General features: G+C 39.0%; 61 protein-coding genes and 2 pseudogenes (1 of these 63 only partly in view). 48 read left to right on the top strand and 15 right to left on the bottom strand.

Annotation, left to right across the window (positions count from 1 at the left end):
• The 25 genes from rpsS to rplQ all read left to right on the top strand — a co-directional run.
• Window positions 1-263, top strand: partial view of a 30S ribosomal protein S19 gene (gene rpsS / locus C4S38_RS11680; protein ID WP_005634738.1) — the 3' portion only. 7 nt of this gene lie to the left of the window's left edge; the window shows 263 of its 270 coding nt (coding positions 8-270); its start codon lies off the left edge, out of view; it ends in the stop codon at window positions 261-263.
• Between the two features lie 52 nt (window positions 264-315).
• Entirely contained in the window at window positions 316-726 is a 411-nt protein-coding gene (rplV, locus tag C4S38_RS11675; RefSeq protein ID WP_099463567.1) for a 50S ribosomal protein L22, read from the top strand.
• A gap of 6 nt (window positions 727-732) precedes the next feature.
• A complete protein-coding gene (rpsC, locus tag C4S38_RS11670) occupies window positions 733-1,467 on the top strand; it encodes a 30S ribosomal protein S3 (protein ID WP_099463566.1) in 735 nt (244 codons plus the stop codon).
• Window positions 1,468-1,486: 19 nt separating this feature from the next.
• The gene (gene rplP / locus C4S38_RS11665) at window positions 1,487-1,921 is read left to right on the top strand and encodes a 50S ribosomal protein L16 (protein ID WP_005853976.1); all 435 of its coding nucleotides are present in this window, start codon (window positions 1,487-1,489) and stop codon (window positions 1,919-1,921) included.
• A gap of 5 nt (window positions 1,922-1,926) precedes the next feature.
• On the top strand, window positions 1,927-2,124 hold the full coding sequence (gene rpmC / locus C4S38_RS11660) for a 50S ribosomal protein L29 (RefSeq protein WP_099463565.1): 198 nt from the start codon (window positions 1,927-1,929) through the stop codon (window positions 2,122-2,124).
• A 9-nt stretch (window positions 2,125-2,133) separates the two neighbouring features.
• Entirely contained in the window at window positions 2,134-2,391 is a 258-nt protein-coding gene (rpsQ, locus tag C4S38_RS11655) for a 30S ribosomal protein S17 (protein ID WP_009859539.1), read from the top strand.
• Window position 2,392: 1 nt separating this feature from the next.
• Entirely contained in the window at window positions 2,393-2,758 is a 366-nt protein-coding gene (gene rplN / locus C4S38_RS11650; protein WP_005853982.1) for a 50S ribosomal protein L14, read from the top strand.
• Window positions 2,759-2,777: 19 nt separating this feature from the next.
• Window positions 2,778-3,098, top strand: coding sequence for a 50S ribosomal protein L24 (rplX, locus tag C4S38_RS11645; RefSeq protein WP_099463564.1), 321 nt, complete (start codon window positions 2,778-2,780; stop codon window positions 3,096-3,098).
• A complete protein-coding gene (gene rplE, locus C4S38_RS11640) occupies window positions 3,098-3,655 on the top strand; it encodes a 50S ribosomal protein L5 (protein ID WP_099463563.1) in 558 nt (185 codons plus the stop codon). The genes rplX and rplE overlap by 1 nt, the downstream gene beginning before the upstream one ends.
• Window positions 3,656-3,661: 6 nt before the next feature.
• Window positions 3,662-3,931, top strand: a complete 270-nt coding sequence (gene rpsN / locus C4S38_RS11635) for a 30S ribosomal protein S14 (RefSeq protein WP_005634756.1) — start codon at window positions 3,662-3,664, stop codon at window positions 3,929-3,931.
• 56 nt (window positions 3,932-3,987) lie between these two features.
• Window positions 3,988-4,383, top strand: coding sequence for a 30S ribosomal protein S8 (gene rpsH / locus C4S38_RS11630; RefSeq protein ID WP_005634758.1), 396 nt, complete (start codon window positions 3,988-3,990; stop codon window positions 4,381-4,383).
• A 16-nt stretch (window positions 4,384-4,399) separates the two neighbouring features.
• Window positions 4,400-4,951, top strand: a complete 552-nt coding sequence (gene rplF / locus C4S38_RS11625) for a 50S ribosomal protein L6 (RefSeq protein ID WP_103983865.1) — start codon at window positions 4,400-4,402, stop codon at window positions 4,949-4,951.
• 21 nt (window positions 4,952-4,972) lie between these two features.
• The gene (gene rplR / locus C4S38_RS11620; protein ID WP_099463561.1) at window positions 4,973-5,317 is read left to right on the top strand and encodes a 50S ribosomal protein L18; all 345 of its coding nucleotides are present in this window, start codon (window positions 4,973-4,975) and stop codon (window positions 5,315-5,317) included.
• A gap of 5 nt (window positions 5,318-5,322) precedes the next feature.
• Window positions 5,323-5,841: a 30S ribosomal protein S5 gene (gene rpsE / locus C4S38_RS11615; protein ID WP_099464072.1), complete on the top strand. Its 519-nt coding sequence runs from the start codon at window positions 5,323-5,325 to the stop codon at window positions 5,839-5,841.
• A gap of 18 nt (window positions 5,842-5,859) precedes the next feature.
• Window positions 5,860-6,036 carry a 50S ribosomal protein L30 gene (gene rpmD / locus C4S38_RS11610; RefSeq protein WP_099463560.1) on the top strand — a complete coding sequence of 59 codons (177 nt, stop codon included), beginning with the start codon at window positions 5,860-5,862 and terminating at the stop codon, window positions 6,034-6,036.
• Between the two features lie 29 nt (window positions 6,037-6,065).
• Window positions 6,066-6,512, top strand: a complete 447-nt coding sequence (rplO, locus tag C4S38_RS11605; RefSeq protein ID WP_099463559.1) for a 50S ribosomal protein L15 — start codon at window positions 6,066-6,068, stop codon at window positions 6,510-6,512.
• A gap of 3 nt (window positions 6,513-6,515) precedes the next feature.
• Window positions 6,516-7,856, top strand: a complete 1,341-nt coding sequence (gene secY, locus C4S38_RS11600; RefSeq protein WP_099463558.1) for a preprotein translocase subunit SecY — start codon at window positions 6,516-6,518, stop codon at window positions 7,854-7,856.
• Window positions 7,857-7,860: 4 nt separating this feature from the next.
• Entirely contained in the window at window positions 7,861-8,646 is a 786-nt protein-coding gene (map, locus tag C4S38_RS11595; RefSeq protein WP_099463557.1) for a type I methionyl aminopeptidase, read from the top strand.
• Between the two features lie 17 nt (window positions 8,647-8,663).
• Window positions 8,664-8,882: a translation initiation factor IF-1 gene (gene infA, locus C4S38_RS11590; protein WP_005634776.1), complete on the top strand. Its 219-nt coding sequence runs from the start codon at window positions 8,664-8,666 to the stop codon at window positions 8,880-8,882.
• 13 nt (window positions 8,883-8,895) lie between these two features.
• Window positions 8,896-9,012 carry a type B 50S ribosomal protein L36 gene (ykgO, locus tag C4S38_RS11585; RefSeq protein ID WP_005645768.1) on the top strand — a complete coding sequence of 39 codons (117 nt, stop codon included), beginning with the start codon at window positions 8,896-8,898 and terminating at the stop codon, window positions 9,010-9,012.
• Window positions 9,013-9,048: 36 nt separating this feature from the next.
• Window positions 9,049-9,429 carry a 30S ribosomal protein S13 gene (rpsM, locus tag C4S38_RS11580; RefSeq protein ID WP_099463556.1) on the top strand — a complete coding sequence of 127 codons (381 nt, stop codon included), beginning with the start codon at window positions 9,049-9,051 and terminating at the stop codon, window positions 9,427-9,429.
• A gap of 11 nt (window positions 9,430-9,440) precedes the next feature.
• Entirely contained in the window at window positions 9,441-9,830 is a 390-nt protein-coding gene (gene rpsK / locus C4S38_RS11575) for a 30S ribosomal protein S11 (protein WP_005634781.1), read from the top strand.
• A 121-nt stretch (window positions 9,831-9,951) separates the two neighbouring features.
• A complete protein-coding gene (rpsD, locus tag C4S38_RS11570; RefSeq protein ID WP_099463555.1) occupies window positions 9,952-10,557 on the top strand; it encodes a 30S ribosomal protein S4 in 606 nt (201 codons plus the stop codon).
• Between the two features lie 11 nt (window positions 10,558-10,568).
• Window positions 10,569-11,561, top strand: coding sequence for a DNA-directed RNA polymerase subunit alpha (locus C4S38_RS11565; RefSeq protein ID WP_099463554.1), 993 nt, complete (start codon window positions 10,569-10,571; stop codon window positions 11,559-11,561).
• Window positions 11,562-11,569: 8 nt separating this feature from the next.
• A complete protein-coding gene (gene rplQ / locus C4S38_RS11560; RefSeq protein WP_099463553.1) occupies window positions 11,570-12,058 on the top strand; it encodes a 50S ribosomal protein L17 in 489 nt (162 codons plus the stop codon).
• Window positions 12,059-13,110: 1,052 nt separating this feature from the next.
• On the opposite strand, the gene C4S38_RS16090 is transcribed toward rplQ, so the two are convergent.
• Window positions 13,111-13,464 (bottom strand): hypothetical protein, encoded by a 354-nt coding sequence (locus C4S38_RS16090; RefSeq protein WP_234999364.1) that lies wholly within the window; start codon window positions 13,462-13,464, stop codon window positions 13,111-13,113.
• Window positions 13,465-14,280: 816 nt separating this feature from the next.
• Between C4S38_RS16090 and eno the strand changes: the two genes are divergently transcribed.
• On the top strand, window positions 14,281-15,576 hold the full coding sequence (gene eno / locus C4S38_RS11550) for a phosphopyruvate hydratase (protein WP_103983864.1): 1,296 nt from the start codon (window positions 14,281-14,283) through the stop codon (window positions 15,574-15,576).
• Between the two features lie 82 nt (window positions 15,577-15,658).
• Here eno and C4S38_RS11545 read toward each other — a convergent pair whose 3' ends face one another.
• The gene (locus C4S38_RS11545; protein WP_234999363.1) at window positions 15,659-16,006 is read right to left on the bottom strand and encodes a DUF4907 domain-containing protein; all 348 of its coding nucleotides are present in this window, start codon (window positions 16,004-16,006) and stop codon (window positions 15,659-15,661) included.
• The gene (locus C4S38_RS11540) at window positions 15,993-16,994 is read right to left on the bottom strand and encodes a Kelch repeat-containing protein (protein ID WP_099463545.1); all 1,002 of its coding nucleotides are present in this window, start codon (window positions 16,992-16,994) and stop codon (window positions 15,993-15,995) included. Before C4S38_RS11540 ends, C4S38_RS11545 begins: the two co-directional genes overlap by 14 nt.
• 240 nt (window positions 16,995-17,234) lie before the next feature.
• Between C4S38_RS11540 and C4S38_RS11535 the strand changes: the two genes are divergently transcribed.
• The gene (locus tag C4S38_RS11535; protein WP_103983862.1) at window positions 17,235-18,551 is read left to right on the top strand and encodes a DUF4270 family protein; all 1,317 of its coding nucleotides are present in this window, start codon (window positions 17,235-17,237) and stop codon (window positions 18,549-18,551) included.
• Window positions 18,538-19,746 (top strand): PorV/PorQ family protein, encoded by a 1,209-nt coding sequence (locus C4S38_RS11530; RefSeq protein WP_103983861.1) that lies wholly within the window; start codon window positions 18,538-18,540, stop codon window positions 19,744-19,746. Before C4S38_RS11535 ends, C4S38_RS11530 begins: the two co-directional genes overlap by 14 nt.
• A gap of 126 nt (window positions 19,747-19,872) precedes the next feature.
• Here C4S38_RS11530 and C4S38_RS11525 read toward each other — a convergent pair whose 3' ends face one another.
• The 4 genes from C4S38_RS11525 to rplS all read right to left on the bottom strand — a co-directional run bounded on the left by C4S38_RS11525 (window position 19,873) and on the right by rplS (window position 22,924).
• Window positions 19,873-20,313 (bottom strand): LytR/AlgR family response regulator transcription factor, encoded by a 441-nt coding sequence (locus tag C4S38_RS11525; RefSeq protein ID WP_099463543.1) that lies wholly within the window; start codon window positions 20,311-20,313, stop codon window positions 19,873-19,875.
• A gap of 133 nt (window positions 20,314-20,446) precedes the next feature.
• Entirely contained in the window at window positions 20,447-21,208 is a 762-nt protein-coding gene (locus C4S38_RS11520) for a LytR/AlgR family response regulator transcription factor (protein ID WP_099463542.1), read from the bottom strand.
• Window positions 21,205-22,413, bottom strand: a complete 1,209-nt coding sequence (locus C4S38_RS11515) for a sensor histidine kinase (protein ID WP_103983860.1) — start codon at window positions 22,411-22,413, stop codon at window positions 21,205-21,207. The genes C4S38_RS11520 and C4S38_RS11515 overlap by 4 nt, the downstream gene beginning before the upstream one ends.
• Window positions 22,414-22,576: 163 nt before the next feature.
• The gene (gene rplS, locus C4S38_RS11510; protein WP_005854040.1) at window positions 22,577-22,924 is read right to left on the bottom strand and encodes a 50S ribosomal protein L19; all 348 of its coding nucleotides are present in this window, start codon (window positions 22,922-22,924) and stop codon (window positions 22,577-22,579) included.
• Window positions 22,925-23,322: 398 nt separating this feature from the next.
• On the opposite strand from rplS, the gene C4S38_RS11505 reads away from it, so the two are divergent.
• Window positions 23,323-26,304 (top strand): glycoside hydrolase family 3 N-terminal domain-containing protein, encoded by a 2,982-nt coding sequence (locus tag C4S38_RS11505; protein ID WP_103983859.1) that lies wholly within the window; start codon window positions 23,323-23,325, stop codon window positions 26,302-26,304.
• Between the two features lie 95 nt (window positions 26,305-26,399).
• Window positions 26,400-27,428, top strand: coding sequence for a threonine-phosphate decarboxylase (locus tag C4S38_RS11500; protein ID WP_103983902.1), 1,029 nt, complete (start codon window positions 26,400-26,402; stop codon window positions 27,426-27,428).
• A 64-nt stretch (window positions 27,429-27,492) separates the two neighbouring features.
• Here the strand turns inward: C4S38_RS11500 and C4S38_RS15950 are convergent, their stop codons facing one another.
• Window positions 27,493-27,663, bottom strand: coding sequence for a hypothetical protein (locus tag C4S38_RS15950; protein WP_200817969.1), 171 nt, complete (start codon window positions 27,661-27,663; stop codon window positions 27,493-27,495).
• 137 nt (window positions 27,664-27,800) lie between these two features.
• Here C4S38_RS15950 and C4S38_RS11495 point away from each other — a divergent pair, with 137 nt between their 5' ends.
• Window positions 27,801-28,538: a lysophospholipid acyltransferase family protein gene (locus tag C4S38_RS11495; protein WP_103983858.1), complete on the top strand. Its 738-nt coding sequence runs from the start codon at window positions 27,801-27,803 to the stop codon at window positions 28,536-28,538.
• 10 nt (window positions 28,539-28,548) lie between these two features.
• Here the strand turns inward: C4S38_RS11495 and C4S38_RS11490 are convergent, their stop codons facing one another.
• A complete protein-coding gene (locus C4S38_RS11490) occupies window positions 28,549-30,060 on the bottom strand; it encodes a capsule assembly Wzi family protein (RefSeq protein ID WP_103983901.1) in 1,512 nt (503 codons plus the stop codon).
• A gap of 144 nt (window positions 30,061-30,204) precedes the next feature.
• Between C4S38_RS11490 and C4S38_RS11485 the strand changes: the two genes are divergently transcribed.
• On the top strand, window positions 30,205-31,584 hold the full coding sequence (locus C4S38_RS11485) for a protein kinase domain-containing protein (RefSeq protein ID WP_103983857.1): 1,380 nt from the start codon (window positions 30,205-30,207) through the stop codon (window positions 31,582-31,584).
• Between the two features lie 15 nt (window positions 31,585-31,599).
• On the opposite strand, the gene C4S38_RS11480 is transcribed toward C4S38_RS11485, so the two are convergent.
• On the bottom strand, window positions 31,600-32,601 hold the full coding sequence (locus C4S38_RS11480) for an alpha/beta hydrolase (RefSeq protein WP_103983856.1): 1,002 nt from the start codon (window positions 32,599-32,601) through the stop codon (window positions 31,600-31,602).
• Window positions 32,602-32,831: 230 nt separating this feature from the next.
• Between C4S38_RS11480 and rpsF the strand changes: the two genes are divergently transcribed.
• From rpsF to C4S38_RS11440, 8 genes are all read left to right on the top strand, one after another.
• Complete coding sequence (gene rpsF, locus C4S38_RS11475; RefSeq protein WP_099463538.1) at window positions 32,832-33,185, top strand: 30S ribosomal protein S6; 354 nt, start codon at window positions 32,832-32,834, stop codon at window positions 33,183-33,185.
• Window positions 33,186-33,187: 2 nt separating this feature from the next.
• The gene (gene rpsR, locus C4S38_RS11470) at window positions 33,188-33,457 is read left to right on the top strand and encodes a 30S ribosomal protein S18 (RefSeq protein WP_005637107.1); all 270 of its coding nucleotides are present in this window, start codon (window positions 33,188-33,190) and stop codon (window positions 33,455-33,457) included.
• A gap of 21 nt (window positions 33,458-33,478) precedes the next feature.
• Window positions 33,479-33,922 carry a 50S ribosomal protein L9 gene (gene rplI / locus C4S38_RS11465; RefSeq protein ID WP_099463537.1) on the top strand — a complete coding sequence of 148 codons (444 nt, stop codon included), beginning with the start codon at window positions 33,479-33,481 and terminating at the stop codon, window positions 33,920-33,922.
• 179 nt (window positions 33,923-34,101) lie between these two features.
• On the top strand, window positions 34,102-35,349 hold the full coding sequence (locus C4S38_RS11460; protein ID WP_103983855.1) for an N-acetylmuramoyl-L-alanine amidase family protein: 1,248 nt from the start codon (window positions 34,102-34,104) through the stop codon (window positions 35,347-35,349).
• Between the two features lie 45 nt (window positions 35,350-35,394).
• Window positions 35,395-36,279, top strand: a complete 885-nt coding sequence (locus C4S38_RS11455; protein WP_103983854.1) for an MlaD family protein — start codon at window positions 35,395-35,397, stop codon at window positions 36,277-36,279.
• Between the two features lie 370 nt (window positions 36,280-36,649).
• Window positions 36,650-38,047 (top strand): chromosomal replication initiator protein DnaA, encoded by a 1,398-nt coding sequence (dnaA, locus tag C4S38_RS11450; RefSeq protein WP_099464063.1) that lies wholly within the window; start codon window positions 36,650-36,652, stop codon window positions 38,045-38,047.
• A 255-nt stretch (window positions 38,048-38,302) separates the two neighbouring features.
• Window positions 38,303-40,843, top strand: coding sequence for an adenosylcobalamin-dependent ribonucleoside-diphosphate reductase (locus C4S38_RS11445; RefSeq protein WP_099463534.1), 2,541 nt, complete (start codon window positions 38,303-38,305; stop codon window positions 40,841-40,843).
• Window positions 40,844-40,929: 86 nt separating this feature from the next.
• Window positions 40,930-43,617 (top strand): 4-alpha-glucanotransferase, encoded by a 2,688-nt coding sequence (locus C4S38_RS11440; protein WP_103983853.1) that lies wholly within the window; start codon window positions 40,930-40,932, stop codon window positions 43,615-43,617.
• Window positions 43,618-43,700: 83 nt separating this feature from the next.
• On the opposite strand, the gene C4S38_RS11435 is transcribed toward C4S38_RS11440, so the two are convergent.
• Complete coding sequence (locus tag C4S38_RS11435; RefSeq protein WP_099464062.1) at window positions 43,701-44,078, bottom strand: bactofilin family protein; 378 nt, start codon at window positions 44,076-44,078, stop codon at window positions 43,701-43,703.
• Window positions 44,079-44,169: 91 nt separating this feature from the next.
• Between C4S38_RS11435 and folB the strand changes: the two genes are divergently transcribed.
• From folB to C4S38_RS11415, 4 genes and pseudogenes are all read left to right on the top strand, one after another.
• Window positions 44,170-44,529, top strand: a complete 360-nt coding sequence (folB, locus tag C4S38_RS11430; protein ID WP_103983852.1) for a dihydroneopterin aldolase — start codon at window positions 44,170-44,172, stop codon at window positions 44,527-44,529.
• Window positions 44,530-44,726: 197 nt separating this feature from the next.
• Window positions 44,727-46,163 (top strand): monomeric [FeFe] hydrogenase, encoded by a 1,437-nt coding sequence (locus tag C4S38_RS11425; protein ID WP_103983851.1) that lies wholly within the window; start codon window positions 44,727-44,729, stop codon window positions 46,161-46,163.
• A gap of 55 nt (window positions 46,164-46,218) precedes the next feature.
• Window positions 46,219-46,418, top strand: a pseudogene (locus tag C4S38_RS11420) (PNGase F N-terminal domain-containing protein); the annotation flags it as partial.
• 232 nt (window positions 46,419-46,650) lie between these two features.
• The gene (locus C4S38_RS11415; RefSeq protein WP_099463530.1) at window positions 46,651-47,295 is read left to right on the top strand and encodes a MarC family protein; all 645 of its coding nucleotides are present in this window, start codon (window positions 46,651-46,653) and stop codon (window positions 47,293-47,295) included.
• A gap of 10 nt (window positions 47,296-47,305) precedes the next feature.
• Here C4S38_RS11415 and C4S38_RS11410 read toward each other — a convergent pair whose 3' ends face one another.
• The 3 genes from C4S38_RS11410 to mtaB are packed head-to-tail and all read right to left on the bottom strand — an operon-like array spanning window position 47,306 to window position 50,615.
• A complete protein-coding gene (locus C4S38_RS11410) occupies window positions 47,306-48,355 on the bottom strand; it encodes a glycosyltransferase family 2 protein (protein ID WP_103983850.1) in 1,050 nt (349 codons plus the stop codon).
• The gene (locus C4S38_RS11405) at window positions 48,352-49,278 is read right to left on the bottom strand and encodes a lysophospholipid acyltransferase family protein (protein ID WP_103983849.1); all 927 of its coding nucleotides are present in this window, start codon (window positions 49,276-49,278) and stop codon (window positions 48,352-48,354) included. The genes C4S38_RS11410 and C4S38_RS11405 overlap by 4 nt, the downstream gene beginning before the upstream one ends.
• A 20-nt stretch (window positions 49,279-49,298) precedes the next feature.
• Window positions 49,299-50,615, bottom strand: a complete 1,317-nt coding sequence (mtaB, locus tag C4S38_RS11400) for a tRNA (N(6)-L-threonylcarbamoyladenosine(37)-C(2))-methylthiotransferase MtaB (RefSeq protein ID WP_103983900.1) — start codon at window positions 50,613-50,615, stop codon at window positions 49,299-49,301.
• A gap of 191 nt (window positions 50,616-50,806) precedes the next feature.
• Between mtaB and C4S38_RS11395 the strand changes: the two genes are divergently transcribed.
• From C4S38_RS11395 to C4S38_RS11385, 3 genes are all read left to right on the top strand, one after another.
• Entirely contained in the window at window positions 50,807-52,471 is a 1,665-nt protein-coding gene (locus C4S38_RS11395) for an AMP-binding protein (RefSeq protein WP_103983848.1), read from the top strand.
• A 155-nt stretch (window positions 52,472-52,626) separates the two neighbouring features.
• A complete protein-coding gene (locus C4S38_RS11390; protein ID WP_103983847.1) occupies window positions 52,627-52,830 on the top strand; it encodes a hypothetical protein in 204 nt (67 codons plus the stop codon).
• Between the two features lie 83 nt (window positions 52,831-52,913).
• Window positions 52,914-55,019 carry an outer membrane beta-barrel family protein gene (locus C4S38_RS11385; RefSeq protein WP_103983899.1) on the top strand — a complete coding sequence of 702 codons (2,106 nt, stop codon included), beginning with the start codon at window positions 52,914-52,916 and terminating at the stop codon, window positions 55,017-55,019.
• A gap of 69 nt (window positions 55,020-55,088) precedes the next feature.
• On the opposite strand, the pseudogene C4S38_RS11380 reads toward C4S38_RS11385, so the two are convergent.
• Window positions 55,089-55,402, bottom strand: a pseudogene (locus tag C4S38_RS11380) (FAD-dependent oxidoreductase); the annotation flags it as partial.
• Window positions 55,403-55,531: 129 nt separating this feature from the next.
• Between C4S38_RS11380 and C4S38_RS11375 the strand changes: the two are divergent.
• Window positions 55,532-56,440, top strand: a complete 909-nt coding sequence (locus C4S38_RS11375; protein ID WP_103983846.1) for a DMT family transporter — start codon at window positions 55,532-55,534, stop codon at window positions 56,438-56,440.
• The last annotated feature ends 599 nt before the right edge of the window (window positions 56,441-57,039 follow it).

The following is a 57,039-nucleotide window of genomic DNA, read 5'->3' as shown; positions in this document are numbered from 1 at the left end:
GTTCGCTAAAAAAAGGCCCGTATATTAATGTAAAGCTTGAAAAGAAAGTGCTGGCTATGAATGAGTCCGGTAAGAAAGCTGTCGTTAAGACGTGGGCAAGAGCTTCAATGATTTCGCCTGATTTTGTAGGCCATACTATTGCAGTTCACAATGGAAATAAATTTATTCCTGTTTTTGTAACCGAAAATATGGTAGGTCATAAGTTGGGAGAATTTTCTCCTACGCGTACTTTCCGTGGTCACGCCGGTAACAAGAAGAAATAATATCGGTAGTAACAGGAATTCAGGAATCTGAAAATAAAAAGAATCGAATAAAATGGGTGCTAGAAAAAGAATATCAGCTGAAGCAAGAAAAGAAGCCCAGAAGACCATGTACTTCGCAAAATTGCGTAATGTGCCGACTTCTCCCCGCAAGATGCGTCTCGTTGTAGACATGATCCGCGGTATGGAAGTATTCCGTGCACTTGGTGTTTTGAAGTTTTCTAATAAGGAAGCTGCAGCAAGAGTAGAAAAATTGCTTCGTTCAGCTATTGCCAATTGGGAACAGAAGAATGAACGTAAAGCAGAAACTGGAGAGTTGTGTGTTTCTTCTATTAGCGTAGATTGCGCTACTACATTGAAGAGAATGCGTCCTGCTCCTCAGGGAAGAGGTTATAGAATTCGTAAACGTTCGAATCATGTAACTCTGTTTGTTGATACACTTAGTAAAAACGATAGTCAAAATTAATTGTAGATGGGACAAAAAGTTAATCCGGTTAGTAATCGTTTAGGAATCATCCGTGGTTGGGATTCCAATTGGTATGGCGGCAAAAATTACGGAGATACTTTGTTAGAAGATAGCAAGATCCGTAAGTATTTGAATGCCCGTCTTGCAAAAGCTAGTGTATCTCGTATCGTTATTGAACGTACGCTTAAGTTGATTACAATTACAGTTTGCACATCACGTCCTGGTATTATCATCGGTAAAGGTGGTCAGGAAGTTGATAAGTTGAAAGAAGAGTTGAAGAAGATCACAGACAAAGAGGTTCAAATAAACATCTTTGAGGTGAAAAGACCTGAATTGGACGCTGTTATTGTTGCAAACAATATTGCTCGTCAGCTTGAAGGAAAAATTGCTTACCGTCGTGCTATTAAGATGGCAATAGCCTCTACCATGAGAATGGGTGCCGAAGGTATTAAAGTGCAAGTCTCTGGTCGTTTGAACGGTGCTGAAATGGCACGTTCTGAAATGTATAAAGAAGGAAGAACTCCGTTGCACACATTCAGAGCTGATATTGATTATGCTTTGGCTGAAGCGTTGACAAAAGTAGGGTTGATCGGTGTTAAGGTTTGGATCTGTCGTGGTGAAGTTTATGGAAAGAGAGATTTGGCTCCTTCATTCACTGCATCAAAAGACTCAGGTCGCAGAAACGAAAATGCCGGAGGCAGCAGAGAGAAAAACTTCAAGAGAAAGAAAGCTAATCGTTAAACGTTAGAATTTAATAGAGATGTTACAACCGAAAAAGACAAAGTTCAGAAGACAGCAGAAAGGCCGCATGAAGGGCGAAGCTCAGCGCGGTAATCAGTTGGCTTTTGGTTCTTTTGGTATAAAGTCATTAGAAAATAAATGGATTACCGGTCGTCAGATCGAAGCTGCCCGTATTGCTGTAACTCGTTATATGCAACGTCAGGGTCAGGTTTGGGTTCGTATCTTCCCGGATAAACCGATCACTAAGAAGCCTGCCGAAGTACGTATGGGTAAAGGTAAAGGTAATCCTGAAGGGTTCGTTGCGCCTGTTACTCCAGGTCGTTTGATTTTCGAGATCGAAGGTGTTCCTTTTGATATCGCTAAAGAAGCTTTGCGCTTAGCTGCACAAAAGCTTCCGGTGACAACGAAGTTTGTTGTGAGACGTGATTATGACATGCAAAATCAAAATGCGTAATTGTTATGAAGATTGCAGAAATTAGAGAATTAAGCACAAAAGAATTGCTTGAAAGAGTAGATGCCGAGGTTGCAGCCTATGATCAAAAGGTAATTAACCATAGCATTTCTCCTATGGATAACCCTGCTCAGATTAAACAGCAACGCAGGATGATTGCGCGCATGAAAACAGAATTGCGCCAGAGAGAACTTAACAACAAATAATTGAGCCTGATGGAAACTAGAAATTTAAGAAAAGAAAGAACGGGCGTGGTTACTAGCAACAAAATGGATAAGAGTATCACTGTTGCTATTAAATGGAAGGAAAAACACCCCATTTATGGTAAGTTCGTTAACAAAACGAAGAAATATCATGCTCACGACGAAAAGAATGAATGCAACATTGGCGATACTGTAAAAATTATGGAAACTCGTCCTTTGAGCAAAACAAAAAGATGGAGATTAGTTCAAATAATCGAAAGGGCTAAGTAACATGATACAACAAGAATCTAGATTAGTAGTAGCTGACAATAGTGGTGCAAAAGAAGCTTTATGTATCCGCGTTTTAGGTGGAACAAGAAAGCGTTATGCCACTGTAGGTGATGTGATTGTAGTAGCAATTAAGAGTGTAATACCTGCTTCTGATGTTAAGAAGGGTGCTGTTTCTAAAGCTATTATTGTTCGCACTAAAAAAGAAATCCGCCGTCCAGATGGATCTTACATCCGTTTTGATGATAATGCATGTGTATTGCTGAATGCCGGTGGGGATATCCGTGGAAGCCGTATTTTTGGTCCGGTTGCCAGAGAACTTCGTGCAACTAACATGAAAATTGTATCACTTGCACCTGAAGTGCTTTAATATTGTAAAGTTTAAAGTAATGAGTAAATTACATATCAAAAAAGGCGATATAGTATTTGTTAATACCGGCGAGGACAAAGGTAAAACTGGACGTGTTTTACAAGTGCTTGTAAAGGACAATCGTGCAATTGTTGAAGGTATTAATATGGTATCAAAGCATACCAAGCCTAATGCAAAGAATCCTCAGGGAGGAATCGAAAAGAAAGAAGCTCCTGTTCATATTTCTAACCTTAATGTAGTTGACCCTAAATCAGGTAAGCCAACTCGTATTGGTCGTAAGTTGAATGCTGAAGGTGCTTTAGTGCGTTATTCAAAAAAATCAGGGGAGGAAATTAAGTAATGAGCAATACTGCCAGTCTTAAGAAAGAATATCAGGACAGAATTGTTCCTGCTTTGACAAAAGAGTTTGGATACAAAACAGTGATGCAGGTTCCTGTATTAAAGAAAATAGTTATTAATCAGGGCTTAGGTCTCGCTGCTGCTGATAAAAAAATCATTGACATCGCAATTAGCGAATTGAGTGCTATTACTGGTCAGAAAGCCGTAGCAACGGTTTCTAAGAAGGATATCTCAAACTTTAAGTTGCGTAAGAAAATGCCGATTGGTGTAATGGTGACATTACGTCGTGAGCAGATGTATGAATTCTTGGAAAGACTCGTTCGCGTGGCTCTTCCACGTATTCGAGACTTTAAGGGGATTGAAAGTAAATTGGACGGAAGAGGCAATTATACTCTCGGAATTGAAGAACAAATCATTTTCCCTGAAATAAATATTGACAATATTACTAAAATATTGGGAATGAATATTACCTTTGTGACCTCTGCGAAAACAGATGAAGAAGGTTATGCTCTCTTGAGAGAATTTGGATTGCCTTTTAAAAATGCAAAAAAAGACTAAGTAGTTATGGCAAAGGAATCAATGAAAGCCCGCGAGGTGAAAAGAGCAAAGCTTGTAGCTAAATATGCTGCTAAAAGAGCAGAATTGAAAGCAGCTGGAGACTATGAAGCTTTACAGGCTTTACCAAAGAATGCTTCTCCTGTACGTTTGCACAATCGTTGCAAAATTACAGGTCGTCCGAAAGGTTATGTACGCCAGTTCGGAATTTCTCGTATTCAACTGCGTGAAATGGCATCTCATGGTTTAATCCCGGGGGTAAAGAAAGCAAGTTGGTAAGAGTTTTTTAGTTTAAATATTGTCCGGGTGGCCGGATCAATTTAATTATTTTATATATGACAGATCCTATAGCAGATTATTTGACAAGATTGCGTAATGCAATTAAAGCGAAGCACAGAGTTGTTGAAGTGCCGGCGTCAAATTTAAAGAAAGAGATCACTAAGATCCTTTTCGACAAGGGTTACATTCTTAATTTTAAGTTTGTAGAAGATGGTCCTCAAGGAACAATTAAAATTGCCTTGAAGTATGACCTCGTAAACAAAGTAAATGCAATCAAGAAACTTGAGAGAGTTTCTACTCCAGGTTTGCGTAAGTACACTGGTTACAAAGAAATGCCGAGAGTATTGAATGGTCTAGGTATTGCTGTTCTTTCTACTTCTAAAGGTGTGATGACAGACAAAGAAGCCCGCGATTTAAAGATCGGCGGTGAAGTATTATGTTATGTTTATTAATTAGGAGGAAAGAAGAATGTCAAGAATAGGAAAATTACCAATTCAGGTACCAGCCGGTGTTACGGTTACAATCAAGGGTAATGTAGTAACAGTAAAAGGTCCAAAGGGAGAACTTGCACAGGAAGTAAATCCTGATATTAAAGTTTCTTTGGAAGATGGTGTAATCCACTTAACCCGACCGACAGATGAGAAAAACCATCGTGCACTTCACGGTTTATACCGTTCTTTAGTTCACAATATGGTTGTTGGTGTATCAGAAGGTTACAAGAAAGAACTTGAATTAGTCGGTGTTGGTTATCGTGTTGCAAATACAGGTCAGTTACTGGACCTTTCTTTAGGTTATACACATAATATTTATTTGTTGTTGCCGAAAGAAGTAAAAGTTGAGACTAAATCAGAGAGAAATAAGAACCCTCTTATTATCCTTGAATCAGCTGACAAACAATTGATAGGTCAGATTTGTGCTAAGATTCGCTCATTCAGAATGCCAGAACCTTATAAAGGTAAGGGTATTAAATTCGTGGGTGAAGAAATTCGCAGAAAGTCTGGTAAGTCAGCAGGTAAGTAATCTACGTAAACTGAAATTATCATGACAACGAAGGAAGAAAGAAGACTAAAGATAAAAAAAGGCGTACGCGGTAAGATTTCAGGTACTACTGAACGTCCACGCTTGACTGTGTTTAGAAGCAATAAGCAAATCTACGCACAGGTTATAGATGATACTACAGGTAAAACAATTGTGGCAGCTTCATCTTTGAAAATGGATTTAAAGGCTCCGAAAAAAGAAGTGGCAGCGAAAGTTGGTGAAATGATAGCAAAGAGTGCTTTGGAAGCTGGTGTTCAGACTGTCGTTTTTGACCGTAACGGTTACCTGTATCATGGGAGAATTAAAGAATTAGCAGATGCTGCACGTAACGGCGGCCTTAAATTTTAATGAAGATGGCAGGAGTTAATAATAGAGTTAAATCAACCAACGACTTAGAGTTGAAGGACAGATTGGTTGCAATCAACCGTGTAACTAAAGTTACCAAAGGTGGACGTACCTTTAGTTTTGCTGCTATTGTTGTAGTAGGAAACGAAGATGGTATTGTTGGTTGGGGCTTAGGTAAGGCCGGTGAAGTAACAACAGCTATCGCTAAAGGTGTTGAAGCTGCTAAAAAGAACTTGATTAAGGTTCCGGTTCATAAAGGTACCATACCTCATGAACAATTAGCAAAGTTTGGTGGTGCTCAGGTTCTTATCAAGCCAGCTTCACATGGTACTGGAGTTAAAGCTGGTGGTGCTATGCGTGCTGTATTGGAGAGTGTAGGTATAACTGACGTTTTAGCAAAGTCTAAAGGTTCTTCAAATCCTCATAACTTGGTGAAAGCAACAATTGCTGCCTTGAATGAGTTGAGAAGTCCGTTGGCTGTTGCACAGAACAGAGGTATTTCAGTAGAAAAAGTGTTTAGAGGTTAATTAGGGAGGATACAAGTTATGGCAACTATTAAAGTTAAACAGACAAAGAGTAGAATTAAATGCCCTAAAGACCAAAAGAGAACACTAGATGCTCTTGGTTTAAGAAAGATGAATCAGGTAGTAGAACATGAAGCTACTCCATCTATTCTGGGTATGGTTGAAAAAGTGAAACACTTGGTTTCAGTAGAAAAGTAATAATTGATTGAAAAAATAAATTATACGATATGAATTTATCAAATTTAAAACCTGCTGAAGGATCTACTAAGACCAGAAAAAGAATCGGCCGTGGTCCGGGTTCAGGATTAGGAGGAACTTCTACAAGAGGTCATAAAGGAGCAAAGTCTAGATCTGGTTATAAAAAGAAGATCGGTTTTGAAGGAGGTCAGATGCCTATTCAAAGACGTTTGCCTAAATTCGGTTTCAAGAATATTAATCGTGTAGAATATAAAGCTATCAATATTTCAACACTGCAACAGATGGCTGAAACTCAGCAGTTGACTAAGATTGGTGTTAATGAATTGATCGAAGCTGGTTTTATTTCTACATCTCAATTAGTTAAAATTCTTGGTAATGGAAGCTTAACTGCAAAATTGGAAGTTGAGGCTCATGCTTTTTCTAAGAATGCTGAAGCTGCTATTCAAGCCGCAGGTGGAACTGTTGTTAAACTCTAAGTCATGAGAGCAGTTGAAACAATAAAAAATATCTGGAAGATTGAGGATCTGAGAAATCGGATCCTCACCACTCTTTTATTAGTAGCTATATATCGCTTCGGAACATATGTGGTGCTTCCCGGTATTGATCCTAAAGCGTTGACTGCTTTACAAGAGCAGACACAGGGCGGATTGCTTGCACTGTTGGATATGTTTTCAGGAGGTGCTTTTTCTAATGCATCTATCTTTGCATTGGGAATTATGCCGTATATTTCCGCATCAATTGTTATGCAGTTGTTAGCTATTGCAGTTCCTTCTTTCCAGAAATTACAGAGAGAAGGTGAGAGTGGTCGTAGAAAAATTAATCAGTGGACTCGTTATTTGACAGTTGCTATTTTATTATTCCAAGGTCCTACGTATCTTGTGAATTTAAGTGTGCAATTGAGAGCTGCAGGTGCAGCTTTGCCTCCGGGTATATGGTTTACACTTTCTTCTACGGTTATTTTAGCTGCAGGCAGTATGTTTATCTTATGGCTAGGTGAAAGAATTACGGATAAAGGTGTTGGAAATGGTATTTCATTTATCATCTTGGTTGGTATTATAGCTCGTCTACCACATTCTTTGTTCCAGGAATTTATTTCAAGAACAAGTGAAAAAACAGGTGGTTTGGTTATGTTCTTGTTTGAAATGTTGTTCTTATTACTTGTTATTGCTGGAGCTATTTTGTTAGTACAAGGTACTCGTAAAGTTCCGGTTCAATATGCAAAAAGAATAATTGGAAATAAACAGTATGGCGGTGCAAGACAGTATATCCCTCTAAAGGTTAATGCTGCTAATGTTATGCCTATCATTTTTGCTCAGGCAATTATGTTTATTCCTATTTCAATCGTTGGTTTTTCTCATACTGGCGAAAGTAGTGGTTTTTGGGCTGCCTTTATGGATAATTCAGGATTTTGGTACAATTTTGTATTTGCAGTACTAATTATCTTGTTTACTTATTTCTATACGGCAATTACAATCAATCCGACTCAGATGTCTGATGACTTGAAGAGAAACAATGGATTTATTCCGGGTGTTAAGCCTGGCAAACATACCAAAGATTATTTGGATACTATAATGGATCGTATTACTTTACCAGGTGCATTTTTCTTAGCATTAGTGGCTATTATGCCAGCTTTTGCCAGAATTGCCGGTGTAAGTATGGCGTTCTCCCAATTCTTTGGTGGTACATCTTTGTTAATTTTGGTTGGTGTAGTGTTAGATACATTACAACAAGTAGAAAGTCATTTGTTGATGCGTCATTACGACGGTTTGTTGAAATCAGGAAGAATTAAAGGACGTTCAGGCTCTGTAGCCGCGTATTAATAGAATGATCTATTTAAAAACAGATGAAGAGATAGAGTTGATGCGTGCTGCAAATCAACTGGTGGGTAAGACGCTTGGCGAATTGGCCAAACATATAGCTCCTGGTGTAAGTACGCTTCATCTTGATAAAGTTGCTGAAGAGTTCATTAGAGATAATGGTGCAGTTCCGGCATTTTTAGGATATGGAGGATTTCCTGCTTCTATATGTGCTTCTGTAAACGAACAGGTGGTGCATGGAATCCCTTCTGCAAAAGCGATTTTAAAAGAAGGTGATGTGATTTCTGTAGATTGTGGAACTTTTTTGAACGGGTTTGTTGGTGATTCTGCATATACTTTTTGTGTAGGAGAAGTTGCTCCCGAGGTAAAAGCTCTGTTGAAAGCAACTAAAGAATCACTGTATTTAGGTATTCAACATGCTATTGAAGGTCGGCGTTTAGGTGATATAAGCCATGCAGTACAATCTTATTGTGAGTCGAAGGGTTACTCTGTTGTCAGAGAGCTTGTAGGTCATGGTTGTGGACGTAAGATGCATGAAGAACCTGAAGTTCCTAATTATGGTCGTCCGGGTTGTGGCCCATTGTTACGTAGTGGAATGTGTATTTGCATTGAACCTATGATCAATATGGGAAGCAAAAATGTCGTTTTTGAAAAAGATGGCTGGACAGTCCGGACAAAGGATCGCAAGTGTTCTGCTCATTTTGAACATTGTATTGCAATTCGTCCTGATGGACCTCAGATTTTATCCTCATTTGAGTTTTTAGAAGAAGTTTTAGGTAATAACGCAATTTAATTTGAATTTGATTTTATATGGCTAAACAGTCAGCAATTGAACAAGATGGAGTTATTGTAGAAGCATTGTCAAATGCAATGTTTCGTGTAGAATTAGAGAACGGACATGAAATTACTGCTCATATCTCGGGGAAGATGCGTATGCATTATATCAAAATTCTTCCTGGAGATAAAGTAAGAGTTGAGATGTCTCCGTATGATCTATCGAAAGGTAGAATTGCTTTTAGATATAAATAAAAAATAATAAGATATGAAAGTAAGAGCATCTTTAAAAAAGCGTACTCCTGAATGTAAAATAGTAAGAAGGAAGGGACGCTTGTACGTAATTAACAAGAAAAATCCTAAGTATAAACAACGTCAAGGATAATTTATTATTTTTGCAAAGTAAATATTAGTAAGTAATATGGCTATAAGAATAGTTGGTGTAGACTTGCCACAAAATAAAAGAGGAGAAATTGCCTTGACTTATATCTATGGTATTGGTCGTAGTGCAGCAAACTCAATTTTGACAAAAGCAGAAATTGATCGTGATATCAAAGTTAAAGACTGGACAGATGATCAGGCTGCAAAAGTACGTGAAATCATTGGTGCTGAATATAAGGTGGAAGGTGATCTTCGTTCTGAAGTTCAATTGAACATTAAGCGTTTAATGGATATAGGTTGCTACAGAGGTGTACGTCACCGTATTGGTTTGCCTTTGAGAGGACAGAGTACAAAGAATAATGCTCGTACTCGTAAGGGTAAGAAGAAAACTGTTGCAAATAAGAAAAAAGCTACTAAATAATAAGAGTTAATATGGCAAAAAAAACAGTCGCAGCAAAGAAGAGAAACGTAAAAGTTGACGCTTACGGTCAAGCTCATATTCATTCTTCTTTTAATAACATTATTGTGTCTCTTGCCAATAGCGAAGGTCAGGTTATCAGCTGGTCTTCTGCAGGTAAGATGGGATTCAGAAGTTCTAAAAAGAATACCCCTTATGCCGCTCAGATGGCAGCACAAGATTGTGCTAAAGTAGCTTATGATCTTGGTTTGAGAAAGGTGAAAGTATTCGTGAAAGGACCGGGTAACGGACGTGAGTCTGCTATCAGAACTATTCATGGTGCAGGTATTGAAGTAACTGAAATTGTTGATGTTACTCCGCTTCCTCACAATGGTTGTCGTCCTCCTAAAAAGAGAAGAGTATAATTAATTAGTTTCTTGAACATTGAATCCGGAATTGTGAATAGATTGCATATTGACCTTATCCTCTCTGTAATCGCGGCTGCACGGTTCCAGATTCACACAGAACATTTAAAACAATAAAAAAATGGCAAGATATACTGGACCAAAAACAAGAATTGCCCGTAAATTTGGTGAGGCTATATTCGGACCGGATAAAGTTCTTTCTAAGAAGAATTATCCTCCGGGACAGCACGGAAATTTGAGAAAAAGAAAAACTTCTGAGTACGGCATTCAGCTTCGTGAGAAACAAAAAGCAAAATACACTTATGGTGTATTGGAAAAACAATTTAGAAACCTGTTTGATAAGGCTTCTCGTTCAAAGGGTATTACCGGTGAAGTGTTACTTCAATTATTGGAAGCTCGTTTGGATAATGTTGTTTATCGTTTGGGTATTGCACCGACAAGAGCTGCTGCACGCCAGTTAGTTTCTCACCGCCACATTACAGTGGATGGTAAGGTTGTAAATATCCCTTCTTATACTCTTAAAGCCGGTCAGGTTATTGGTGTTAGAGAAAAATCTAAATCTATGGAAGTTGTAGTTGATGCTTTATCTGGTTTCAATCACAGCAAATACCCATGGATTGAGTGGGATCAGTCATCTTTAAGCGGAAAATTACTGCATCTGCCTGAAAGAACTGATATTCCTGAAAACATTAAAGAGCAGTTGATCGTAGAATTGTATTCTAAATAATAATTGATTCCATGGCGATATTAGCATTTCAAAAACCCGATAAAGTATTAATGTTGGAAGCGGACAATTTCTTCGGAAAGTTTGAATTTCGTCCGTTGGAACCCGGCTATGGTATTACTATTGGTAATGCCTTGCGCCGCATTCTCCTATCGTCACTTGAAGGTTTTGCTATTACATCCATAAAAATCGACGGTGTTGATCATGAATTTGCGACGATACCGGGTGTAATAGAGGATGTAACTAACATTATCTTGAATCTGAAGCAAGTTCGATTCAAGCATATCGTAGACGATATTGAGAGTGAGAAAGTAAGTATTACTGTTTCGGGTTCGGAAGTGTTCAAAGCTGGTGATATAAGTAAGCAACTGACAGGATTTGAAGTTTTGAATCCGGATTTGGTTATTTGCCACTTAGATCCGAACGCAAGTTTTCAAATTGAACTGACGATCAATAAAGGTCGTGGCTACGTTCCGGCTGATGAAAACAGAGATCCGAATGCCGACATTCATGTTATAGCAATCGACTCTATTTATACACCTATCCGTAACGTTAAGTATTCAATTGAGAACTTCCGTGTTGAGCAAAAGACGGACTACGAAAAATTGGTTCTTGAAATAGCCACAGATGGTTCTATTCATCCGAAAGAAGCATTGAAAGAAGCTGCTAAGATTCTGATTCATCATTTTATGTTGTTCTCAGATGAAAAGATTGCAATTGAGACCGTAGATACTGATGGTAATGAAGAATTCGATGAAGAAGTACTTCATATGCGTCAGTTGTTGAAGAGCAAATTGGCAGATATGGATCTTTCTGTTCGTGCATTGAATTGCTTAAAAGCTGCAGATGTTGAAACATTAGGTGAGTTAGTGAAATTCAATAAGAATGATTTACTGAAGTTCCGTAACTTTGGAAAGAAGTCACTCACTGAACTTGATGAATTGCTTGAGAGCTTGAACCTTTCATTCGGTATGGATATCACAAAATATAAATTAGATAAAGAGTAAGTAAAGCGATGAGACATAATAAAAAAATAAATCATTTAGGTCGTACAAACACTCACCGTGACGCGATGCTTTCGAATATGGCTTCTTCTTTGATTAAGCATAAGAGAATCTTTACGACAACAGCAAAAGCAAAAGCGCTTCGTAAGTTTGTAGAACCACTTATTACCAAGTCTAAGGAGGATACAACTCACTCAAGACGTATGGTATTTAGTACTTTGCAGGATAAATATGCTGTAACGGAATTGTTCAAAGAAATTGCACAGAAGATCGGAGATCGCCCAGGTGGTTACACCAGAATTATCAAGACAGGTAATCGTTTAGGTGATAATGCGGCTATGTGCTTCATTGAATTTGTAGATTATAACGAAAACATGTTGAAGGATTCTGCTGCTAAGAAAGCGCCTAAAACAAGACGTTCTCGTAAAAAGTCAACTGCTGCTGTTGAAACAGAAGTGGCTGCTCCTACAGCTGAAACAGAAGAAAAAGCTGCAGAATAAGAAAATTATTCTTTTGAAGTAAAATACGAAAAGGGACTGTCTAACAATAAAAGGTTAGATAGTCTCTTTTTTTTGTAAATTGGGCAGATATAACTTGTAAAAATACTACGCTCAGATTATGAGTAAAACAACATGCTATTATAGGCAATATTACATCATACTAACGCAGTTTTTAAACTCCTAAAAACGGTCAATGCGGATTTTATTTTAACATTTCCGCGAACACTTTTCCTAATGCCTGAATAAGCAATTTATTGCATACAGACAATATAGAATTTCCAGAAAAGGGTTTGGCTAAAGTCAATACACAGATATATCTCCTCTTAATCCGTCCGCTGAAGCAGACGGCAATTGAAATCAGGCTAAAGCCATAACAGAGAAAGAGCGCAGTTTTCTCGTTAGCGGCATCAGCGGCAGGGCGTTAAACGCAGGTAAAAGATGCAGCGACGAAACCAGCGGTTATCTGAACGTAGCGAGTTCCGCCGGTTAAGCGAAGTCTTTTGCCGAAGTAGCCCTGACGGTGCAGCCTTGACCTTTTGGTTACTTTTGGGTCAAGCCAAAAGTAATAAAAAAGTGTTCGCCGGAAGCACTAAAGCGTTACAGGTATGATTTCGAGATAATGGTGTAATGATATGTAAAACAATAATATATAACCGAATTTAGATCGTTTTGCAATTTGGGGATAAGCCCCGAAGATGGTGACAGAAGGTGACAAAGTGTGGGTCTATTTAAAGTCCCTATTTGTGGAACGCCGCACTCTATGACCTTTATAAATAAGCAGCGTTAATATTTTATTTTAGATTTTCAACAGTCTGATACAACCGTTTGAGGAATAAATATTTAACGGAGTATTTGAGAAACAACGGTAACGAGTTGGAAACCGTGCGATTTTCAGCGATTTGCGGTGTTTTACTGTCAAATAACTCTGTAGGTAAAAGTAGTCAAAATCCTTGAACAGGCAAAGAGATTGACTACTTTTAGTCGTAATTGGCTCTATTTAGTCGTAAATAGTCGTAATTCATTTGGTTTAGTCGAAAACATTGGTATTACAACTACTTCATATACCATATTCTGCCTTTCAGAATGATTATCCCTGCATCTTTCATCTCCACGAGAATATTTCCTACCATCCATTCCTGTTGTTCAGAAGTCTTGGTTTTAGGAAGCACATCTTTGAGATAATCAAATATTGCATCTCGTTTAGCTCCTGCCGAACCAGCATTCTGAAGATACTGTAAAATCATTTGTTGGAGTTTCGCTTTATCCAAACCTCTATTACGAGTATAATCCGGTAACTGTTTTGTCTTTTTTGCTATACGAAGTAGGGCTGCATTTACAACATTGGCTATAAAACCTTTTTGAGTATTACACAGTTGGCATGCTTCTTCGATATTGCCTGCTTCCAATTGCTTTTTTATAGTCTGGACGAAACCAAAACAAGTTACCTTTCCCTTTGGATTTACTTATAGCAATGAGTCGTTCGACACTTAACGTAAGGACAGTAAGGAATAAGGTAATAACTATAGGAACAATAAATCCGCCTTTATAGATTGTTCCGAAATAGTTGCCCGGGTTATTGTCCATGAAGTTAGCCGGATTACCTAATACAAACTTATAAAAGCAGATGGCTATGATTAAACAGGATAATATGACGATACTTGCAGAAACTCTGTTGGCGGTTTTTTATTAATTTATTATTTGTATCCATGGCGATGTTTATTTGATTGATTATTAAATAGATGAAAGCGTTATGTGTGCCAAAGGCATACATAGTCCTATCCCTTCTCTCCGTGATCTACGGTAAGGGTTCATTCTATTTATTTTCAATCAAATAAGGAGTTTTCGTAAAGCGTACACCAAATAACCTGCACGATTACGAAGCGAATAGTAGTTTAAAAGATGGGAAGCGGTTACATTTTCGGAAATATGTTGAAGTGTATTGCTTTCTTTTAACAGGCATAGCTCAAGTAATCTGCTTGCCATCTTGACAAAACGCTCATTACCGTCATTTGAATTCTGGCTGTTACGTAAGGTAATGAGAATACTGGTATTTGTTGTAGATATTGATGTATAATCAACAGGGGTTAGGGAATTAACAGATCAATAAATGTGTATCTATTAAAAGATAAAGAAACTCGATGGGGATTTGTCAACAATCTGCACCTTCCTTTTGTTATATTTGTACAGGACATGAAAAATAGAACTATTAATAATTAGTAAATATGGAAATTATAAAAGTAGTAGGTAGAGAGATTTTGGATTCCCGTGGTAACCCAACAGTAGAGGTAGATGTACATTTGGCTTCCGGCGCTTTTGGCCGTGCGGCTGTTCCTTCCGGCGCTTCTACGGGTGAAAACGAGGCGATTGAATTGCGTGATGGTGATAAAAAACGTTATGGTGGCAAAGGTGTATTGCGTGCCATAGAGAACGTAAACAAAGTAATTGCTCCTGCTATTCTCGGCATGAGCGCTTTAAACCAAAGAGAAATAGATAAGAAATTGTTAGAGCTTGATGGCACGAAAACCAAATCCAATTTGGGTGCTAATGCAATGCTTGGTGTTTCGCTTGCTGTAGCTAAAGCTGCTGCAAATTATCTGGATTTACCGCTTTATCGATATATAGGGGGTACAAATGCTTATGTGATGCCTGTTCCGATGATGAATATCATTAACGGAGGTTCACATTCTGATGCTCCTATTGCTTTCCAGGAATTTATGATACGTCCGGTAGGTGCAAGCAGTTTCCGCGAAGGCTTGCGTATGGGGGCTGAAGTCTTTCACGCTTTGAAGAAAGTGCTGCATGATCGTGGATTGAGTACTGCTGTAGGTGATGAAGGTGGTTTTGCTCCCGCATTGGAAGGAACGGAAGACGCCCTGAATTCTATTATGGCTGCTATCAAAGCTGCAGGTTATGAACCGGGCAAGGATGTCACTATTGCAATGGACTGTGCATCGTCTGAATTTTATCATGACGGTGTTTATGACTATACTAAATTTGAAGGAACTAAAGGTGCAAAGCGTACCGCTCAGCAGCAGGTTACTTACCTTGCTGAATTAGTAAGCAAATACCCGATTGATTCTATCGAAGATGGTATGGATGAAAATGATTGGAACGGTTGGCAGATGCTTACTTCTACACTGGGTTCAAGATGCCAGCTGGTAGGAGACGATTTATTTGTTACTAATGTGGAATTCCTGAAGAAAGGTATTGAAAATGGTTGTGCTAATTCCATCTTGATTAAAGTAAACCAGATTGGTACTCTGACTGAAACTTTGGATGCTATCGAGATGGCTCACCGCAATGGCTATACATCTGTTACTTCACATCGTTCAGGTGAGACGGAAGATGCTACAATTGCTGATATTTCAGTAGCTACCAATGCCGGGCAGATTAAGACCGGTTCTTTAAGCCGTTCTGACCGTATGGCTAAGTATAATCAGTTGCTTCGCATTGAAGAAGAATTGGGCAGCCTTGCCACTTATGGATATAAAACATATAAGAAGTGCAAGAATTGCTGATTTTGTAATTACGATAACTATTGTTAAAGAAAAAGGCCGGCTATTACTAGTCGGCCTTTTTCATGAGTGTGTTTTACCTATGTTAATGTTTATGAGAGCGCGCTTTTATATCTCCTTTTGTAATTGAAAAATCCCGGTTGGCATTAAGCCTCTCTAAAACAATCGAACCGATTGCATGTGCGCTGGCCTGATCGGGAAAAGGCATCAATGTATCAATTGCAGGGATGGTGGGTTGGTATATCAACATCTTCCGGTTCATCATAATCCGGTAACCCCATCCATCCCTCAATTGAAAAGTTTGCAACTCCAGTTGCCGTTTGTCCGGAGACCCCATTTCTCCGGAACGGAAATAATAAAGAGTGAACAGTATCGGCAAAAGCAACATGCAGGCTGTAAGCAGCCGTGTTTTCCTACTTCTAATAATCTTCATCATCATATTCATAAGGGTGAAGTTCCCAAATATCATCAAATTGAAGAGTGCTGCTTTTGCCCGATACTATGAATCCCCGTTCACCTGACGAGAAAGAAGCTGTTGCTGTCCGGGGTGTTCCTTTAAACTTGGCAACGTTTTCCCACAAGTCGGTCTGAGGATTATATTTCCACGTGTCGCTACGTAAACTTCCGCTTTCTCCACAGCTTATATAGGCAGAGCCATCTATTACGAAAGAAACTCCGTTGGTGCGTACAATGTTATAGTCGTCATCATAATCATCATCCGAGGTGTCGGCAATGTCGCGTAACTGTGACCATGTACCGCTGGATGGATTGAACTTCCAGAAATCTTTTACATAGTCTCCATTATTTTGCCCACAGCAAACATAGGCTTCATCATTAATAACGAAGCAGGTTGCGCCGGTACGCTTGCTTCCTCCGATACTGATTATCTGCTCCCAACTGTTAGACAAGGGATTGAAGCTGTAGAAGTCTTTCAAGTAGTTGCCGTCAAAGCCACTACCAATATATCCTTTACCGCCTAAACCAAAACTTATAGCTCCACGGCGGGCTGATCCGGGAAAAGGAGCTTTCTGTTCCCACGTATTGTTTGTAGAATCATATTCCCAGAAGTCGTTGTAGTAGCTTTCGTTGTCGAAACCGGTTCCCAGGTAACCTTTGTTGCCAATATTAAAAGCTGTGGCGAGGTAGCGGGCAGTTCCGGGAAAGCTGGCTTTTTGTGTCCAACTATCTGTTTCCATATCGTAGGCCCATAAGTCGGAGAGACATTTCTTTCCCGTCCACCCGCAAACCAGATAGCCTTTATTACCTATAGTAAAAGACGAGGCATCGCTGCGTGCTAATCCGTCAAAGTCGGAGACGCGATACCATTTACCTATTAAATCATCATCATCGTCGCTTGAGCAAGCCGTAAAAATGGCTGGCAGCATAATGAGTAAGAGTGTGAATAATCTTTTGTGTGTCATTCTATAAACATGTTACGATTTCTTTTACAGACGCAAATGAACGAGGCTTTTGCGGGTTATACAACTAAAATCGACCAATAGCCATATCCGTTCGGTGAACGGGCAGAGAAAGGAGATAAACCATTTGACAGAATAATAGAGCGTGTTCGTCGATTATTCTTGTATGAGAGGTGCATTAACATGTCCTTTGCAGAAAAATCAGGAATAATAGTCCGAAGGCAAATTAATAAGTATAATTCTATGTATAGACAATCGTCGGTTTTTATCCCTTTGCTCTTTCTGCTGGGAGTCTCGTCATGTTATGATGATGCAAATACATTTGGGAGCGGATTGGTAGAATCTTCTTTCAGGAATGTGGTAATAGATACTTGCACGGTAAATATAACTTCCGTGCTGATCGACTCTTTGGAGACTTCCGGCAAAGAGGTTGCACTGATAGGACAGTATACGCATCCGTTTTGGGGAACTGTCTCTTCTTCTTCTTTTATTGCATACAAGCATCCAAGCTATGAGACGGATATAGCAGAGTCTGTAGTCTTGGATTCTTTGATGCTGTCTTTGTCGTACAATGGCCACTTTATAGGCGATACCGCACTGGTACAACGATTCAGTATCCATAAGCTGACAGAGAAAATCGTACTGAACGATAACGATTACCTGTATAATAACTCCTCGGTGCAGTATGATACCGATCCGCTGGCTGTTGTTTCTTTCAAGCCAAAGCCGGGCAGTGGCGACCGGTTGGAAGTGCGCCTTTCGGATGCTATCGGACAAGACTTGCTCACCCGGCTGCATAATCGGGACGATTTGGTATCGGACGACCGTTTTGAAGATTATTTCAAGGGGATCGTTATTATTCCTGAGAAAACGGAAAGCCAATCTCTCCTTTCGTTCAGTGTATCCGATTCTTCGGCTTTGCTGAACCTGCATTATCATGTTATAGGAGAGATAGGAACGGAAAGGACGCTGTCTATACAACCTAATACAGACACTCAGTTTAACCATATAGACCATGACCGTACAGGAACTTTGCTGGAGGGTTATCCGTCTAAGCAAGTAGAGATATCTTCGTCGTTACTCGATGATAAGGGATTCCTTTTCTGTGGATTGGGTTGGTACACACGTTTGGAGTTTCCTTTTCTGAATAATATTATGCAGCATGGCGAACAGGTACATATAGATCAGGCTTTGTTGAAAATCTATCCTGATCCGTCAACCTATTCCGACTTTAATCCGCTGCCGGACAGTATCTATCTTTATATTGCGGACGAGAATAATGTGGTGACCGATGCAGTAAAAGACTATCTTGGCTCTGAGGTGCAAAGCGGTGTGCTGGAACGGAATGATGCGGATAAGGGGAATACGTATTACTATTTCGATGTAAGCGATTTTATGCAGGAAGAACTGGGTACAATAGGCATGTATAAACACAACCTGCAATTTGTATTCAGTTCCGACGATTATACAGGCACTTTCCGAAATCTTACTTTCAGCGACCAGAATGGCCGTTCTCCTATTGTATTACAACTAACCTATAAGATTTATGAAAGCTATTAAGCGAAGCACTGCATTTGTTTTCCTGATGATGGCAACTTCGGCCGTTGCCCAGAATGTAATGACTTCATCGCCATATTCTATGTTTGGAGTGGGCGAGATTGCCTCCGGATTGTACGGACAGAATGTGGGTATGGGAAATGTAGCGTATGGCATGCGTGGTTCTTTTCTTATTAACAGTGATAATCCGGCGGGTTTGACCGCTCTGGATAGTTGTTCCTTGATGGCCGAAGCATCTGTATTCCTGAAAAGTGAATCTTATAAATCGGGCGGCAATTCTAACCATGCCGTATCGGGCAATATGTCGGCCTTCTTGCTAGGCGGACGGATTATGCCGCGATGGTATATGGCTGCAGGAGTTACTCCCTATAGCTTTGTGGGGTATTATTTCCAGAGTTCGCAACCGCTGGAAGGTTCTGCCAATACGTATTACCAGAGTACTTTTGAGGGTGATGGAGGGCTTTCTAAAGCGCATCTTACGCAGGCTTTTATGCTGACGCGGAATTTGTCGATTGGCGTAAACCTGAACTATTTATTCGGCAATATTACGCAGACGGAAAAACAGAGTACGATGTCGATAGGCCAAACCTCGTTTGCACAGGCTTTCCTGGCCGATTTCGGACTTCAGTATCATCGTTCCATAGGGAAGGAAAGTGCCCTGACGCTGGGTGCTGTTTACGGGTACCGTCAGCGAATCAGTATGAGTAACTCTATTACCATTACAAATGGCGAAGCTGTAACCGAACAGAAGCAGAAGAAGCAAAAACAATATCTTCCTCAGTTTATCGGTTTGGGCGGCGCATGGCAATATAAAAAGATGACGTATGCGCTCGATTATACGTTCCGGGAATATAGCTCTCTGGTATCGGACGATAATTTGGTGAAATTTAAGGATACACACGAATTGCGTGCCGGAGTCTGTTATTCTCCGAATGGCTTTCTGTCCGAAAGCGTATGGAGGCGTTTCTCTTATAAAGCCGGAATAAATCTTTCTACTCCGTATATGCAGATTCGCGGAAAATCGGGAAATGCTTATCGTGTAAGTGTCGGTTTGGGAATGCCGGTACTGGGCGGACAGGTAAATGCAGCGCTCTTCTATGAACGGTCTTTGTGGAAGGGTAATATGCTGGATAGAAGAATTATAGGTGCTACGGTGACCTACACATTAGGCGAGCGTTTGTATAAAGTGAAGCTCTGAAAGAAAGACTGTTTTTCGTGATAGTGTATCACCCTATAAGGTGATAGACTCCCACGGCATAAGGTGACAGACTCCCACGGCATAAGGTGATAGACTCCCACGGCATAAGGTGACAGACTTCCACCATTAGCAGGTTAGCAGAGCCAGCCTGTTCATCAGTTCCGGCAGGTAAGAATCGCTGATCGGGATCAGCTCTTGTCCGATACGGATCCGTTTCCGTTCGATATAGTTTATTTGGGCAAGGGCAATGATATAGGAACGGTGTACGCGGCAGAAACTTTGCGTGTCGAGATATTCTTCAAAACGTTTCAGGCTGACTTGCGAGAGCAGAGGCTTGCCTGTTGTGCGGTGAACCTTGACGTAGTCGCCATATCCTTCTAGAAAAAGAATCTCGTCACGGTGCAGACGAATGATCCGGCTGCCTTCGCGCACAAAGATTGGTTGCTCGGTTTGCTCTTTGTTCAGTACTTCGTGTACATCGGCCAGAGCTTTGTCCAACTTCTCGAAATAGCCCATCAGGGTGTTTAATGTGGAGGCATCTCCATCAAAGGTTATACATTTCAACATAGCGTTTCTTCCTTTCTTGTTTTATCACCGGCAAATTAACCTGAAACTTCGGTGAACAAAGGTTAAGGCCGGATAAGTGGTATAACTTTGGCGGTGAAACGCCCGCCCTGGAGGGGTGAAAAGACTTCCGCTTCTATCCTTCTTCCAGAAGAATCCATTTCTTAAATACCGGCGTCTTGGTTTTGCTGATGATAATGCGTTCCGGTACGGGAAGGGTCAGGTTGACAGACAAACGGCTGCCAAACCATAGATCGATGTCTTTTATTGCTTTACGCGAGATGATGAACTGGCGGTTGGCCCGGAAGAATATCTTTTCGTCCAGTTGTTCATTCAAGGTATCCAGGGTGCGGTCTACAGGATGAGTCTTTCCGTCGGAAGTATAAGCCGTTACTTTTTCATTGGAAGTGTAGAAATAAAGAATGTCTTCCACCGGTAACGGATAGAATTTATCGGCCAGCATAATGAGAAGGCTTTTTACCGTATGGCGGTTCTGGATTGTACTGTTTGTGTTTTGTATGTGGGCTTTCCGCTCTTCGGGATCAAAAAGGCGGAGTTTGTTTAATGCACGCTCCAAAGATGTCTGCGTAACGGGTTTCAGCAAATAGTCGATACTGCTTACCTGGAAGGCTTGCAGTGCATATTCGTCGTATGCCGTAGTAAATACAACCGGCGAACCTATTTCCACCTGCTCGAATATCTTAAAAGCCGATCCGTCCGCCAGGTGTATGTCCATGAAGATGATGTCCGGATGAGGGTGCGACTTGAACCAACTGACGCTTTCTTCGATACTTTCGAGCTCTGCGATAACGCTAATATCGATCACGTTGTTGTGTTCCAGTATGGCTTTCAGACTGCTTACGGCAGCCGTTTCGTCTTCTATGATAATTGCATTCATGATCGTACGGGTGAGTTAAGTAAAGGGAGTGATACTTTAAAATATTCTTTCCGGTTTGAGATTTGGATGTCTTTGCCTGTCAGCATGCGATAACGCCCCCACAGGTTTTTAAGTCCGATGCCGCTGCCCGAGCTTTCTTCGGCTTTGGGTTGTATCTTGTTGGAGATAACTAATAAATTATCAGATGTTGTGTATATATCTATCTGCAAAGGATATTGCTTGCTTATTATGTTGTGCTTTACAGCATTCTCTATTAAAGGCAGAATGCTCAGTATAGGCAGATACCATAGTAGAAGAGGCGTATCGGTTTGAAAAGAGAAAAAGAGCTTCCCTTCGTACCGCACACTAAGCAGATAAGTATAAGCCTTGACAAATTGGAGTTCTTCCGCCAGGGTAACCAGCCCTTTCTTGTTGCTTTGCAGAATATAACGGAATACATTCGATAATTCACCAAGATAGGTTAGGGTCTTCTCTTTCTCTTCGCTTTGGATGAGGGAATTTAACCCATTCAGGGAATTGAAAAAGAAGTGAGGGTTGATTTGTCCCATTAAGGCATTATAGGTATTCTGTAGCTTTTCGGTTTTAAGTTTCTCATATTCCAGCATCATCTCTTGCCGGCTGTTAAGTAGCCGGAATAGCAATGCTGTCAGCATAATGGTTAGCAATACAAACAGGTGTTCTGTCACCAACGGATGTGGAAATGGTTTTATAGGAGTTATGTCCGGTGCCTCTGTTTTGAACTCATAGTGGGGGCCTAATATGTCATCTATGCTGAAAGAATGTATGGTAGTTTGTGTGGCTTGTACGGTAGTTGCATTGAAGAAAGTGCTTTTTTTATCCAGTATGTCTATCATTATGAAATCGTTGATGATAGGGTATAGATTGAATATAACGAAAGCCGTGACGAAACTAACAGCTATTACCAGCAGTATTGTCTTATATTCGGTCTTTTTGAACAGTTTGTCACCTAACTGGTATAACTGATCGTTTACAATGAATAACAGGAAGGCGTAACTAAAAAACCAGATCAGGGAGAAGTATAAAAAATAATTATCCTGTGGAGGTATGGGGAATATGTTAGGCATATTTGCCAATTCATTCTCTTTGTTGTAGCTACGCATTAACATCGAGAAATTTACAAATAGCGAGATCAAAACAGAAACAGTAAATCCGATAAGCAGATCATTCTTTTTGGATTGTTGCATGGCAGTCTCTTTGTTTACGGGAAACAAAGATAAATAATCTGTTTGCTTGCAGGAAGGAGAATCGATGAAATGGCAAAAAGTGTCGGTGAATCACCTTTTTATAACAAAAAGGCCGTTCGATTTTATTCGGACGGCCTTTTGTATGCAATAGAACCGGAGGGTATTAAACTCTCTTTTCTTTGATTCTTGCTTTCTTACCGGTAAGGGCACGCAAATAATACAATTTAGCGCGGCGAACTTTACCAACTTTGTTTACAGTGATGCTTTCGATGAACGGTGATTCGATCGGGAAGATTCTTTCTACACCTACATTTTCAGACATCTTACGAACAGTGAAACGTTTTTTGTCTCCGTGTCCTGAGATACGGATTACAACGCCTCTGTACTGCTGAATACGTTCTTTGTTACCTTCTTTGATACGGTAAGCTACTGTAATAGTGTCGCCACTTTTGAATGAAGGAAGCTCCTTCTTGGTAGCAAACGCTTCTTCTGCAATTTTAATTAAATCCATTGTTTTATAGCTTTTTAATTGTAATTTATGAATGAAACGCAATATAACGGGCTACTATGTCCCGACAGAGATTACGCAAAGCGGATGCAAAGTAACGAAAGATTTATTTGATACGCAATAAATTATTGATGTTTTTTAGAAAAGACATCCGGATAGGGCTATCGCTATACGTTTTAAAATCATCGGGATGTTTTTGAAAAATGATCCCGATGGTTTTAGAAAAACATCCCGATGATTTTTTATGGTATTAGAACCGGTTTGGCTGCTTACCTTTTCAGGTTTGATAGCCTTCCTTGTTCTGTTAAGTTGTTAGACCAAATACCACTAAATACAGGATGCGTAATCGAAAAGTCGAATTTATTTTGTATGTTTGAAGGGTTAATGTGTATCGAAGAGTGATGAGGAAAGTTATATATACAGCCTGTTTGTGTTGGTTTGCAATAAGTTGTTTTGCGCAGGCAGAGCCTGATTTGATGGCGAAAGTTGATAAAGTGAAAATGAACCAATGGGTGGATTCTGTTTTTGATGCAATGAGTTATGAAGAGCGCATCGGACAGCTGTTCATGGTTGTGGTGGATCCAAAGTCTGATGCGAGGAATATACAGAAGATGATGCGCTACATAAATGAAATACATATTGGCGGTATTTTATTTCAAAAAGGTAATCCGGTTACACAGGCGGAAGTTTGCAATCGTGCACAAAAAGCGTCTCGCGTACCTTTGTTTATATCTTTGGATGGAGAATGGGGCTTGTCTATGCGCCTGAACGGTACTACCCGTTTCCCGAAAAATATGATGCTGGGAGCAATAGAAGACAATAATCTGATTACAGAGTATGGGAAGGAAGTTGCCCGTCAATGTAAAGAACTGGGTATTCAGATTAACTTTGCACCCGATGTGGATGTAAATAGTAATGTGGAAAACCCGGTAATAGGGCTCCGTTCTTTCGGCGAAGATCCAAATGCGGTAGCAGACAAGGGCATTGCTTATGCTAAAGGACTGGAGGGAATGGGAGTGATTTCTGTTTCGAAACATTTTCCCGGGCACGGAGATACGTCGGATGATTCACATAAAACATTACCTTCTGTTTTTCATTCGCAAGCCCGCTTGGACAGTGTGGAACTGTTGCCTTTTAAAAGATATGTCGATAATGGATTTGCGGGCGTAATGACCGGGCATTTATATGTACCTTCGCTTGATAATACTCCGAATCTGCCGGCGTCGTTATCATATAAGATAATAACGGGGTTACTGAAGGATAAGTGGGGATTTAAGGGATTGTGCTTTACCGACGCATTAGCTATGAAAGGCGCTACGACTAAAAAGGCCGATAATCCTTCCGTAAAAGCGCTTCTGGCTGGTAATGACATCTTGCTGGCACCGGCAACTCCTATAAATGATTTTTCGGCTGTAAAAGAAGCTATAGACGAAGGTATTCTGTCTCTTGAAGAGGTAGAAGCCAAATGTCTTAAGATATTACGGTATAAATATATTACGGGATTGAATCAATATAGTCCGGTAAAAGTACAGGGACTATCCAAACGGCTTAATTCTCCGCATGCTGCCTGGCTGGCGGCTAAACTTAATGCCGAGGCAATTACGGTATTGAAAAATGAATCGGACGTTCTTCCTCTGAAACAGCTGGGAAAGAAGAAGATTGCTGCTTTGGCTATTGGCGGGGAGGTTGGGAATGAGTTCCAAGCGATGTTGAACCGTTATGATACTGTGGCTTGTTTTAGCATCGGACGCAATTCTACGGCTGCATATATACAAAACGTATATAACCGGCTTGCCGGTTATGATATAATTATCTGTAGTGTACATACGGTTCGTATTCCGGAAAGCCTTGCTTTGAGGCAATTGGCTGCAAAGAAAGAACTGATCTATGCGTTCTTTACGCTTCCTTATTTTTGTAAAGATTATAAAAACTCTGCAACGAAGGCCAAAGCGTTGGTAATAGGATATGAAAATACACCTTTGGCACAGGAATATGCCGCCCAAGTTATATTTGGAGGTATAGGAGCTAAAGGTAAGCTGCCGGTTTCCATTCCGGGTTTGTATTATTCGGGGACAGGTATATTTACGGAAAAGACACGTCTTGGCTACCATGAACCGGAAGAAATGGGAGCGGATGCCGGTCGTTTGGATGAGATAGACCTGATAGTATCGGAAGGATTGTCGAAAAAGGCTTTTCCCGGTTGTCAAGTATTGGTTGCTAAGGATGGTATGGTGATTTATGATAAATCGTTTGGCCGTTATGAGTTTAGCGGGACCCAGGATGTGGTTGATAACTCGGTTTATGATTTGGCTTCTGCATCGAAGGCCGCCGGTACATTGTTGGCCGTGATGAAAGCTTATGATGAAAAAAAGTTTACATTAAATAGTAAGATAGGCGATTTTGTCCCGGAGTTGAAAGGTTCCAATAAACAGAATTTGCCGGTTAAAGATTTACTTTATCACCAATCGGGACTAACTCCTTCCATCAATTTTTATCTTGACGCAATCGATAGGAATAGCTATAAAGGAAGTCTGTACAGTAACACAAAGAATACAAGCCATCCTGTACGGTTTGATTCCAATACGTATGTACGCAATGACTTTAGATATTATCCGGATTTGGTTTCGGATAAGAAAAAGCCGGGATTTACAACCGAAGTTGCCCGTAATTTCTATATCAGCGATTCGTTTAAAGACACTATAATTCAGGATATAAAGAGTTCCCGTTTAGGAACGCGTGGCAAATATGTCTATAGTTGCATTAACTTTATTTTGCTGAAGATGATGGTTGAAAATCAGATGAAGAAACCGATGGATCGTTTGCTTCATGACGATTTTTATGCAGGGTTAGGAGCATGGCATACAACTTATAATCCGTTAAGGGTGATGGATACATTACAAATAGTGCCAACGGAGGACGATCAGTTTGTGCGCCGGCAGTTACTGAGAGGTTATGTACATGATGAGGCGGCGGCATTTCAAGGTGGTGTTTCCGGTAATGCAGGCTTGTTTTCTAACGCAAACGACTTGGCTAAAGTGATGCAACTCTTTTTGAACCAGGGTGTATACGGAGGCGAACGGTATTTGTCGGAAGAGACATGCCGTTTGTTTACGCAAAGCAAAAGCCCTACATGCCGCAGAGGATTAGGATTTGATAAACCGGTGGTTGGTAATGTGAAAGCATCTCCCTGCTCTCCTCAAACGCCGGTTTCGGTATATGGACATACCGGATTTACAGGAACTTGTTTTTGGGTGGATCCTGATAATCAGATGATTTATATATTTCTGAGTAATAGGGTGAATCCTTCGCGGGCAAATAATAAATTGAGTTCATTAGATATTCGCACAAGAATACAGGACGCTATATATAAAGCGATAAAGTAAAGTGTCTGTTTGTTTAACGTAGAGTAAACACGAAATAATTAGTATATTTGCGAATCTTTAAATGAATGATTAATTACTATAAAAACTACTGGAGTATGCTATTCGGACACGGTGATGATTTCTACAATTCTCAGAGTGAAATAAAGATAAATTTTAGTTCAAATGTATGGCACGGAGCCAATTTGGACAAACTGAAAGTAAACCTGATTGAGCAATTCGATAAGTTGACACGCTATCCGGAACCGGATGCAGCCCAACTGAAGCGTCTTCTGGCCCGCCGATATGAAATAAAAGAAAATAACTTGGTAGTAACGAATGGTTCCATTACTGCATTTTATTTGCTGGCTCAGGCATGGAAAGGGGCTAAGTCGATGATTGCGGTTCCTTCTTTTGCTGAATATGAAGATGCCTGCCGTTTGCATGGGCATGAGGTAAGTTTCTTTTCTACTTCTGATGACTTGGCCGAATTATCGTTGGAAGGACAGGATTTCTGTTGGATATGTAATCCGAATAATCCGGATGGCAGACTGATTCACCGTACTGAATTATTGTCTCTGATTGCTGCAAACCGTCAGACTAAGTTTATTGTGGATCAGGCTTATGTTGCGTTTACAACGGAGGACATGTTGAAGCCGACGGATATCTATAATCATGAAAATCTGATTATTGTTCAGTCTATATCCAAAGCTTATAATATACCGGGATTGCGTATTGGCTATTTGATTGCATCTCCTGCTATTATTGAAGAGGTTAATAAGTATATTATCCCCTGGTCGGTTAATGCGGTGGCTATAGAGGCCAGCAAGTATATCCTGATACATCCGGCTCAGTTTACTTTGCCTATTCGTAAATGGCAGCGTGAAACGGCCGAATTCATTTATCAGCTCAGTAAATTGGATGGCCTGGAAGTCATACCTACTGCTACGACTTTCTTTTTGGTACGCTTGAAGAAAGGTACGGCAGCCGATCTGAAACAGTATTTGCTGAGTAAATATGGAATATTAATCCGGGATGCTTCAAACTTCCGCGGGCTGGATGAAACTTACATTCGCCTGTCTACGCAGAAATCCGACGAAAACCAGGAACTTGTAAATGCCATGAAAGAATGGTTGGAACAACAATAAATAAAAAAGGACGGTCTTATAGAGCCGTCCTTTTTTATTTTTAATCTCTCGGAGTTTGTGTGTCTTATCCTATTCTTTTGTTGATAACGATATGACCGATATAGCCCAGAATAATAACTCCAAGGCCTGTAAGAAGAATACTGTTTGAAATACCTCCGGTTAATGCAGGTACAGCCAGAATGATCACACCGATTAGGAGTACGATAACCCCAAGATTTTTAATTAACTCGTTCATGGTTATAGATATTTTATAATTATTTTCTTTTCTACCGCAAATAAAGTAATAATAACCCGATTGCAAAAATATTTTGGAATAAAAATAACAATTCCTTTCAATTTAGCTTTTATATTTGTAGAATAATAAGTATACGTATGGTACGGATTCTTTACATGATTTATTTATGGTTGTTTTTTGTACCTGTATTTTTGGTACTGACAATACTTACAGCTTTGACGGTAATTATAGGATGCCTGCTCGGAGGCGAGAAAATCTTTGCTTATTATCCCGGCATGATTTGGTCCAGGCTTACCTGTTATCTGGCTCTTTGTCCGGTAAAAGTGAGAGGGCGTGAAAATATTAACCACAAACAATCTTATGTGTTTGTTTCTAATCACCAGGGGGCTTTTGATATATTCTTGGTTTATGGTTTTCTGGGAGTTCCTGTCAAATGGGTAATGAAAGCTGGTATAGCTAAAATTCCGTTTGTGGGCGCAGCTTGCCGTGCTGCAGGTTTTATTTTTGTAGATAACTCTACACCTAAAGCGGCTGCACGTAGTGTTTTAGAAGCTGAACGATGTTTAAAAAACGGGGCTTCTGTAGTTGTCTTTCCAGAAGGTTCCCGTACTTATACCGGAAAGATGATACGTTTTAAAAAAGGTGCTTACCAAATGGCGGCCGATCAGCATTTGCCTATTGTCCCTATTACATTGAATGGGCCGTTTGACGTGTTGCCGATCGGATCAATTAATGTTTGTCGGCACCGGATGGAGATGGTTATTCATCCGGCACTATTTACTGACGGGATGGATATTTCCCATAAAGGATTACAGGAAATGGCAGATAAGACGCAAGCTATTATAGCTTCTTCTCTTTGGGATAAATATAAATAAAGCATGGATTTTATTTCCATGCTTTTATTATTCCCCTTTTGGCTACACGTAGGCTGAAACCGGCATTTTTGCCGACCATTGTTCCTGTATCGGCTGCAACAGATCCGGTAAATGTCCATCCGTTCAGACGGGGATGGGTGTAAGTTATGTCGATAAGGCTGGATGTCCCTTCTTTCTTGTTGCGGAAAGGATGATAGGATGTTCCCCAACCATTCATCTTTGTAAAAAGAACCCGGTAAGATATTTGTGGAGAAATATCACCTTCTGCTCCTATGTGCCAGTCTTTGATGCGATTATTTGTAAACCCCAGTTTTCCGTTCTGATTATATTCGGGTGAAATGATTAATGGAGAACCTAATCCTCTGTTGAAGTAGGAGAGTCCGGTCTTATATTCCAAGTTGTTGTAATAGTCGTCATTACCACCTCCTATTCCCGGATGTTTGTCGTGATCGAAATCAATAAAGTGCATTGGACCTGTTTGATTACGGGTCAGAACATATTCGGTAACAACTTTGCGTAGCCAGGGAAGTTTAGGGAGATCTACTTGTATGCCATATAATCCGTCTGTGCCGTTATTGAATATCATGCCGGATTTGTCGTTGAAATAATGCTGGTGATAGGCATGTACGGCCCAATCCTTTTTGGTGAAGCTAAGCTTGAAATCGTAAGAACCGTAATGGCTGCCCAGTACATTTATCTGATCCGACACAGTGGCGTTATCCCCTCCTTTACTGCCACATACAACACGGATAAAATCTTTGAAAGAATGAGGTTGGGCGCCTATTTTAGGATCGGTGGATGTTCCGCCCCATTGTGCATAATCCTGTACGCCGATTGTTCCAGATAGGGGAAAATCATTCTGGGTATCTTTTATTTGTATATAAAATGATTTATGATGCCATAATACATTCTTGATGTATACTTGCTTTTTTGTTGTGCCTGTTTCTTGCTGTTTATTTGTGAAATTTGCTAGATAATCCGTGTCAAAGGAACGGCCAGCGGCAAAATCTCCTTTTACCTGCATCCATCCTTTTGTTCCCGGAACAACGGTGAATTGAGGCATGCTTAATTTTATTTCCGGTATAGGGCGCGCATTGGAAGAATGTACCAAATCACCGGAACTTAAATTTTTGTCCCATAAAGATGAATAATCCTCTTTACTTCCAATGCTTAATAACAGGCTTTTGTATCCTATTTCGGCGAAAGCTTGCTGTATGAATATGTTATGATAACGCGGAGCGGTTGCCACTACCTCCAGTCCGGCACCCCAGCGAAATCCTTTACCGAATCGTTGGTTGTGATAAACACCTGCATTTAGAAAGCCATTGTTCGCATCCAGAGGTACTATTCCATATCGGTTGCTAAGCATCCAGAAAGGCGTATTGTCTCCACTGCCAACAGATCCGAAGGCTTCGGCCTTATATGTTGTAGCATCTTCTGTATTGTTCTCGCTTTGGGCGAAAGTGGCGGTTGTTAGTCTGGAAAAAGCAAAACCTATGAATATCAATCGCATTAATTTCATTGTCTTCATTTTATTGTTTTGCAAAGATACGTATTTATCTATTTTCGCTGTCATGCGTTTTAAAAAAGAGTATTAACCTTTATAAAAATACAAAATATTAGTTGTATCTTTGTCTTAAAGGCTTGATTTAAAATAGAGTATAGTATGCTTGATAAGTACACTTTTGAGGAATTTGTGAAAGCTGAAAGGTATAGATTATCATTGGGTTTGGGCGATTGTATATTAGAGCCGATGCCTCTTGGACGTGGTGAGAACGGCATTGTTTATAAAGCCAGGATTAATGATACGGTGGTTGCTTTAAAGTTTTTTATTGGCGATGATGAGGCAAATCGGAAAGCTTATCTGAATGATTTTAGAAAAGAATATATCAATATATCATTATTAGAAACGCGCCGGAATATTGTTCAATACATTGATTTTGACTTACTGCCTGTAAATAGTGAAGAAATTCCGGTATTGGTGATGAAATTGTATAAATGTTCTTTGAAAGAATACCGTTCGTCGTTGTCTCCTGAAATATTTGTGAAGTTGTTTCATTTCCTGACTGATACGGTTCAGTTTTTGCATAGTATGGGAGTGGAGCACCGGAATATAAAACCTCAGAATATATTAATAGATAACCATAATGAGTTTGTGCTGACAGATATCGCTTTTGGCGATAGCAGAACACAAACCAACAATGATATTTACACTATCGGGTCTGTTTTGAAATGGTATGCTTTGGGAGAAGTGAACGTGGACGCATCGGTTAGCAGTGTTTTTCCCGGATTGAAAATGTATGACGAGGTAGTCAGACGTTGTTTGTCGTCCGATTTAAAAGACTGTTTTCATACTGTGGATGAAATCCTGGCTTATGTGGAAATCCAGAAAGAGCGAAATCCGAAAGAGTTGATGCAGGAATTTAGTTTGATTTGCAGAAAGAACTTTCCGAAGGAACTGCCTGAATTTGTACATTGTACGGATCATAAAAAAATAAGTAAACTGATGTCGGATTTCATATCGAAGATGGATTTCTTCGGGAATCACATTGTTTATTTTACCGATGTGGAACGTAATGTGTTTTCTCCACATGTGGGAAAGAATGGCTTCTATAAATTTGATAACTCCACAGAGTTTAAGGTGCTGGATATTTGGATCCATTGCGATGACACGATGCAGAATGATTATATTTTAGTACATCATTCCAATACATTGCCGGAAAAAGTGAACGGCAAAGATTCTTATAAATGGGCTGTTTATGATAAAAAAATGTTGATTTCATGGCCGGAAGCCATGAATGGTTATGCTGAGATAGAGGGTGATATTATACCTCTGGATAAGACTAAGATAGAATTGTTTAACCGTGCACCGCGTGAAGGATATATTTTCATAGCATTGAACCAGTTGCACAGTTTGACATTCCCTGCTAATATCGGAACTTTGAGAGATTACTTTTTCCGGTTTAGTTTTAGTTATGTTAATCGTCTTATCCTTGAAGACATGAATAATCTGGCGCGTCAGCATTTGGCTGCAGTGAGAGGGTAACAGGAAAAGATTATTTTATAATCCTTTTATCCAGTTGAATACAATATGGTAAACATGATCTCTGTATGGCTTTTCCGAAAGAATTAAATCGTGAATGCCGTTTTGGATCGTATCGCGTGTGACATAGTTCCCGAGTTTACTTCCATATTGTTGTATGTCGTGTACATTCAATACTATATCGGATGTCATATATTCGTTATGCCATTCTTTGCTTTCCGGAAAAGATTTATTGGAAGACATTACCAGAATTGGACAATCCAGTTTCAGCCCTTTTTGTACTGTTTGTTGTGCTTCTTGGATCGCGCAGATCCATCCGGCCTTTTTAGGATGTCCGAAAATCATCTTCCAATTTGTGTCATATTCCCATTCTCCTTTATACTGCTTCAATAAACTATATGAATAATTAGGATCGCCGTATCCCTGCACTGTCAGATTTGGAAAAAACTTTCCGATAAATGAAACAGCAGGGATGACAATCTTCTCCATAAACCAACCAAAATTCCAGTCCAAAAAAGGACTGTTCAGTATTAACCCGTCTACTGCCAAGCTCCCTTTTTTGCTATTTAGATAATAAGGGGTGATAAGCCCTCCGGTGGAATGCGCCATTAATAAAATCCGATTGTTCCCTTCGGCGCGGATGGTTGCTAATGCTGTGTCGATATCTGCAAAATATTCTTTCAGGCTTTTACAGAAAAAAGGATTCTGGTTGGGGAGGATAGAACGCCCGTATTTTCTAAGATCCATTGCATAGAAATTATAACCATGTGCATTTACGCTGTCTCCCAGTTGTTTCTGAAAAAAGTAGTCGTTGTAACCGTGTATATATAGTACGGCTTGCTTTACGTCGGATAGTTGCGGCTTTTTTACTAATGTGCATACAACTTTTCCTTCGTAATCGTCCGGCATTTGGAAAGTACGGCGCAAGTAATCGTCTCCCAATACGTCAGGAACGTATTGAGCATGTATGCTTATAATGAATAAGGTAAACAAAAGGGTAAAGAATAAACGTTGCTTCATCTTATTTTATATTTTGATTAATGGATGATCTTATCTTTATGAAAAACAAAAGTGGCTGATAAATGTTGGTTGCAAAAGTAGATCATTTTCTTTAAGCAGTTGTTTTCTTCTTGTATGAATTAATGGATCATTCTGTGCCTGAAAAATATAATTGTCGAAATGTTTGCGGTTTAAGATATTATCGTTACCTTTGCACCGCAAAATTTTATTAATCATATAACGTAAATTTTATGAACAATTACGAAACCGTTTTCATTTTGACTCCCGTTTTGTCTGATGCACAGATGAAGGAAGCGGTAGAGAAATTCACATCTCTTCTGAAAGCAGAAGGCGCTGAAATTGTGAATGAAGAAAATTGGGGCTTGCGCAAGTTAGCTTATCCTATTGACAAGAAGACAACAGGCTTCTACCAGTTGGTTGAATTCAAAGCAAATCCGGAAACAATCGCAACTTTGGAAGTAAACTTCCGTCGTGACGAACGTATTATCCGTTTCTTGACTTTCCGTCAGGATAAATATGCAGCAGAATATGCAGCTAAGAGAAGAAATTTGAAATCATCTAAAGAAACAGTAAAGGAGAATTAATCATGGCAGCAACTCAATCAGAAATCAGATATTTGACTCCGCCTTCAGTAGACGTTAAAAAGAAAAAGTATTGCCGTTTCAAAAAGAACGGTATTAAGTATATCGATTACAAAGATCCAGAATTCTTGAAGAAATTCCTGAATGAACAAGGAAAGATTCTTCCACGCCGTATCACAGGTACTTCGTTGAAGTTCCAGCGTCGTGTGGCTCAGGCTGTAAAGCGTGCTCGTCATTTGGCTTTGCTTCCTTACGTAACCGATTTAATGAAATAATAAAAAAAGAGGAGACAGAATATGCAAGTTATTTTGAAAGAAGATGTAATCAATTTAGGTTACAAAGACGATATCGTAACAGTAAAAGACGGTTACGGACGTAACTTTCTAATCCCCCAGGGTAAGGCAGTGATCGCTTCTGAATCTGCCAGGAAAGTATTGGCTGAAAATATGAGACAGCGCGCTCATAAATTAGCTAAAATTAAAGACGATGCTCTGGCTTTGGCAGCTAAGTTGGAGGGGGTATCTTTGACTATCGGTGCTAAGACCAGTTCAACAGGTACTATCTTTGGTTCTGTAACAAATATTCAGGTTGCAGAAGCTTTGGCAAAGGCTGGTTACGATGTGGATCGTAAAATTATCTATATCAAGGAAGCCGTTAAGGAAGTTGGACAATACAAAGCTATTGCTAAACTTCACAAGGAGGTTTCTGTAGAAATTCCTTTCGAAGTAGTTTCTGAATAATATAAGAATATCTTATATAAGGAAGAGGACAGTTTTAAAAGGCTGTCCTTTTTTTATGTGTATAGCAGGGAAAATAACCACATTATGGTTAAAACGGACTAACTTAATTATCGTAAAAGGCTCCTGTTAATCGGTAAAAAATATTACATTTGTCACCAATTTGTAAGAGATTTTTTGGTGTGGATAGGAAATATCTTCTATATGTAAATTTACTGATCGTTTTGTTTTGTTTTTTGCCTTCATTGCAAGCAAAAGAGAAAACATTTACTCTTGTTATAGACGCCGGTCATGGAGGAAAAGATCCGGGTGCGAGAGGAGCTGTTATAAATGAAAAGGAAATCAATCTGGCAGTAGCCCTTAAGTTGGGACAGCTGGTTGAGGATAATAATAATGATGTTCGTGTTGTTTATACAAGAAAGACCGATCGTTTCATTGAACTGGATGAGCGTGCTAACATAGCCAATCGAAATAAAGCCGATTTGTTTATTTCTATTCATACGAATTCTGTTAAAAAGGGCAGTTCTGCAGCCGGAACCGAAACTTATACTTTGGGATTAGCCCGGAGTGATGAAAATCTTGAAGTTGCGATGCGCGAAAATTCGGCTATTCTTTTGGAAGATAATTATCTGCAAAAGTATGAAGGTTTTGATCCCAATTCTTCTGAGTCATATATTATTTTTGAGTTTATGCAAAATAAACATATGGAGCAGAGCATTAGTTTGGCATCGGAAATACAAAAAGCCTTTGTGACTGCCAAGCGTACAAATAGAGGAGTCAGACAAGCAGGCTTTCTGGTACTTCGTAAAACGAGTATGCCTAGTGTGCTCATTGAATTAGGGTATATATCTAATCGGGAAGAAGAACGCTTTTTGAGGTCAGCTGATGGACAGAATAAATTGGCGATGGCAATTTATATTGCATTTAATCAGTATAAACGTGATTATGATAAAAGAAGAGGAGCGTTAGCCGGAAGAAGTGTGGCGATGTCAACAACGAGTTCTTCTTCTGAACCGCAAGCTGTTATTGAATCACAAACAAATCAGTTGCCTCCGCCGGGGAGTGAAGAGGATATTCGTCGTAAACACAGGCGGGAATCTCAGTCTCAAAAAACTTCTCAGTCAAATAAATCAACAAAACAGGCACAGGCTGCATCTGTATCTTCAACAGGTCGTGTGAACTCTGATACCTCCGGGAAGGTTATATATAAAATTCAAATCTTCACCTCAGATAAAAAGTTACCCGGAAATTCAAAACAGTTTAAAGGGTATAAAAATGTAGGTTTTTATAAAGAGAAAGGTATATATAAATATACTTATGGGGAGACGACAGACTTTAATGCAATACGGAAGATGCGCAGAAATGTGGCTAAAGATTTTAAGGATGCTTTCATTGTTGCATTTAAAGATGGCATAAAGGTAGATTATTGATAATGTAGTAAAGAAACAAGATTATATATTTTATAAATTAAAAAAATGAAAAGTGTATTCACTAAAGAGGCAAAAATCGGATTGGTAACAATAGTAAGTCTGGCATTGCTGTATTTCGGGATTAATTATCTGAAAGGGATAAATTTATTTCAACCGGTTAATCATTATTTTGTGACATTCAATAATGTAAAAGATGTTACAATTTCGAGCCCGGTCTTTGTGGATGGATTTAAAGTTGGTTTGGTTAGAGACATCATATATGATTATAATACTACCGGAAAGATAACCGTAGAAATTAATCTGGAAGAAAATATGAAAATTAATAAAGGTAGTTATATCGTAATAACCAAGAGCTTTTTGGGTGGTGCGGAGTTGCAGATTCATCTGAATACATATGTTGATGATTATCTGAAACCGGGATCAACGATAGAAGGACGCATGGGAGAAGATATGATGCAAGCGGTACAGGAAAATATTCTTCCCCAGATAGAACAAATGCTTCCAAAGGTGGATTCTATTTTAGCCGGTTTACAGACGCTTGTTAATCATCCGGCTCTTTCGCAATCATTTGATCATATTGAGAGAACAACGGGAAATTTGGAGGTCTCTACGCGTAAATTGAATTCGTTATTGGACAAAGACGTTCCTGTCATTGTTGGTAATTTGAAAACAATGACCGACAATTTCTCTCAGGTAAGTGCAAATTTGAAAGAACTGGACTTGGCAACTACTGTTAATTCTATTAATGCGACATTGAATAACTTGAAGCTGACTACAGAGAAACTGAATTCGAGTGATAATACTATGGGACTATTGCTTAATGATAAAGCTTTGTACGAAAATTTAAATGGCGCGACGGAGAATGCTTCTAAGCTGTTATTGGATTTGCGTCAGAACCCGAAACGCTATGTTCATTTCTCAGTATTTTAAGAAGTATTGAAAATCTTATACATTGAAGAATTATTTAGAATCATTCTAATTAATAAGAGACAATAAATTTACTTCTTAAAATTGGCTGTAAGGCCTTCAAATAAACACATATAATTGTATTTGAAGGTCTTTTTTTTATCGAAATCGGAGGTGTTCTGATTATTCGGTAAACATGCTAGAATAAAGGCTTTTTGAAAAGGGTATGGCTTTAATGACCTAATTGTCAGACAGATATTACTAACTGCCTGAGATTAAATGTAATATTAAACAATCAAAATAAGCAAGTAAATTAATACTTTTTTTTTCAGAATTAATTTCTAAACTTTGTAGTCATAAAGAATAAAAGTTATAGTTGGGAGATAAAATAAAAATGCAGACTGATTATCAAACATTGTGGAATAAATGCCTCACAGTTATTAGAGATATTGTGCCTGAGGCCGCTTTTAACACATGGTTTATGCCTATTGTTCCTTTATCGTATGAGGATAACAAGTTTACTATTCAGGTTCCTAGTCAGTTCTTCTATGAATATTTGGAAGAAAAATATGTGAATGTTCTGAAAGTAACGTTGTATCGTGTTTTTGGACAAGGAACAATTCTTAACTACCGTATTATGGTGGATAAGACGACTGGAGGTACGGTTGATTATCCTGCCGAAAACGGATCGATTGCCGTAAAAAAGATAACTCCCAAAGATGCAAATAAGGCTCCGAATCCATTTATTCAGGCTGCACCTCAGGATTTGGATTCACAATTAAATCCTAAATATAGCTTTGATAATTATTTTGAAGGAACCAGTAATCGTTTGGTGCGTGCTGCAGGTGAAGCTATTGCCCAGAATCCTGGTAAAACCACTTATAATCCATTGTTTATTTTTGGTCCTTCCGGTGTAGGCAAAACCCATTTATGTCATGCTATAGGAGCCCGTATACGTGAATTGCATCCAGAAAAGAAAGTGCTTTATGTATCTTCACATCTTTTCCGTGTCCAGTTTACAGATGCTATTCGTAAAAACACGACAAATGACTTTTTGAATTTCTATCAGAATATAGATGTCCTTTTGTTGGATGATATACAGGAATTGATAGGGATGGATAAAACGCAAAATACATTCTTCCATATATTTAACCATTTACACCAATTGGGTAAACAATTAATCCTGACTTCGGATAAAGCTCCTGTTGATTTGCAGGGAATGGAAGAGCGTTTGATTACGCGTTTGAAATGGGGATTGACTGCAGAACTGTTCCGCCCGGATCTTGATTTACGCAAGAAGATATTGAAGAATAAAATTAATCACGACGGTATTGTTATTCCTGATGAAGTATTTAATTTCATAGCAAATAATGTTACGGAGAATGTTCGTGATCTTGAAGGAATTCTTGTTTCATTAATGGCGAATGCTGTTATTAATAATAAAGAAATAGATTTGTCGTTGACGAAGCGAGTGGTAAGTCAGGCGGTTCGTTTGGAAAAGAAACAAATGTCCGTGCAATCTATTCAGGAAATTGTTTGTAAATATTTTAATTTGGATCAGTCAACAATCCAAACTAATTCCAGAAAACGTGAAATTGTACAGGCCAGACAAATTACAATGTATCTGGCTAAGAAATATACCGATTGCTCTTTCTCTCATATTGGTAAAATAGTGGGTAAAAAAGACCATGCGACTGTATTGCATGCTTGCAAAACAATTAAAGACCAAATAGAGACAAATAAGTCTTTTTGTTCATCGGTAGAGGAGATTGAGGTGCTCTTGAAAAATTAATAAGAATTTTATATATGGTGGAAAGGATACTTCCGAAAGGAAGTGTCCTTTTTTTTCTTTTGGGAAAACATGAAATATTTTGAGTTTTCTTTTTGGGAAAACTTTTGGATGCATATGAAAATATAACATGTTGATTTTATGTGTATATTTTTGTGGTTTTGGAAAACTTTTCAACATATTTGTTTTTTAATATATAATAATTTGGATAGTAGCTAAAGTATTTATAAACTTGCAATCTTTAATAATTAAAACACCGTGGATCAGAAAATTTATACATTTGATGAAGCATTTAAAGCTTCGCTAGCCTATTTTACCGGTGATGAGTTGGCCGCTAAAGTATGGGTGAACAAGTATGCCTTAAAGGATGCTTTTGGTAATATTTATGAGCAGTCTCCGGTAGACATGCATCATCGTTTAGCACGGGAAATTGCCCGTGTGGAAAAAAAATATCCGAATCCATTGTCTGAAAAGGAACTATTCGATCTTTTTGACCATTTTCGTTATATTGTTCCGCAAGGGAGCCCGATGACAGGAATTGGAAATGACTATCAAATAGCTTCTCTCTCTAATTGTTTCGTGATTGGACTGGATGGTCAGGCGGATTCTTATGGGGCAATTATCCGCATTGATGAAGAACAAGTACAGTTAATGAAACGCCGTGGAGGTGTAGGGCATGATTTATCTCATGTTCGCCCAAAAGGTTCTCCTGTGAAAAACTCGGCTTTAACATCTACCGGCCTTGTTCCGTTTATGGAACGATATTCCAATTCTACGCGTGAAGTTGCCCAGGATGGACGTCGTGGCGCATTGATGCTGAGTGTTTCAATTAAGCATCCGGACTCGGAATCTTTCATAGATGCAAAAATGGTAGAGGGGAAGGTGACAGGTGCAAATGTTTCTGTAAAAATCGATGATGATTTTATGAATGCTGTCGTAAACGGTTCTGTTTACAAACAGCAATATCCGGTCGATTCTCCAAACCCTGTTACAGTTAAGGAGATAGATGCTTCTGCTTTATGGCAGAAAATTATACATAATGCATGGAAATCTGCAGAACCGGGTGTTTTGTTTTGGGATACTATTTTAAAAGAATCTGTTCCTGATTCGTATGCTGATCTCGGGTTCCGCACTGTTTCAACCAATCCTTGTGGTGAAATACCTTTGTGTCCTTATGACAGCTGCCGATTGCTGGCTATTAATTTGTACTCATATGTTGTGAATCCGTTTACTAAAGATGCTTATTTTGATTATGATTTGTTTAATAAGCATGTAGGATTGGCACAACGGATTATGGATGATATTATCGATTTGGAATCGGAAAAGATCGAAAAAATATTAGAAAAGATAGATTCTGATCCGGAATTATTGGAGGTAAAACAATCGGAACGTCATCTGTGGGAAAAGATCCAAAGAAAAACTTTGATGGGACGTCGTACAGGTGTCGGTATTACAGCAGAAGGAGATATGATAGCTGCTCTTGGATTGCGTTATGGAACTGAAGAAGCTACCGAATGTGCTGAGAATATCCAGAAAATGTTGGCATTGGCTGCTTACCGTTCTTCTGTAATGCTCGCAAAAGAACGTGGCGCATTTGAAATATATGATGCAAAACGTGAAGAAAAGAATCCGTTTATCAATCGTTTGCGCGAAGCTGATCCCTCACTGTATGAGGATATGGTTAAATACGGCCGTAGAAATATAGCATGTTTAACGATTGCTCCAACCGGAACAACTAGTTTAATGACACAAACAACTTCTGGTATAGAACCTGTATTCTTACCGGTATATAAACGTCGCCGTAAAGTGAATCCGAACGATACAGACGCACGCGTCGATTTTGTTGATGAAACGGGGGATGCTTTTGAAGAGTATATTGTATTCCATCATAAATTTGTTACCTGGATGCAGGCAAATGGTTATTCCGTAACGAAAAAATATACACAGGAAGAAGTGGATGAGCTGGTGGCTAAATCTCCTTATTACAAGGCTACTTCCAATGATGTGGATTGGTTGCAGAAAGTTCGTATGCAGGGACGTATTCAGAAGTGGGTAGATCATTCTATTAGTGTAACGATTAACCTGCCGGCTGATGTGTCTGAAGATCTTGTTAATAGTTTGTATGTTGAGGCTTGGAAGTGTGGCTGTAAAGGATGTACGGTTTATAGGGACGGTTCCCGTTCTGGTGTTTTGTTGGCGACGGACAGTAAAAAGAAGAAGGATGATTGTAATTGTATGCAACCTCCGGTTATTGTGTCTACCCGTCCCCGGGAGTTGGAAGCAGATGTCGTGAAATTCCAGAATAATAGAGAAAAATGGATCGCATTTGTGGGGTTGCTGAATGGACGTCCTTATGAAATCTTTACCGGTCTTGCTGATGATGATGAAGGTATTATGTTGCCTAAAAATGTATCGAAGGGTACCATTATAAAAAGCTATGATGAAGACGGTGATAAACATTATGACTTCCAGTTCAAGAATAAACGTGGATATAAAATGACAATTGAAGGATTGGATGGTAAGTTTGATCCTGAATATTGGAACTATGCAAAACTGATTTCCGGCGTATTGCGTTATGGTATGCCTATAGATCAGGTTATTAAATTGGTACAAGGGATGGAACTTAACAATGAATCTATTAATACCTGGAAAAATGGTGTTGAGCGTGCATTGAAGAAGTATCTTCCGAATGGAACTGAAGCAAAGGGGCAGACATGTCCTAATTGTGGATTAGAAACATTGATCTATCAGGAAGGCTGTCTGATTTGTACCAATTGCGGTGCATCCAAATGCGGATAAGCAGCATGTTTAAATATATTGGAAATGCGGAGAGGTAATCTCCGCATTTTTTATATCTTCGTGTCCAAACTAAATTTAGATTTACCATGAAAATCACCTTTAATATTAACTTCCATACCGTTTGGGGACAGAAGTTATGTGTGGTAGGCTCAATTCCGGAGTTAGGCTCTTGGGAGCCGGCATTGGCTAAAGAAATGAATTATACGGGGGAAGGAAACTGGCAGCTTGAACTGGAGCTTTCTTCAGACCTGCAAATGATAGAATACCGATATATCTTAAGTGTAAACGACCGGCAAATATTTGAAGAATGGGAGAAAAACCATCAACTTATTTTTGACGGTTATACAGATAAATATACGCTTTATGATTATTGGCAGGTCCGTCCGGATGATCTGGCATTTTACTCTTCGGCTTTCACAAAAAGCTTGTTTGCCCATCCTTGTGATAAATACGAGAGAGCCGTTAGAAGTGGACGGAAATTGGTAATTAAAATTTCTGCACCTGGGGTTGAGAAGAACCAGAGTATTGCGATTACCGGGAATCAGGCGTGTTTGGGTAATTGGCATCCTGATAAAGCGTTGATCCTAGGTTGTGATACTTTTCCCGAATGGCATATTGATTTGGATGCAAATGAAATAAGATATCCATTGGAATATAAGTTTTTGGTTTGGGATAATGATAAACACCAGCCTTTATACTGGGAAACAGATGAAAATAGACAATTAAACCTTCCGGAACAAGAGAAAGGAGAAACTGTAACTGTTTCAGGATTATATTTTCGTGACAATCAGGAATTCTGGCGTTGTGCAGGCTCTGTTATTCCTGTATTTTCTTTACGCTCGGACAGTAGTTTCGGTGTTGGAGATTTAGGGGATTTGCGTAAGTTGGTAGAATGGGTGAAGAAGACGCATCAGCGTATTATTCAGGTATTACCAATGAATGACACAACCATGTCGCATACGTGGGCAGATTCTTATCCATATAGTGCGATTTCCATATATGCTTTACATCCTATGTATATCAGTTTACCTTGGTTGGGAAAATTGAATGATACGGCAAAAGCCGCTTTTTTTGCAGATAAACAGAAAGAGTTGAATGCGAAAGACTCTGTGGACTATGAGAATGCCGTAAAGTATAAAGTGGAGTTTTGCCGTGCTTATTTTGAACAGGAACGGGAGAATATTCTTAAAAATATTGAGTTTAAAGAATTTGTATTTCGGAATGAATCGTGGCTGATGCCTTATGCCGCCTATTGCTATTTTCGTGATTTATATAATACATCCGATTTTACAAAATGGGGGACAAATGCAACTTATAACGAATCTGTTATAAAGCACTTATGTGCTAAAAACAGTGACGCGTATTCCGAAATATCGTTTACTTATTTCTTACAGTATATATTGGATGCTCAATTTAAAGCTGTATCCGATTATGCCCGGAAGAATGGTATTGTGTTGAAGGGGGATTTGCCTATAGGTGTGAATCGTACGAGCGTAGAGGCTTGGACGGAGCCTAAGTATTTTAACATGAATGGCCAGGCTGGTGCACCTCCTGACGATTTTTCCGCCAATGGACAAAACTGGTCGTTCCCAACTTATAATTGGGATATAATGGAAAAAGATAATTTCTCTTGGTGGAAGAAACGCTTTCATAAGTTGAGCGATTATTTTGACTGTTTCCGCATAGATCATATATTAGGTTTTTTCCGAATTTGGGAAATTCCTCTAAGCTATGTGCAAGGATTGTGTGGACATTTTAATCCGGCTTTGCCTTTTACTAAAATAGAAATAGAACAGTTCGGACTTCATTTTAATGAAGCTCGTTTTACTACACCGCATATCAATGAAGAGTTTTTGCCGGAATTATTCGGACAGTTGGCTGAAGAGATGAAAAGCACATACTTAGCTCAGTCATCATCTCATCATTTTGTATTGAAACCTTTCTGTAATACTCAGAGAAAAATAGAGCAATTATTTGACGGAAAGAATGACGAAGTGTCATTGTGTATAAAAAACGGTCTGTTTGCTATAGCTAATGAAGTGTTGTTTCTAGAAGATCCTCGTGAGAAAGGTAAATTTCATCCCCGCATATCTGCTGGCCAATCTTATATTTACAAAGAGTTGAGTGTAGAAGACCGGTATGCTTTCGACCAACTATATTGGAACTTCTATTATCATCGCCATAATGATTTTTGGAAAGCCCAGGCATTTAAACGTCTTACCCCACTAGTGAATAGTACTGAAATGCTCGTTTGTGGTGAGGATCTGGGAATGATTCCTGAATCTGTTCCCGACGTGATGAATAAATTGCAAATATTAAGTCTGGAGATAGAACGTATGCCAAAGTCTCCACAAAGAGAATTTACGGATATGTATAATCTTCCGTATCACTCGGTATGCACTACTTCAACTCATGATATGTCGCCGCTTCGTAGTTGGTGGAAAGAAGATCGGAAAAAGACACAGCGCTATTATAATAATGTATTGTTGCGCGAAGGGAATGCTCCTGAAGAACTGACTTCTGAGTTAGCGTCTCAAATTGTGGCAAACCATTTAGGGACACGTTCTATGTTGGCTATTATCCCGTTGCAAGATTGGTTTGCAATGGATGACGCAGTCAAACGTCCGGATTATGAGGCTGAGCGGATAAATATACCTGCAAATCCATTCCATTATTGGCGTTATCGTATGCATATTTCTTTAGAAAAACTTATGCAGGCGGACGGACTAAATCAGAAAATAATTTCTTTGATAAGAAACTCCGGTAGGAAATGATAAGTTTTCGAAGGTAGGATTTTTGAGGATAATAACAATAAAAGGATATGCTATTCTAATTTTAGCATATCCTTTTATTGTTATTACTTCTTTGATATATTTTCTTTGTTTTCTCCGGACATGGAACAAGCCCCGTTGAATCTGGCATTTGGTTCAATTTCTAATACCTGAGCATAAATGTCTCCTTTTATAATGGCAGACCCTTTTAGTATCAATTTGGCATTAACTTTTATTGAGCCTTCTACTTCACCAAGTATTTCCGCATTGACGGAATTAATATTTCCGGTTACGCTTCCTTTTGGACCTACCACTATTTTTCCACTACAATTAACATCTCCTTCCACTTTTCCGTCAAGCCGGAAGTCTGTTTCTGTTATAATATTGCCTTTTACGGTCGTTCCTGCAGCCAGAGTGTTGTGTAAGCCGCTACCGGAACTTTCCTCTTTTTGTTTAATTCCCATCATATGTACTTTATTGCTTCACGCAAATATAAACTATTTTTTTTGCAGATAGGCTCTATTTTATATACATTTACATATAAATTGATATAATATGGTATCTCAAATAGAGCTGAAAGATATGAAATTTTATGCCTATCATGGTGTTTCCCCCCAGGAAACAAAGGTAGGTAATACATTCGTTGTGAACCTGATTTTGACGGCTCCTTTGGAGAAAGCTGTTATAAGCGACGATTTGCATGATACAATTAATTATGCAGAGATATTTGGAGCTGTTAAGCAGGAAATGGATATTCCTTCAAAGTTATTAGAGCATGTGGCGGGGCGTATAATGAATGCCTTGAAAGTGAAATTTCCTCAATTGCAGGAAATTAGATTAAAGTTGTCGAAATTAAATCCTCCGTTCGGCGGAAACTTGCATAGTGCATCTATCATTCTGAAAGAAACTTTCTGATTGCGTAATCTGCTTTACTTTTCCAATATAATGTTACGTGCCGGATTCTGAATGGACTCATAGTTATGATTTTCCGGGTTCATAGTAATGATTTTGAAAAGCCATAACTATGAGTTTGTTTTTTGTTCGACAGAATTTAGGTAAGTCTGGACGGTTAACATTATCTTTGCATTTCAAAAGCACAAATGATATAGATTATGGCATTTACCAACAATGTAATGATTGTTCGCCACGGGTTATTGGCGAAGTTAGTGAAGCTCTGGAAAGAAAACCGTCTATTGGACGAAATAGATCGTTTACCTATTGAATTATCTCCCCGTAAGTCAAAGATTATGGGGCGTTGCTGTGTACATAAAGAGCGGGCGGTTTGGAAATACAAGACGCTTCCTCTCCTTGGCTTTGACATGAAGGATGAAGTGGACGAACTGACTCCTCTTTCCGAGTATGCGAAGCGGGCTTTACTACGTTCGGAGAACCTGAAAGAAAATATCATGTGTGTGGTAGACGAAGCATGCTCCTCCTGTGTCTCTGTTAATTACGAGATAACGAATCTTTGCCGTGGATGTGTGGCCCGTAGTTGTTATATGAATTGCCCTAAAGATGCAATTCGTTTTAAGAAAAACGGGCAGGCCGAGATTGATCATGATACTTGTATAAGTTGTGGCAAATGTCATCAAAGTTGTCCTTATCATGCCATTGTTTACATTCCTATTCCATGCGAAGAAGTTTGTCCGGTGAAGGCCATAAACAAAGACGAATATGGAGTGGAGCATATAGATGAAACCAAATGTATCTATTGTGGGAAATGTGTGAATGCGTGCCCGTTTGGTGCTATATTTGAGATATCCCAGGTATTCGATATATTACAACGCTTGCGGAACAAAGAAGAAATGATTGCTATAGTAGCACCCTCTATTCTTGCTCAGTTTAGTGCTCCTATAGAAAACGTATATGGTGCAATTAAGGCATTAGGTTTTGCCGAAGTTGTAGAAGTTGCGCAAGGGGCCATGGAGACAACCCGCCATGAGGCGGAAGAATTGGTTGAGAAGTTAAAAGAAGGGCAACCTTTTATGACCACCAGTTGTTGTCCTTCATATGTCCAGTTGGCTGAAAAACATATCCCCGATTTGAAGAAATATATTTCTTCTACAGGTTCGCCTATGTATTATACGGCGCGTCTTGTGAAAAAGAAATATCCGAACGCAAAGATTGTTTTTATCGGTCCTTGTGTAGCTAAACGTAAAGAGGTCAAGATGGACGCGTGTGTGGATTTTATAATGACCTTCGAAGAAGTCGGTTCTGTACTGACAGGGCTGGATATTAAGATAGAGGAGGCTAAGCCTTTTTCCGTTTTATACAATTCGGTTCGCGAGGCACATGGGTTTGCCCAGAGTGGCGGAGTTATTAACGCTGTCAAAGTATATTTGCAAGGCGGAAATGTAAACGCCGTACAAGTTTCGGATCTGAATAAGAAAAACGTCGCCCTTTTGCGTGCTTATGCTAAAACGGGTAAAGCTCCGGCACAATTCATAGAGGTAATGGCTTGTGAAGGTGGTTGTGTAACAGGGCCTTGTACGCATGCCGATAAAAGTATAGGCCAAAAGCAATTAATAAAAGAGCTTACTAAATTCTAAACATAATAATGATAATTAAGAAAATTGCCTTTGCTATTTCTTTAACGGGGCTTCTGTTTGTTTTGATCCGAACAAGTATCCGGGTGCTTATAACGCTCCGGGTGCGATGGTGTCTACCATCTGGTTAACGGACGTATTATTTTGAAAAAGATTTTATTGCCCGATTATAAACGGAATGTAGATATTACTCTCCGTGTTACGGTTGCTTCTAATGGTGATCGCTGGGATAAGTCCGGTTCATGTATATTGTTACCGGTCATGGAGGACTGTGCTTCTTTTAGGCGTTTTAATCCGGCAACAGGTGTTGGGTTAAAAAAACGTTTGGCTTCACCATTGGTTGGTATCTGCTTATCTTGTTTGGGGCGAATAATCCGATTATATAATTAATGACGCAATATATGTACCGATAAATATGTATGTTTGTAAGGCGTTTGTATATTGCGTCATTGATGCTTTGTTTATTAACATTATTGAAATGTAATTTATTATGGAAACTTTGTTGCCTTTTGCTTTATTGTGCTTTACTTCCTTTTTTACATTGACGAATCCATTGGGCACTATGCCTGTTTTTCTGACAATGACGCATGGCATGAATAATCAGGAACGCCAGGACATTGTGAGAAGGGCAACTATCGTTTCTTTTATTACTTTGCTGGTATTTACTTTTTCCGGCCAGTTTCTTTTTAAGTTCTTCGGTATCTCTACAAATGGTTTTCGTATAGCCGGAGGGTTTATTATTTTTAAAATCGGCTATGATATGCTGCAGGCACGTTATTCCAATGCCAAGTTGAAGGAAGAGGAAGTCAGGACGTATGCAAATGATATTTCCATTACTCCTTTGGCTATTCCGATGCTTTGTGGCCCGGGAGCTATAGCAAACGGAATTATGCTGATGGATGATGCCAATACATATATGTTGAAGGGTATATTAATAGGCGTTATAGCTCTGGTGTATTTTATAACTTTTCTTATTCTTAGAGCTTCTACCCGTTTAGTGAAGATGATAGGGGAAACAGGCAATAACGTGATGATGCGTCTTATGGGACTTATACTGATGGTTATTGCAGTAGAATGTTTCGTTAGCGGCATTCGTCCTATCCTTGTAGATATAATGAAAGAGTCGTTTGCCTAAAAGTGCTTTTTTAACGCTGATATAGCTTTAAGTCACTATAGGCCTTTTTACCTTTTAGGTAGAATTGCACGATCAGGCTTTTACGCATCAGTTCCGGAATTTCCTTCAATGTCGTTTTAGCCAGGTTCTCATTGCGAACAGGCAAGTAGGATGCTTTTAACTGATAAAATTCTTTTCGTGCTTTGTACACTGCATGTGCATTTTTCGGATATCCGCTTAACAGGAACTTGGTTGCTGCAATGTAATCTAACCAGAAACGGATACGCATAACGTGTCTTAATTTATTTTCCGGCAGATTTTTATATAACATCAGTAAGTTGTTACGGAAATTGAGAAATGTTTTTCTGGGACTTTCCACACTGAGAGTAGCTCCTCCTACATGGTATACAACAGATTGGGGATTACATACAAGACGATAGCCACGGCAACGGAGTCTCCAGCACATATCGACCTCTTCTTGATGAGCAAAGAATTTTGCATCCAACCCGCCTTCTTCTTTGTATATGCTGGTTCTTATAAATAAGCATGCTCCGGTAGCCCAAAGTATATCGGCCGGTGTATCATATTGCCCGGAATCCTTTTCTACCAAGTGTAGCATGCGTCCTCTGCAAAATGGATAACCGTATATATCTAGATAGCCTCCGGCAGCACCGGCATATTCAAAATATTCTTTATTAAGTTGAGCTCTGATCTTTGGCTGTACACAAGCTATATTATTGTCGGAATCGAGGGTGGAAACAGGTGCATCCAGCCAATTGGGGGTTACTTCTACATCACTGTTCAGTAGCACGGCATATTCGCTGTCAATATATCTGAGAGCCTGGTTGTAACCTTCTGCAAATCCGTAATTTGTAGTAAAAGGGATAACTCTGACTGATGGAAACCGGTCTGCCAGCATTTCTAACGAATTATCGGTGGATCCGTTGTCGGCAACTACTATTTCTGCTATTTCCGGTGGAGTATGGGTGATAACGGATGGCAGGAATTTTTCCATTAACTTTGCTCCATTCCAATTCAGTATTACGACAGAAACTTTTTTAACGTGCGAATTATTTTTCATTGTTCTGTTGCTTGTTTGCCATTCTCGTTTATTTGTTGCTCTGTATGTCGTTTGTATTTCCAACGTTTATGTGTCCATAACCAATAAGCCGGATTTCTTAAGATTGATTTTTCCATTAGGCGGGCATATTCTTCGGTAATCCAGAATTCGGGAGTCTTTTTGGGTATTTTTGTCAGAAGTGTGAAATTTACTGTGTAGTAGCCTCGTTTTACCTGTTCCACATCTAAGAACACAACAGGAAGATTCAATTTTTGCGCAATTCGTTCGGGACCGGTTAGCATAGGAGTATCCTGGTTCAGGAAGTTTGTCCAATAATGAAGATTTGCTTCGCTAGGAGTTTGGTCTGCAATGAAAATGACCAGACTGCGGGTCATATCTTGTTTCAATTTAATAATGTCGCGTACGGCATCTCTCTTTTTTATGCCGAAAGAACCGAAACGCGTACGTAATTTAATAAATAACCGGTCTACCGCAACATTATTCAACGGGCGGTATATTTGATAAAGAGATACACTGTCGAAGCGGGAGGTTGATCCTGAAAACCATTCCCAGTTTCCGTAATGTCCCATAAGCATAATGACACATGTGAATCCTTCTTTCATTAACTGGTCGATTAGTTCCGGATTTTTAATATATGCGCGACGTTGTAATTCTTCCAGAGGAATATCTGCAAGTTTGATAGTTTCCACGATGTAATCTGCGAAGTGGTGGTAGAATTTCTTTTCCAGTTGAAGGAGTTCTTCTTCAGATTTTTCAGGAAAAGAGGCTTTCATGTTTCCTCGTACGATTTTGAGCCTGTATTTTATAACTTTGTAAATAAGTAAATACAGGATGTCTGATAATAGATAAAGCAAGCACATCGGAAAAATGGCCAATAGCTTTACCAGTATGTATATAATAGTGTATAGTAGTTTAGTTAACATAACTATTTGTTGTTTGTTGCTTATATTAACCGACAAGTCAGAGCTGTCTTTTCTTTATTCCAATTGCCCAGTATGACTTGGTTTGTTTTGTTTACTAGAGATATGTTGTATGGTATCTCTATTTTAATGTAGTTTTCTGTAAATCCGTACATCATACCTCCTTTTCGGGTATGTTCGAATAAAACATTAGCTTCTTTTCCTATATGTTTTTCATAAAAGGAGTGGAGTTTGTTTTCTGATATATCCAGAAGCTTTTGGCTACGCGCATGCTTGGTTTTCGGATCTACTACATAGTCTATTTTGAGAGCTTGTGTACCTGGTCGTTCCGAGTAGCTGAATACATGCAACTGAGATATATCCAGATTTTCTATGAACATACGGGCTTCTTCAAAATACTCGTCAGTTTCTCCTCTGGTTCCAACAATTACGTCTACACCAATGAATGCATGCGGCATAATTTCTTTTATCTTTTCTATTTTATGACGGAAAAGCGCTGTGTCGTATCGCCGCCGCATTAACTGTAAAACATTATCGCTGCCACTTTGCAAAGGTATATGAAAATGTGGGGCGAAACGTTTACTGGAAGCTACAAATTCGATAGCCTCGTCTGTGATCAGATTAGGCTCGATTGAAGAAATCCGGTATCTGGCAATACCATCTATATCATCTAAAGCCTTAATTAGGTCGATAAATGTTTCTCCTGTACTTTTTCCGAAATCTCCGATATTTACACCGGTAAGTACAATTTCCTTTCCTCCTTTTTGCGCAACCTCTTTAGCTTGTGCAACCATGCTTTCAATAGTTCCGTTACGGCTTCGTCCCCGTGCAAACGGTATTGTGCAGTAAGAACAATAGTAGTCGCATCCGTCCTGAACTTTCAGAAAATGACGGGTACGGTCATCTGCGGAGCAAGATGGAGAAAATACTCGTATGTATTTGGATTGGGAAGCGATAATGGCTCCTTCTTCTTTCTTCTTCAGGTTATCTAAATACTGGAGGATGTCCAGTTTTTGTTCTGCACCTAGAACAAGGTCTACTCCTTCAATATGTGCTACCTCTTCCGGCTTTAGCTGGGCATAACATCCTGTTACGACAATGAAAGCTCCGGGATGTTGTTTACTGATCTTACGGATAGCCTGACGGCATTTTTTATCTGCCAATTCGGTTACGGAGCAAGTATTAACAACACAAATGTCAGCTTTCTCTCCTGAGCGTACTTTTCGTACTCCTTGTTCAGCCAGCATTTTGCCGATCGTAGAGGTTTCTGCAAAATTAAGTTTACATCCTAAAGTGTAATAAGCTGCTATTTTATTTTCGAAAACACTTTTGTCTATCATCCTTGTGGAATTATTCGGCAAATATAATGAAAATATTAGGAAAACAGGCGCTTTGCATGCTATCGTTCTATCGGGATGATGACCGGTTTTTGTCATTTTCTTGTGTTTCATAGTCTATCAGATATTTTCTTTTTCATTTGTGTATTTCTTTGATTGTCTTTATTTTTGCGCAAAATTCACGAGTGTGTGCTATGATAAAAAAAAATTTCATCAAGATTTACGAAGAGAGTTTTAGAGAGAACTGGGCGTTGCCGGCATTAACCGATTATGGTAAAGGAACTAGTTTTACGTTTGGTGATGTGGCTACGGAAATAGCTAAAATACATCTTCTGTTTGAAAATTGCCAGGTACGCCGTGGTGATAAAATTGCTTTGATAGGTAAAGATAGTGCACGCTGGTGTATAGTCTATATGGCAGCTGTTACGTATGGAGCTATTATTGTTCCTATTTTGCAGGACTTCAATCCGAATGACGTACATCATATAATAAATCATTCCGAATCAATATTTCTGTTTGTAAGTGACCGTATTTGGGATACATTGGAAGAGGAAAAAATAGAAGAGATTCGGGGGGTATTTTCATTATCAGATTTCCGTTGTTTGCATCAGCGTGACGGGGAATCTATTCAGAAGTTACTGAAATGTATAGATGAAAAAATGGCTGAAAAATATCCGGAAGGTTTTAAAAAGGAAGATATTAAATATGCCGAACTGGATAATGATAAGGTAGTGTTGCTGAATTATACTTCCGGTACAACCGGCTTTAGCAAGGGGGTCATGCTAACAGGAAACAATCTGGCCGGAAATGTAACTTATGCTAAAACGTTGGATTTATTGTTCCGCGGCGATCGCGAATTATGTTTTCTTCCACTGGCACACGCTTATAGTTGTGCCTTTAACTTTTTGGTACCGATGGCGGTAGGTGCGCATGTTTATCTATTAGGAAAAGTTCCCTCACCTAAAATTTTACTGAAGGCTTTCGAAGAGGTAAAGCCGAACTTAATTTTGACAGTCCCGCTCATATTGGAAAAGATTTATAAAAAGATGATTCTTCCGCAATTGAGTAAAACAACAATGAAGGTTGCTTTGAGTATTCCTTTGTTGGATGGAAGGATTTATGCTCAGATTCGTAAACATTTGGTGGATGCCATGGGAGGACGTTTCCGGGAAGTTATTGTTGGTGGGGCAGCCATGAACCAGGAAGTAACGGAATTTTTATATAAAATCAAATTTCCGTTTACGATTGGCTATGGGATGACCGAATGCGCTCCGCTTATCAGCTATGATCATAATAACGAGTATGTGCCGGGTTCATGTGGGCAGGTACTGAAGGGAATTATGGAAGTGCGTATTGACTCAGATGATCCCTATAATAAGGTAGGAGAGATACAGGTGCGTGGTGAAAATGTGATGAAAGGATATTATAAAAACGAGGAGGCAACAGATCAGATATTTACCGAAGACGGTTGGTTGAAAACCGGAGACTTGGGAACAATCGACCATGATAACCGTATATATATACGTGGGCGTTGCAAAACGATGATTCTAGGTTCCAGTGGTCAGAATATATATCCGGAAGAGATAGAGTCTAAATTGAATAACCTTCCGTTTGTAATGGAAAGTATTGTGATCGAGAAAAACGGAAAATTGGTGGGCTTGGTTTATCCTGATTATGATACGGTTGACAGTACTGGTATTTCACATGAAGACCTGCCTGTTATTATGGAACAAAACAGGATAGAGTTAAACAAGCTGCTAGCCCCTTATGAAGCGGTATCCGAGCTACAACTTTATCCTATGGAATTTGAAAAAACTCCGAAGAAAAGTATTAAAAGATATCTGTATAGTAACTATTAATAAATTAGCTAATATTGATTGTCAATAGTTTATAAGTGTGGCTTAAAATATTTTGAAAAAAAGTGACTTATGTTGTACAACATATATGATTAATACATACATTTGCATCGTTTTACAACAAAGAGATATTATAGACCGTTTAAATTAAAGACAAAATGAAAAAGTTAGTTGCATTTGCTGCTGTTATTGCAGCTGTATCATTCACATCTTGTGGTAACAAATCTGCAGAAACTACAGAAGAAACTGTAGCAGAAACTGAAACAGTTGAAGCTGCTCCTGTTGTAGAAGAATCAGTTGTAGCTGAAGAAGTTGCTCCTGCAGATTCTACTGCTGCTGTTGAAGCTGCTCCTGCTGAATAATTTCAGTATCAGTTTAAGAAAGGACAGTCTGTATGTTTTGCATACAGACTTTTTTTGTTTATATACCTATCGGAATAAAGAATATGAAAAAAGAATTACTACTTCCGGCTATGATCTTATTAGGCCAACAATTGTTTTCCCAGACACTCATAGATACAACCTTGTTTATACAAAACATTGACGTACAAGGCAAACGTTTTGCCGGTGTTAGTGGTGGAGAAATAAAAAAGTTGCAGGTTGAGGATAATTTGACTAGCATGACGGGCACTACTGCTGAAGCATTTCGACAAATACCCTCATTAATAACGGATATGGAAGGAGGAGTAACCTTTCGTGGGGCGGATAAACCGGGAATGTTAATAGATGGTATACCTTATGGAATGTTGGAAGAATATAGCGGTGATGTCTTAATTCAATTACCGGCTCTGTTTTTTAACAAGATATCGCTGGGTCAGTTTCCTCTTGTAAATTTGGTACCTGATGGTGATGCGGGAGTCCTGAATTTGTCATCAGCCATGTTTGGAAAGAACGATTCTCCTTTGATTGTGACATTGGGCGCAGGTTGGAATGAAAGATATAATGCCGGAGCCATATTAAATCTCCATCCGGCCAAATTTCATATAACGGCGAAATATAATTACCGCAAGGAGTATCGCGAACGTACATTTAGTAAATCTACAGCAACTTTAAAGAATCGTACGGAAATGAATAACAATGCAGTTGCACGTCCGGATGTTCATTTAGCTGATTTAAAAGTTGGTTATGATCTTTCATCCAAAGACCAAATCACTATTCACGGTTTATATTATTTAATGGATTATAGCCGTTACGGACGTATCAATAATCGCGTATTCAATCCACAGGGAGAGCAATTGAAATATGTAATACGTAATCGTTATAATGATCAAAAACAGGAAGCTTATGCTGTCGAGGCTTACTGGAACCATCGCTTTTCTAATAACAGTAATCTTTATACTGTATTCAATTATAATAACTTTATATATAATGAAGATAATGATTTCAAGAATGAAAACCCCGAAAGCGGGAAAATAGTAGCCGAAGATAATCAGTTTTTTAACCGGAAGAAGCATAACTATTACTGGAGTGCCGGATATAGCCTTCCGTTTTCTGAAAACTGGATATTCAACGTTGGATATATAGGCCGGTCTAAAGTGGAAAATTATGATACGGATGCAAATAATAAAATCAATGGTAATTGGGTTTCAAACGATCAGAAAATATATAATTACCGGTTTCACCGTTCCTTAAATCTGCTATATGCCTCTCTGGAGAGAAAGTGGAATGATTTTGAAGCTGAGGTTGGATTGCATGTCGAAGTAAATAAACAAACTATGGAACAGTTTAGCCCGTTTTGGGTAAATTCCTCAAATTCTGTGAATGTAGGTCTGAAAACGGACAATACTTATTTTCATTTATATCCGCGCGCTCGTTTTTCTTATCAGATGGGAAAGAACAATCAATTGATTTTTAGTTATCAGCAACGTGTGATTCGTCCTGATGGATCGGATTTAAGTTCATTCCTGGATAATAGTGATGTGACACATATATCACAAGGAAATCCTGATTTGAAGGATGAGTTTATTCATACACTGGAGCTGGGTTATCAGTTGACTGTGTTAAATTTTCGTCTGTCACCGGCTCTTTATTATCGAAACAGGACGAACCGTATAATGGAGGTTGCCTCTCAGGTAAACGACGAGACTATCTGGATGAAAGATAATGCCGGTAACAGCCAGACTGTTGGGTTTGATATTTCGATGAATTGGAGCCCGTTTAAAAATGTATCTGTAGGCCTGTCCGGTGATGTTTATCGCGATGAAATAGATGGCCGGATGATAGGGTATGACAATGTAAAGAAGTCTCTTACTTGTTGGGATATAAAAGGGAATGTAAATGTAAATATTACGCGGAATACGGAATTTCAGGTTGATGGCTTTTTTATATCAGACCAGCTTACTCCGCAAGGTAAAATTAAAAGCCATTATAGTGTAAATGCAGGGTTGTCGCATTATTTTATACATCGTAAATTACGTGCAAACTTAAGTATCAACAATATTTTTGATACGTTGGAAGAGATTATGGTTATTGATACAGAAAATCTGCAGATGACGCAAAAGCGTAACCGCGATGCCCGGGTTGCATGGCTTACCTTGACTTATAATTTATAGATTTACTGATAGTTTATGCTATTCATCCTGTTTTCGTTTGCCTATAAACAGGATGAAGCGCATAGACCGGTCGTATGTGAGTTCTCCTATAGAGGTTATAATCAGATTTTTTCCGCAATAACACTATTTACTTCAGCCAGGCGGAAATAGAAATTTTTTCTGTTATAAAAGATTTTCCGGAAAGGAAAAGAGATCGAGTTGTATTCTAATCCGGATGACGCTACCTGATATAATAGAGGAGGAAATTGGTGATAGTTGTTTTTATCGATAAGTACAATCTGGAAATTCGTATTTTTTAATTTATTTGCTAGTTGCAATCCGCCAAATCCTCCGCCAATAATTACAATACGTTTTTTATCTGTTTGAGGGATGTTGAAACTCATATTCTGGATATTTTATTTATAAAACAATAACTGGGGAAAATAAGTTTCTTTTTTCTGTTTTAATTTCCGGGCTTATCTCCTGTCCGGGAATGTTTAAGTTATATCTTTGCGACGAAAAAATGAATTATTATGGGAGAGGTCAGAGGAATGTGGTTCTATCATTTGATAGCTATTGTTACGGTAATTGTTTGGGGAACCACTTTCGTTTCTACTAAAATATTGCTTTCTTATGGATTATCACCAATGGAAATATTGTTATATCGTTTTGCATTGGCCTATGTGGCTATGTGGTTTGTTGCTCCGCGTAAAATTTTGGCAAGAAACTATAAGGATGAATTGTTATTTGTGATGGCTGGATTGTGTGGCGGTTCTTTATATTTCGTATCAGAAAATACGGCATTGGGGATTACGTTGGCCTCGAATGTTTCATTAATATTATGTACAGCTCCCATTCTTACGGCATTTCTTACTTTTCTTTTTACGAAAGGAGAGAAGCTGGATCGTAAATTGATATGGGGATCACTGATCGCCTTTGTGGGGGTAGCCTTGGTGGTCTTTAATGGAAGTTTTATTCTTAAAATCAATCCTGTAGGAGATGTTCTGACCTTGATTGCTGCACTGATGTGGGCTTTCTATGGCTTGATCCTGAAGAGAATGGGAGCCCGGTATCCTGTGTTGTTTATTACGCGTAAAGTTTTCTTTTATGGAATTATTACCCTGTTTCCGATGTTTTTGTTTAGACCTATTCAGACGGATTGGCACGTTTTAGTGAAACCTGTGGTTGGTTTGAATTTGTTGTTTTTAGGCTTGGTAGCATCTATGCTTTGTTATATTATGTGGAATACGGCAGTCAAGCAATTAGGAGTAGTCCGTACGACGAATTATATTTATATAGTACCTTTGGTTACATTGATAACATCTGCTATTGTGATAGACGAGATAATTACGATAGTCGGTTTATTTGGATCTGTATTTATTTTAAGTGGAGTTTATGTCGCAGAAAGAGGATTGAAATGCTTTCGGCTGTTACGGAGTTAATGCAATAAGCTGTTTATTCAAATCATCCCGATGAAATAATAAAACCATCCCGATCTTTTTTTTAAATCATCGGGATGATTTATTTTCTGATTTTTGAATGTATTAAGCTTATTTGGTATCTTTAAGATGCCTGATCTGGCTTTGGCGGTATTGGAGGTATGCTATATTTGTTCCTTGAATATTACTGGCTGGGTTTTTCGTACATTATATATATAAATAAATCGTTAAGATTTAGGGATAACGAATCTGATAATTTTTTTTCAATATGTAACTTGCGGATGTTATGCAAATTAGGTTGTGCGCCTTGTTTTGTTTAAAAAAATAGTTGGAATAAAGTTTGGAATATATGTTTAAGAGCATTACTTTTGCATCCGCATTCGAGAGAGAATGATTGGTGAATAGATATTGAACAATATTTTTATCAAAAAAGTTCCATAAACATTTGGAGCTAATAAATAAAAAGTTTTATCTTTGCATCCACGTTCGCTAAAAAGCGGGTGTATAACGAGTTCTTTGAAAGATTTACATACAACAAGTAGTACAAGTATTATACAGACATTAGATGTTTGTTTTATAGAATAATAATACCGTCAATTACT

The sequence above is a fragment of the Parabacteroides chinchillae genome, assembly GCF_900108035.1.
GTDB lineage: Bacteria > Bacteroidota > Bacteroidia > Bacteroidales > Tannerellaceae > Parabacteroides > Parabacteroides chinchillae.
Note: the sequence above shows the minus strand (reverse complement) of the source record. Positions and strands in the feature narration are given on the sequence as shown.

Bases quoted from the DNA above. Each gene is read 5' to 3' on its own strand.
- rpsF (WP_099463538.1), top strand. From the start codon at position 32,832: ATGAACAATTACGAAACCGTTTTCATTTTGACTCCCGTTTTGTCTGAT.
- C4S38_RS11515 (WP_103983860.1), bottom strand. From the start codon at position 22,413: ATGCAACAATCCAAAAAGAATGATCTGCTTATCGGATTTACTGTTTCT.
- C4S38_RS11500 (WP_103983902.1), top strand. From the start codon at position 26,400: ATGCTATTCGGACACGGTGATGATTTCTACAATTCTCAGAGTGAAATA.
- C4S38_RS11440 (WP_103983853.1), top strand. From the start codon at position 40,930: ATGAAAATCACCTTTAATATTAACTTCCATACCGTTTGGGGACAGAAG.
- folB (WP_103983852.1), top strand. From the start codon at position 44,170: ATGGTATCTCAAATAGAGCTGAAAGATATGAAATTTTATGCCTATCAT.
- infA (WP_005634776.1), top strand. From the start codon at position 8,664: ATGGCTAAACAGTCAGCAATTGAACAAGATGGAGTTATTGTAGAAGCA.
- dnaA (WP_099464063.1), top strand. From the start codon at position 36,650: ATGCAGACTGATTATCAAACATTGTGGAATAAATGCCTCACAGTTATT.
- C4S38_RS11520 (WP_099463542.1), bottom strand. From the start codon at position 21,208: ATGAATGCAATTATCATAGAAGACGAAACGGCTGCCGTAAGCAGTCTG.
- rpsE (WP_099464072.1), top strand. From the start codon at position 5,323: ATGGCAGGAGTTAATAATAGAGTTAAATCAACCAACGACTTAGAGTTG.
- C4S38_RS11455 (WP_103983854.1), top strand. From the start codon at position 35,395: ATGAAAAGTGTATTCACTAAAGAGGCAAAAATCGGATTGGTAACAATA.
- eno (WP_103983864.1), top strand. From the start codon at position 14,281: ATGGAAATTATAAAAGTAGTAGGTAGAGAGATTTTGGATTCCCGTGGT.
- ykgO (WP_005645768.1), top strand. From the start codon at position 8,896: ATGAAAGTAAGAGCATCTTTAAAAAAGCGTACTCCTGAATGTAAAATA.
- C4S38_RS11410 (WP_103983850.1), bottom strand. From the start codon at position 48,355: ATGAAAAATAATTCGCACGTTAAAAAAGTTTCTGTCGTAATACTGAAT.
- C4S38_RS11485 (WP_103983857.1), top strand. From the start codon at position 30,205: ATGCTTGATAAGTACACTTTTGAGGAATTTGTGAAAGCTGAAAGGTAT.
- rplN (WP_005853982.1), top strand. From the start codon at position 2,393: ATGATACAACAAGAATCTAGATTAGTAGTAGCTGACAATAGTGGTGCA.
- C4S38_RS11525 (WP_099463543.1), bottom strand. From the start codon at position 20,313: ATGTTGAAATGTATAACCTTTGATGGAGATGCCTCCACATTAAACACC.
- C4S38_RS11435 (WP_099464062.1), bottom strand. From the start codon at position 44,078: ATGGGAATTAAACAAAAAGAGGAAAGTTCCGGTAGCGGCTTACACAAC.
- C4S38_RS11565 (WP_099463554.1), top strand. From the start codon at position 10,569: ATGGCGATATTAGCATTTCAAAAACCCGATAAAGTATTAATGTTGGAA.
- rpsN (WP_005634756.1), top strand. From the start codon at position 3,662: ATGGCAAAGGAATCAATGAAAGCCCGCGAGGTGAAAAGAGCAAAGCTT.
- rpsH (WP_005634758.1), top strand. From the start codon at position 3,988: ATGACAGATCCTATAGCAGATTATTTGACAAGATTGCGTAATGCAATT.
- rplF (WP_103983865.1), top strand. From the start codon at position 4,400: ATGTCAAGAATAGGAAAATTACCAATTCAGGTACCAGCCGGTGTTACG.
- C4S38_RS11395 (WP_103983848.1), top strand. From the start codon at position 50,807: ATGATAAAAAAAAATTTCATCAAGATTTACGAAGAGAGTTTTAGAGAG.
- rpsC (WP_099463566.1), top strand. From the start codon at position 733: ATGGGACAAAAAGTTAATCCGGTTAGTAATCGTTTAGGAATCATCCGT.
- rpsR (WP_005637107.1), top strand. From the start codon at position 33,188: ATGGCAGCAACTCAATCAGAAATCAGATATTTGACTCCGCCTTCAGTA.
- C4S38_RS11490 (WP_103983901.1), bottom strand. From the start codon at position 30,060: ATGAAATTAATGCGATTGATATTCATAGGTTTTGCTTTTTCCAGACTA.
- map (WP_099463557.1), top strand. From the start codon at position 7,861: ATGATCTATTTAAAAACAGATGAAGAGATAGAGTTGATGCGTGCTGCA.
- C4S38_RS11390 (WP_103983847.1), top strand. From the start codon at position 52,627: ATGAAAAAGTTAGTTGCATTTGCTGCTGTTATTGCAGCTGTATCATTC.
- rplV (WP_099463567.1), top strand. From the start codon at position 316: ATGGGTGCTAGAAAAAGAATATCAGCTGAAGCAAGAAAAGAAGCCCAG.
- C4S38_RS11535 (WP_103983862.1), top strand. From the start codon at position 17,235: ATGTATAGACAATCGTCGGTTTTTATCCCTTTGCTCTTTCTGCTGGGA.
- C4S38_RS11480 (WP_103983856.1), bottom strand. From the start codon at position 32,601: ATGAAGCAACGTTTATTCTTTACCCTTTTGTTTACCTTATTCATTATA.
- rpmC (WP_099463565.1), top strand. From the start codon at position 1,927: ATGAAGATTGCAGAAATTAGAGAATTAAGCACAAAAGAATTGCTTGAA.
- C4S38_RS15950 (WP_200817969.1), bottom strand. From the start codon at position 27,663: ATGAACGAGTTAATTAAAAATCTTGGGGTTATCGTACTCCTAATCGGT.
- C4S38_RS11415 (WP_099463530.1), top strand. From the start codon at position 46,651: ATGGAAACTTTGTTGCCTTTTGCTTTATTGTGCTTTACTTCCTTTTTT.
- C4S38_RS11545 (WP_234999363.1), bottom strand. From the start codon at position 16,006: ATGAAGATTATTAGAAGTAGGAAAACACGGCTGCTTACAGCCTGCATG.
- rplS (WP_005854040.1), bottom strand. From the start codon at position 22,924: ATGGATTTAATTAAAATTGCAGAAGAAGCGTTTGCTACCAAGAAGGAG.
- C4S38_RS11375 (WP_103983846.1), top strand. From the start codon at position 55,532: ATGGGAGAGGTCAGAGGAATGTGGTTCTATCATTTGATAGCTATTGTT.
- C4S38_RS11425 (WP_103983851.1), top strand. From the start codon at position 44,727: ATGGCATTTACCAACAATGTAATGATTGTTCGCCACGGGTTATTGGCG.
- C4S38_RS11530 (WP_103983861.1), top strand. From the start codon at position 18,538: ATGAAAGCTATTAAGCGAAGCACTGCATTTGTTTTCCTGATGATGGCA.
- rpsM (WP_099463556.1), top strand. From the start codon at position 9,049: ATGGCTATAAGAATAGTTGGTGTAGACTTGCCACAAAATAAAAGAGGA.
- rplR (WP_099463561.1), top strand. From the start codon at position 4,973: ATGACAACGAAGGAAGAAAGAAGACTAAAGATAAAAAAAGGCGTACGC.
- C4S38_RS11495 (WP_103983858.1), top strand. From the start codon at position 27,801: ATGGTACGGATTCTTTACATGATTTATTTATGGTTGTTTTTTGTACCT.
- C4S38_RS11540 (WP_099463545.1), bottom strand. From the start codon at position 16,994: ATGACACACAAAAGATTATTCACACTCTTACTCATTATGCTGCCAGCC.
- C4S38_RS11405 (WP_103983849.1), bottom strand. From the start codon at position 49,278: ATGTTAACTAAACTACTATACACTATTATATACATACTGGTAAAGCTA.
- rpsQ (WP_009859539.1), top strand. From the start codon at position 2,134: ATGGAAACTAGAAATTTAAGAAAAGAAAGAACGGGCGTGGTTACTAGC.
- secY (WP_099463558.1), top strand. From the start codon at position 6,516: ATGAGAGCAGTTGAAACAATAAAAAATATCTGGAAGATTGAGGATCTG.
- rplO (WP_099463559.1), top strand. From the start codon at position 6,066: ATGAATTTATCAAATTTAAAACCTGCTGAAGGATCTACTAAGACCAGA.
- rpsK (WP_005634781.1), top strand. From the start codon at position 9,441: ATGGCAAAAAAAACAGTCGCAGCAAAGAAGAGAAACGTAAAAGTTGAC.
- rplE (WP_099463563.1), top strand. From the start codon at position 3,098: ATGAGCAATACTGCCAGTCTTAAGAAAGAATATCAGGACAGAATTGTT.
- rplI (WP_099463537.1), top strand. From the start codon at position 33,479: ATGCAAGTTATTTTGAAAGAAGATGTAATCAATTTAGGTTACAAAGAC.
- rplP (WP_005853976.1), top strand. From the start codon at position 1,487: ATGTTACAACCGAAAAAGACAAAGTTCAGAAGACAGCAGAAAGGCCGC.
- rpsD (WP_099463555.1), top strand. From the start codon at position 9,952: ATGGCAAGATATACTGGACCAAAAACAAGAATTGCCCGTAAATTTGGT.
- rplX (WP_099463564.1), top strand. From the start codon at position 2,778: ATGAGTAAATTACATATCAAAAAAGGCGATATAGTATTTGTTAATACC.
- rplQ (WP_099463553.1), top strand. From the start codon at position 11,570: ATGAGACATAATAAAAAAATAAATCATTTAGGTCGTACAAACACTCAC.
- mtaB (WP_103983900.1), bottom strand. From the start codon at position 50,615: ATGATAGACAAAAGTGTTTTCGAAAATAAAATAGCAGCTTATTACACT.
- C4S38_RS11385 (WP_103983899.1), top strand. From the start codon at position 52,914: ATGAAAAAAGAATTACTACTTCCGGCTATGATCTTATTAGGCCAACAA.
- rpmD (WP_099463560.1), top strand. From the start codon at position 5,860: ATGGCAACTATTAAAGTTAAACAGACAAAGAGTAGAATTAAATGCCCT.
- C4S38_RS11505 (WP_103983859.1), top strand. From the start codon at position 23,323: ATGAGGAAAGTTATATATACAGCCTGTTTGTGTTGGTTTGCAATAAGT.